This is a genomic window from Bradyrhizobium sp. SZCCHNRI3052 (genome assembly GCF_032484895.1).
Classification (GTDB): domain Bacteria; phylum Pseudomonadota; class Alphaproteobacteria; order Rhizobiales; family Xanthobacteraceae; genus Bradyrhizobium.
In genome coordinates this window covers 115,344-172,634 of sequence record NZ_JAUETW010000003.1, presented here as the reverse complement: position 1 = coordinate 172,634, position 57,291 = coordinate 115,344, and the positions used below count along the sequence as shown (strand labels likewise).

The window sequence follows — 57,291 nt, the reverse complement described above, 5'->3', positions numbered from 1 at the left end:
GCGGCGGCGTTGGCGATCTGGTCGTCGGTGTAGGGCACACCCACCGCCCGCAGCGTCTTCAGGTGATCGGCGACGTTGTCGGCGTTCAGCTCGGTCTCCTTCAGGAAGGGATAGCCGGGCATGATCGATTGCGGGACGATGGCGCGCGGGTTGGTCAGGTGGGTGATATGCCAGTCGTCGGAGTACTTGTTGCCGACGCGGGCGAGGTCAGGACCCGTACGCTTGGAGCCCCACTGGAACGGATGGTCGTACATGCTCTCCGCGGCGAGCGAGAAGTGGCCGTAGCGTTCCACTTCGTCGCGCAGCGGACGAACCATCTGCGAATGGCAGAGATAGCAGCCCTCGCGGACGTAGATGTTGCGGCCGGCCAGCTCGAGCGGCGTATAGGGACGCACGCCGTCGACCGCCTCGATCGTGCTCTTCAGGTAGAAGAGCGGAGTGATCTCGACGAGGCCGCCGATCGCGATCACCAGCAGGATGCCGATGACCAGGATGATCGAGTTCTTCTCGAAGACTTGGTGTCGTTGCCAGAAAGACATGGTTGATACCTCACTCCGCCGGCTGAAGGGCGACGGGCGACTGAACTTCTTCCTCACCGACACGGACCGTCATCCAGAGATTGTAGGCCATGATGAGTGAGCCGATCAGGAACAGTGCGCCACCAGCGGCACGGATGATGTAGAAGGGGTGCATCGCCTCGACGGTCTCGATGAACGAGTATTCGAGGAAGCCGAGCGCCGTGTAGGACCGCCACATCAGACCCTGCAGGATGCCCGAGACCCACATCGCGGAGATGTAGAGCACGATGCCCAGCGTGGCCGTCCAGAAGTGCCAGTTCACGAGCTTGAGGCTATAGAGACCCTTGCGGTTCCAGATCCACGGCACCAGGCAGTACAGCGCGCCGAAGGAGACGAAGCCGACCCAGCCGAGCGCACCGGAGTGCACGTGACCGATGGTCCAGTCGGTGTAGTGGCTGAGCGAGTTGACCACCTTGATCGACATCATCGGACCTTCGAAGGTCGACATGCCGTAGAAGGCGACCGAGACGACCAGCATGCGCAGCACGGGGTCCGTCCGCAGCTTGTCCCACGCTCCCGACAGGGTCATCAGGCCGTTGATCATGCCGCCCCAGGAGGGCATCCACAGCATGATCGAGAAGGTCATGCCCAGGGTCTGCGTCCAGTCCGGCAGCGCCGTATAGTGCAGATGGTGCGGGCCGGCCCAGATGTAGAGGAAGATCAGCGCCCAGAAGTGGATGATCGACAGCCGATACGAGTAGATCGGACGCTCAGCCCGCTTCGGGATGAAGTAGTACATGATGGCCAGGAAGCCGGCGGTCAGGAAGAAGCCGACCGCGTTGTGGCCGTACCACCACTGGAACATCGCATCCTGCACGCCACCCCAGGCGATGTAGGACTTGGAGCCGAACAGCGACACCGGAAGCGCCGGATTGTTGCCGAGGTGCAGAACCGCGATCGTGACGATGAAGGCAAGATAGAACCAGTTCGCCACGAAGATGTGCGGCTCCTTGCGCTTGATGATCGTCGTCAGGAAGACCAGCAGGTAGACCACCCAGACGATCGTCAGCCAAAGATCCGAGTACCATTCGGGCTCGGCGTACTCCTTGCCCTCGGTGACACCGAGCAGATAGCCCGTGCCCGCGATCAGGATGAAGAAGTTGTAGCCGATCACCACGAACCAGGGCGCGAGATCACCGGCGAGACGCACGCGGCAGGTCCGCTGCACGACGTAGAACGACGTCGCCAGCAGCACGTTGCCGCCGAAGGCGAAGATCACCGCCGAGGTATGCAGCGGCCGCAGGCGGCCGAAGCTGGTCCATGGCAGGTCGAAGTTCAGCGCGGGCCAGGCCAGTTGCGAGGCGATGATGAGGCCGACCGTGAAGCCGGCGATGCCCCAGAACATCGACATGAACGAGGCGAACTTGATCGGACCGAGATTGTAGTTCGGCCGACCATTGATCTCCTGCGGAGGCAGCTCGCGGCGCTCGAAGTAGCGGTTGAGGATGAAGAAGACGGACGCCGCGCTGGCGGCAGCCGCGAGCGAGGCGTGGAACGCGAAGGCCGTATCCAGTGCCTTCGCCGCAGCGAAGACGCACAGGAAGGCGGTGACGGCAAAAGTGAGCGACAAGCCACTTTCGCCGATGGTCATGGATTTTGTGGATGAGGACGCGCTCATGCGGAATCTCGCTGAAAGAACACGAGCCCAGCAACCACAATCGTTCACACGTGGAATTGATCGAAATCAACTTTGCGACCAGTTCGCCGGTAAACAGGCGGAGTGTTGCACGACGACGCGGCCCGACGCGGTTTCGCTCGCAGACACGGCGACGGCCGGCATGCAGCGATGCATGCCGGCCGTCATTAGACGTTCGTAGCAGGCTTCGGACTCAGCGCGCCGCGCTCAATCCTTGGCGGCAGCCGCCAGCGCTCGCACGATGTCCTCGCGGGCGACGATCCCGACCACGCGGTTGTCGGCATCGGTCACGGGAAGGCTGCGGATGCGATGCTCGACCATCAGCTGCAGCACGCGCGTCAGCTTCGTATCCGGCCGGACGTAGATGAACTCGGACGTCATCACGTCGGCGACCGTCCGGTTCATCAGGTCGCTGTAGCGCGGCAGCATCTGATTCGGCGTGAAGGCAAAGCATTTCAGCACGTCGAACTTGGTGACGATGCCGATCACCTCGTCGTTCTCGACGACGGGGTAGGTGTTGAAATCGTCGCGGTCGAACATCTCGCCGAGCTCGCGGATCGTCGTCTCCCGGGTCACGGTCGTGACGTTCCGCGTCATGTAGTTGCCGGCGGTTTCCTCGAGAAATCTGTACAAGGCGGCAATCCTGTTCTCGAATGGAGCGGGTCGAATTTCAGTGCGACAGCAGAACGCAACGCTCGCTGCGCGTCATCAGATGCTCGGTGACCCCGCCGAGCACGAGCTCGCGGAATCGGGAATGGCCATAGGCGCCCGCCACGACGAGACCGGCCGAAACATCGGCGGCGACGGCGTCGAGCGTAGCCGCAACGTTGCGCCCCTGCCCCGGTTCCGCGACGCGCGCCGATGCGACGATCTTGTGACGGCCGAGCCATGCGACGACGTCCGCAAGACGCGCCGCGCAGGCGTCATATTCCGAGGCGGTCTCCGGGATCTCGGCGACCACGACGCCGCTCGCCTTGGCGAGCAGCGGCAGAGCATCGGTCAAAGCGCGGCGCGCCTCCGGTGTCTCCTTCCAGGCCACCAGCACGGTCCCGAGATCGAGCGAACTGGCGTTGTCCGGCACCACGAGCAGCGGGCGCCCGGCCTGCATGACGAGATCCTTGGGATTGGCGACCGCGAACGCATCGGACACCCCGGGCGGCACGCCGCCGGTGACGAGAATGTCGGCGGCACGGGCCTGCGCCAGCACGTAGCGCGCGGGGAAATCCACGGCGCTGCGCCAGCTCAACGACGCAGCCCGGTCACCCACTGCGGTGCGGAACTGCTGCTCGAGCTCGGCCAGTCGATTCCGCAGCGCGGCCTCACCCTGCTCGATCAGATCCTGCGCCTGCTCGCCGGTCGTGAAATACAGCGGCGGCGCGAATTCCGCGGCCGCCACGCCGATGACACCTGCGTCAAAGCGCGCCGCCAAGTCGGCCGCGACCTGAAGGCGGGCCTCATTCGGCTGACTGAGCGCAAGGCTCACCATGACAGTCGCGAACGTCATCCCGCCTCTCCAAACATTGCTTCCATGCAGCTCTTAGAGGTGAAATCACCTGCCGTGATGAGATAGATCAAGGTGCGGCGGTGGAGCACGGGCGGCAGGACACCGTTGGAACCCGGCCCAGGATCGGAGAAAGCCTTGAATTGTCGAACCAAAGTTTAAGTCGGGCCGGGTTGCAGGGGCGCAATCTGGTATAGGATACCGCGGTGGTCGGCCTCCCGGCCGCGGCGGCAACGGCGAATCGGACAACGGCGAATCGATCAAAGGCCTCGAATTGCGCGACTTCACCCACCCCTTCCCGGATGCATCCGCCAGGCTCGACGACGCTCCCGAGGACGCTCGGAGGCTGGGCTTCGGCGCGTGGGATCTCGATCTGGCCTCGGGCGAGTTCTACTGGTCGGTGACGACGCGGAAGCTGTTCGGCGTGGCGGCCGATCAGCCGGTGACCTACGGGTCCTTCCTGGCGCTGCTCGCGCCCGAGGATCGCGCGCCGGTCGAGGCGGCGATCGAGGATTCGCGCCATCGGAGCACCGGGTTCGACATGTCGTTCAGGGTGTCCGGCGGCGGCCACTGGATTCGCGTGCTTGCCGGCGTGGTCCCCGACGAGGCCGGCGCGCCGCACCATCTGCGCGGCATCGCCCTCGACATCGACCAGGAGAAGCGGCTGGAGGAGACGCTGCGGCTGCGCGAGCAGCATTTCCGCTCGATCCTGGACACCGTGCCGGACGCGATGATCGTGATCGACGGCAGCGGCACCATCCAGTTCTTCAGCTCCGCGGCGGAGCGGATGTTCGGCCTCACCGAGGCAGAAGCGGTCGGCCTTGACGTCAGCGAATTGATGCCCGAGCCGGACCGCTCGCGCCATGCCGGCTACCTCACCCGCTACCATGCCAGCCGCGAGCGCCGCATCATCGGCATCGGCCGCATCGTGACCGGCCGCCGCCGCGACGGCACGACATTCCCGATGCATCTGTCGATCGGCGAGATGCAGTCCGGCGGCAAGCCCTATTTCACCGGCTTCGCCCATGATCTCACCGAGCACCAGCAGACCCAGGCACGGCTGCGGGAACTGCAGTCGGAACTGGTCCACGTGTCGCGCCTCAGCGCCATGGGCGAGATGGCCTCGGCGCTGGCGCATGAGCTCAACCAGCCGCTCGCCGCGATCAGCAATTACATGAAAGGCTCGCGCCGGCTGCTGGCCGGCAGCAGTGATCCGAACACGCCCAAGATCGAGAGCGCGATGGACCGCGCCGCCGAGCAGGCGATTCGCGCCGGCCAGATCATCCGCCGTCTGCGCGATTTCGTCTCGCGCGGCGAATCGGAGAAGCGGGTCGAGAGCCTGTCGAAGCTGATCGAGGAAGCCGGCGCCCTCGGCCTTTCCGGCGCCCGCGAGCAGAACGTCCAGTTGCGCTTCCAACTCAATCCGGAGGCCGATCTCGTGCTCGCCGACCGGGTCCAGATCCAGCAGGTCCTGGTCAATCTGTTCCGCAATGGACTCGAGGCGATGTCTCATTCCGAACGCCGCGAGCTCAGTGCGACAAATTGCAGACTCAGCGACGACTTGATCGAGGTCTCGGTATCCGACACCGGAACGGGATTCCACGACGACGTCATGCCCAATCTCTTCAAGACCTTCTTCACCACCAAGGACACCGGAATGGGAGTCGGCCTCTCGATCAGCCGGTCCATCATCGAGGCCCATGGCGGGCGCATGTGGGCCGAGAACAACGAAGCGGGAGGCGCGACGTTCCGCTTCACCCTGCCCGCGGCCTCCACCAAGGTTGAGCACGATGGCTGAACGGGCCAAGGTCTATGTGATCGACGACGACGAGGCGATGCGGGATTCGCTCAACTTCCTGCTCGATTCATCAGGCTTTGACGTCACGCTGTTCGAGAACGCGGAGGTCTTTCTCGGCCGACTGCCGATGCTCCCTTTCGGCTGCGTCGTCTCGGACGTGCGGATGCCCGGCATCGACGGCATCGAGCTGCTCAAGCGCATGAAGGCCGCCGGCAGCAGCTTTCCGATCCTGGTGATGACCGGCCATGGCGACGTGCCGCTCGCGGTCGAGGCGATGAAGCTCGGCGCGGTCGATTTTCTGGAGAAGCCGTTCGAGGACGAGCGACTGGTCGCCATGATCGAAACGGCCATCCAGCAGGCCGAGCCGGCCGCGAAGAACGAATCGGTCACGCAGGACATCCTGGCGCGCGTCGCCAGCCTGAGCCCCCGTGAGCGCCAGGTGATGGATGGACTGATGGCCGGTCTCTCCAACAAGCTGATCGCGCGCGAATACGACATCAGTCCGCGCACCATCGAGGTCTACAGGGCCAACGTGATGACCAAGATGGGAGCGAACAGCCTCTCCGAGCTGGTGCGTCTGGCGATGCGCGCAGGCGCGCTGAAGGATTGAGCTAGATCAAGCTACCTTGACAGAATCGAGTGTTATCTTGCGCCTCGGTTCAACATCACATTCTCGCGGCACGTGCGATGTCGGCTCACACAAAACCTACGGTCTACGTAGCCGACGACGATGCTGACGTCCTCGGCTCGCTGCGCTTCCTGCTGGAGGCCGATGGCTTCGACGTGCGCACGTTTCGCAGCGGCACCGCGCTGCTCAAGGCCTCGGACCACGCGCCCGTCGACTGCTTCGTGGTCGACTACAAGATGCCGGAGATCAACGGCGTCGAGCTCGCCGAACGGTTGCGCAAGCAGGGGGCGACCGCGCCGGTGGTGCTGATCACGGGGCACTACGATGACCGGCTTGCGGCGCGCGCGGCGGCCGTCGGGATCCAGGATTTCCTGCTCAAGCCGCTGCTCGACGACAATCTGGTGAAGCGGATCCGCAAGGCGATCGCCAACGACCATTCGGGTACCGCCCAGCGCGTCTCCTGAGCGGGCCGGCTACGTATATCTACGTAAGGAACCCCCCTTAAGATAACGGCCGAAATGTCCTTAACGGGAGCCGCCGTGTACCACATCGCCATCCGCCGCAAGGAGATGGTCATGCTCAATCAGTCGATTACCAATTCGGTCGTCAGCACCAACGCCCCCCACGCCGTCCCCTCTCCTGTCGTCTCTCCTGCCGCCAATCCCTTTGCCGAGATCACCGGCCATGCCGGGCTCATCGCCAGCGAGTTCTCCTACAAGAAGGACGAGGAGATCTATGGCGAGGACGAGCCGGCCGAGTACGTCTACCAGGTGATCTCCGGCGCGGTTCGCAGCTACAAGCTGCTCTCCGACGGCCGCCGCCAGATCGGCGCCTTCCATCTTCCCGGTGACGTTTTCGGCCTCGAATTCGGCTCCATGCATCGCCTCGCCGCCGAGGCCATCATCGATACCACCGTGCGCCTGGTGAAGCGCCGCAGCCTCGAACAGGCAGCAGGCGTCGACGTCGCGGTCGCCCGCAAGCTCTGGACCATGACGGCCGGCGATCTCCGCCATGCCGAGGACCACATGCTGCTGCTGGGACGCAAGACTGCGATGGAGCGCGTCGCGACCTTCCTGCTCGAGATGGACCGCCGCCTCGCCGTCGCCGGCATGATGGCGCTGCCGATGTGCCGCCGCGATATCGGCGACTATCTCGGCCTGACCCTGGAGACCGTGTCGCGCGCGCTGTCGCAGTTGCACAGCCAGGGCGTTCTCGGCTTCTCCGGTGCCCGCCAGATCGTGCTGCGCAACCGTCAGCGCCTGCGCAGCATGGACGCCTGAGCGGCCCTGCCCGTTCACGCCCTGCGCTCGCGCTGCCCGGTCTCCGGCATCAGCAGCGCGATCAAGAGAAGACCCGTCAGCGCCACGCCTGACAGACCCATGAAGGCGGTGGCGCTGCCGTAACGGTCGCTGGCGAAGCCGGCGACGACGGTGGACAGCGATCCGCCGATCCCGGACGCCGTCCCGACGATTCCCTGCGCCAGATTGAAATGCCCGCTGCCGAAGGCGACGTCGGCCACCGTCAGCGGAATCATGACGGCGAACACGGCCGCCGTGACGCCGTCGAAGATCTGCACCGCCACTAGCACGTAGGGATCGTGCACGACCGCGAACAGCGCGCCGCGCATCGCGAGCGCGGCAAACCCCAGCATCAGCAGCGGCCTGCGGCCCCATTGCTGCGCGACCGCGCCGACCGAGGGCGAGGTCAGCGCCACGATCGCCTGCGGCACCACGATGCAGAACGCGATCAGCATCGGCGCCCATTCGCTCGATTTCGTCGTCACCACGCCGGCCATCAGCGGCAGCATCGCCGCATTGGCGAGCTGCAGCAGGAACACGCCGAGCGCGAACACGAGCAGCGCGCGCTGGCGCAGCAGGCCGAGCAGATTCGACAGCCGCGCGACCTCCTTGTCCTCGTGATGGGCCCGGCCGTGCGCCCGCGCGACGTCGATCTCGCGCTCGCGGATGCGCGACAACGCGATCAGCGTCGGAAAGGCGAGAATGAAGGTGACCAGGAACACGGCGCGGCTGGACAGCAGATAGCCGCAGGTGCCCATCACGGCCGCAGCCACGCCATTGCCGAGCGACGCGAACCGCGCATTGCGGCCGAGCCGCTCCGCCATGCCGCGCGGCCCGACCAGGCCGAGGCTGATCGCCGCGATCGCAGGGCCCAGCACGCAGCTCGCCGCCGCATGCAACGTCGCGGCACCCGCGACCACGGGAAAGATCGGCCAAGCGGCATAGGCCAGCGCGCAGCAGCCGATGGTCGCGATGGCAAGACCGGCGACGCGGCGCTCGGATCTGGCCGCATCGATGATCGCGCCGCCCGGCATCTGCCCGATCAGCCCGACGATGCCGCCGATCGACAGCACTAGGCCGATCTGGGCCTGCGTCCATTTCTGCGTCGTCAGATAGACCGCGATGAAGGGACCGAAGCCGGTCTGCACGTCGGCCAGGAAGAAGATGAACCAGTCCAGCCCGCGCAGGCTCTGCCGCGACGGCGCCGGTCTCGCAGTCGACTGGCCATGATCCTGCCCGGCATCCGGACGCGCGCCCGCCTCTGCCGCGCGGTCAGGCTCGGGCTCCCGGTCAGGCGATCTCGACGGCCGTGCAATCGGCATGGCTCTCACATCTCAACTCATGAGGCTGACGGGACAGAACATCCCCACCGTGTTCCGCTGCACGCGCAGGCCGGACCGGCAATCGCACACATCAACTCAATGATCGAAATCCCAGGGTGACAGCTTGCCGGACGCGCCGAGCACGACGACGGCCTTGTCCTCCTTGTATTCGGGCGCGGCCTTCACCTGCTCCTTGGTGAGGTCGAGCGTGACCTGGTCGCTCTTCTCGGCGATGTGCTTGAAGTCGAGCGCGGTCCAGTCGACCACGATCTTGCGGCTGCCGACACCGAGGAAGCCGCCGAAATCGATCACCGCGGCTCGCACCGTGCCGGTGGAATCGACGATGACGTCGACGATGTGGCCCATGTCCTCGCCGGTCGAGCTGCGCACGTCGCGACCGAGCACGCCATGCGCATCGCGCGCGCCGAGGATGGTGACCGAGGGCGGCGGTGCCGGCTCCTTCGCGGGCGCCGCGGCATCCTTGGCAGGCGGTGCCGGCGACGGCTGCTGCGCATGCCCGTCGCCGACATACGGACCGATGAGCAACGGCAGCGTGACGAGACAGCCGCAAGCAGCTCGGTGGAGAGTGGGTTTCAACGCCATCATTGCGCCAGCACCAGCGAGACCTGGATCTGACCGCGCCGCCGCAGCACCTCCATGGAGATGTCCTCGCCATGGCGGCGAATGCGCAGGTCGATCGTCGAGCTGCCGAGCCTGAGATCGCGCAGCACCACCCAGTCCAGGAAGGCGGGCAGCCGCGGATTGCGCAGACGGATCTCGCCGCGCGCGGCGTCGAACTCGAGCCCGAGCGCCGCCTCGAGCAAGGTGAACGGCGTCGCGCTGGCCCAGGCCTGCGGCGCGCAGGCCACCGGATAGAGCGTCGGGCCGCGATGCTTTTCGCGCCGGAAGCCGCAGAACAGCTCCGGCAGCCGGCGCAGATCCATGTAGGACGCGGCTTCGAACAGGCCGCCGAACACCTGCTCGACCGCATGCTTGAGGCCATAGCGCGACAGGCCCAGCGCAATCAGCGCGTTGTCGTGCGGCCAGATCGATCCGTCGTGATAGGACATCGGATTGTAGCGCGCTTCGCCGCAGGCGACGGTGCGGATGCCCCAGCCCGAGAAGAAATGCGGCCGCAGCAGTTCGGCGGCAAGCTTGCGGGCGCGATCCTCGCGTACCATGCCGCTGAACAGCAGCTGCCCGGCGTTGGACGTCCGGACGCGGCAGGGCTGCTTGTGGCCGTCGAGCGCGAGCGCATAGGTGTTCAGATCCTCGCACCAGAAGGCGTCCTCGAACCGTTCCGCGAGATCAGCGGCCTCGGCCTGGAGCCGGTCCGCCATCTCGGCCTTGCCGAGCCGGCGGGCGCAACGCGCCGCCAGCTGCTTGCCGGCAAACACATAGCCCTGCACCTCCGCAAGCGCGATGTAACCTTCCGCGAGACGTCCATCGGCATGGAACACCGCGTCGTAGGAGTCCTTCCAGCCCTGGTTGGCGAGACCCTGCTCGGAGGCGCGCTGATATTCCACGAAGCCATCGCGATCGGGATCGCCGGGGCCGTCGATCCAGCGCAACGCCAGCTCGATCGCCGGCCATAGCTCCCTCAGGGTGTCGATGTCGCCGGTGCGCTCGATATAGAGCCCGGCGAGCAGCACGAACAGCGGCGTGGAATCGACGCTGCCATAATAGCAGCCGAACGGCACCTCACGCAGCGCCGCCATCTCGCCGCCGCGCATCTCGTGCAGGATCTTGCCGGGCTCGGCATCGGACAGCGGATCGGTCGTGCGCGCCTGATGCACGGCGAGCCGGCGCAGGACGCCGCGGGCAATGCGCGGATCGACCCACAGCATCTGCATCGCGGTGATCAGCCCGTCGCGACCGAATGTGGTCGAATACCAGGGAATGCCGGCATAGGGATAACGCCCCTCCGGCGTATCCGTCATCAGGATGTTCAGATCGGCCGCTGCCTGGCACAGCACCTCGTTGAGGATGTCGTTGGAGGTCTCGATGCTGGCGGCGCCAACGGTGCATCGGCGCATCTCTCGGCGATGGGCGAGCAGGCTGCGGAAGAAGGGCCGGGGCCGCTCGCCGGCCTTGGCGTTGCACATCACGGCCACGAACAGCGAGGCCGATTCCTGCGGGGCAAGGTCGAAATGATAGGTTGCGACATTGACGGTGAGATGCGTCGGACGCGGATCGAAGCTCACGTCGGTGGTGCGCAGGACATTGTCCAGGCCGCGATAGTGCAGGACCACCTCGGACGGTTCCACCAGCCGGCTCGAGCCGATGCCGCGCCGCGGCCGCACGGTGCCTCGCACCTCGAAAAGGTCGGCAAAATCATTGTCGAATGTCAGCTTGAGATCGAAGCTGGCATGGCGATCGCCATGGTTCTGCAGCCCGATGCGCTGATAGGCCGTGCCATGCCAGAGAAAGATCGTGCGCACGATGTGCAGCATATCCTTCGGCAGCACCAGGCGGCCCTGGCTGTAGATGTCGGGATTGGTGAGATCGACGGTCAGCGCGGAGTTGTCGTCGCGCAGGCTCGAGCCGAGCAGCAGGGGCTGAACGTCGTCCAGCGTCAATTCGAGCCGCGCGAGATAGCGCGTATCGGCGTTGAAGAGACCGTCCGGTCCGCCGGCCGAGGCGCCGATGTCGCCATGGCCGTCGAGGACGATGAACGTATCGTCGTGCTTGAGCGAGCGCCGCGGCCGGGACGCCGGCCCCGTCATGGGAATATAGAACGGCTGCTCGGCAGGCTCGTCCGTCTGGGTGATCAACGACAGTGTGCTTGCGACTTCGGCGGACATGTTGGCCTCATGCGATGTTGAAGTGCCCAGACAACCGAGAGTGCACATTCTCGACGCGACCCGACGCTACGATCAGGCGGCGAACTTGGCGAGCCGGTTCATCTCCTGGGTGACGAGCTCACGATACGGGCCCTCGTCCTGCATCAGCCGGTCAGGCGCGCCGTCCTCGATGATCCTGCCCGATCTCAGCACCACCACGCGGTCAAAGTTCCGCAAGGTCGCAAGGCGATGCGCGATCGCGATGACGGTGCGGCCGCGCATCAGACGACTCAACGCCTCACGGATGGCCTCCTCGGACTCGCTGTCGAGCGCGGCGGTGGCCTCGTCGAGCAGAAGGATCGGCGCATCCTTGAGGAAGGCGCGCGCGATCGCGATGCGCTGGCGCTGCCCGCCCGACAGCTTGACGCCGCGATCCCCGACCATCGTCTGCAATCCTTCCGGCAGCGTCTCGACGAAGTCGCAGCGCGCCGCGATCGCCGCCCGCAACACCTCGTCGTCGGTCGCACTCGGACGTCCGTAGCGAATATTCTCCAGAATGGAGCGATGAAACAGCGAGATGTCCTGCGGAACCACCGAGATCGCCTCGCGCAGGCTCTGCTGGGTGACCTTGGCGATGTCCTGGCCGTCGATCCTGATGTGCCCGGCTTGCGGATCATAGAACCGTTGCAGCAGCGTGAACAGGCTCGACTTGCCGCCGCCGGACTGCCCAACCAGGCCCACGCGCTGGCCTGGCTGCAGGCGCAGCGTGAAATTCTCGAACAGCTTGTGACCGCCAGGATAGTGGAAGGTGATGTTGTCGAAGGCGATGGCCGCACCGCTCTTGACCAGCGGCTCGGCCTGCGGGTCATCGCGCAGCTCGTGCGGCTGCAGCAGGGTCGCGATCGCCTCGCTCATGCGCGCCACGTGCTGGGTGACATCGACCAGCGCCACCGCCAGATCCCGCGTCGCGTTGAGAATGCAGAGGCCGAGCGTGCAGACCAGCACGACGTCGCCGGTCGTCGCCCCGCCCCGCTGCCACAGCGAGATCGCCCACGCCATGAGCGCGATCGTCAGCACGATCGTCACCGTCGCGTGCAGAATGCGCAGCTTTTCGAGGTAGCGGAGACTGCGCCCGCGTGCCTCCAACTCCCTGTCGACCGTCGCGTCGAACCGGTCGTGCTCGTGGCGCAGGCCGCAGAACGCGCGCACCAGCGGCATGTTCGAGATCACGTCGACCATCTCGCCGTCGACCATGGCCGCCTTGTCGGCGAAATCGTCATGCAGCGGCTTGCCGGCGGCCGCCAGACGGAACATCGCCGCCACCATCATCGCCGCGATCAGCAGCAGGCCGATGGCCATCGGGCCGCTCACGGTTCCGATCAGGCAGATCGCCGCGACGGTGGCGAGGCATGGCGGCAAGACGTTCCAGACGAACATGTTCTCCACGGTGAACACGGCGTTCGACGTCGCCGTGATGCGGCTCGACAGCATGCCGGGCAAACGGTCGCCGAAATAGCTCGGCGAATGCCCGGTGAGATGACGGAAGATGTCGCGCCGGAGATCTCCGGTGACACGGACGAAGGTGAAGCTCGCGATCCAGCTGGCGACACGCCAAAGAATGTTGTCGGTCGCGATCAGCGCCATCAGCAGCACGAACGCGGCCCAGACGTTGCCGCCGCCCGCAGGCCCTGCCGAGAGGCTGTCGACGAGGGATTTCACGCCATATTGCGTGCCTACCGAACAGGCAACCGCACCGATGACGGCCATCAGAATCACGAGGTGGGCGGTGGGGCGCTTGCGCAGATAGCGCATCACGAAGGGAAAGGGGCGGTGCGCGTAGCCAGAAAGCTGATCCATGGTCTTCCCGTTGATGAGCGAGGTCGTGGCGACACCTGATGCGGCCAGATGAACGACGAACGGTTTCTCGGGTTCCGTGCGCCTTCGCGGCGCAAACCTGCCCTCCGACGATGCCGCGGCAGCAGCGTTGGAGAGCGGGGATGGCATCAATGAGACGGCACGGAACACGTTGTGTCGAAGAAAGAGTGATCGCGTGAATGGAACTTCGCACATGCGACAACGTTCCCGCTGTGGCAGTGCCGGTGCCATTGGGGATTCATCCATGATCGGTCACGAACAGGAGACGATGAGATGCGCATTGCGCAAATAGCTCCATTGACGGAGGCCGTGCCTCCGAAGCTCTACGGCGGCACTGAGCGGGTCGTCCATTGGTTGACCGAAGAACTCGTTGCCCTCGGACACGACGTCACCCTGTTCGCCAGCGGAGATTCTCAGACCTCGGCGAAGCTCTCTCCGACATGGCCAAAAGCTCTGCGCCTCGACGGCTCGGTGAGGGATCCGAACGCGCTGCACATGGTGATGCTCGAAAACGTGCGGCAGCAATGCGACGACGAACAGTTCGACATTCTGCACTTCCACCTCGACTACTACCCGTTCTCCCTGTTCCACCGGCAACCCACACCGTTCCTGACCACCTTGCACGGCAGGCTCGATCTTCCGGAGCACCAGCCGGTGTTCTCGGTCTTCAAGGATGTTCCCGTCGTTTCGATCTCGGACTCGCAGCGCCGGCCGGTTCCGAATGCGAACTGGGTGCGCACCGTGCTGCATGGACTGCCCGCAACGCTCCTGGTGCCCAGGCCGGTGACGCCGAGCTATCTCGCCGTGCTCGGACGCATCGCCCCGGAAAAGGGTGTCGACCGTGCCATCAAGATCGCGATGCGCTGCGGGATTCCGCTGAAGATCGCGGCCAAGATCGATCGCGCCGACCAAGACTATTATGAGCAGACGATCCGTCCCTTGATTCACGGCAATCCGCTCGTCGAGTTCATCGGCGAGATCAGCGATCACGAGAAGCCGGAGTTCCTGTCCGGCGCGCTCGGCCTGCTGTTGCCGATCGATTGGCCGGAGCCGTTCGGCCTGGTGATGATCGAATCGATGGCCTGCGGCACGCCCGTGATCGCCTACAACCGCGGCTCGGTTCCCGAAGTGATCGACGACGGTGTGACCGGCTTCATCGTCGAGGACGAGCTCAGCGCGGTAGCGGCCGTCAGTCGCCTGCCCGAGCTGAGCCGCGCCCGCGTGCGCGCGCAGTTCGAGCGACGCTTCACCGCGCGCCGGATGGCGCTCGACTATCTCGCGGCCTATCGCCGCCTGATCGACATCGCTGCGCCGCGCATCCGGCTGGTCAGCAGCGCCGAGTAGCATGAGGAGGCCGGGCAAGTTCGGCGAGCCCGGCCTCCGCCTCATCTCAGGTGACGGCAGCCCGCTTCGGCTCGACGATCTCGAACATGCGCGGGAACTCGTCCATCAGCGACATCAGCTCGGCCAGCCGCATCGGATTGCCCGCGAAGCTGATCTTCCCGGCCGCGACCGCTTCCGGAAAGCTCGTGGCCTTGGCAATGACCGCATCGAGCGTCGAACGCGCCAGCGTGAACCCCGCATCGGCGGTCGACGCCTGCACGCCGACCGCATAGGTCAGCGCACAATTCTGCAAGGTGAGCACGAAGCGCTCGCCGGTGTCGGTGAACGTCCAGTTCAGCACGATATGCTTGCCTTCCGCCTTGGGCCCGTTCAGCCTGACCCCGAGCACGTCCCATAGCTGCTCGGTGCGCAGCGCCGCCAGCGTCTCGCGCGGCAGGCCGGGCCGGGCCGGAACCTCCGGCATACCCTGGCGCAGCTCTTGCGCGCCGAACAGATAGGCATTGCGCCAGGTCGCGCTCTCGGCGGCATAGCCGAGCTGCTCCAGCGTGTCGGCCAGCAGCGCGCGCGCCTCGGCATTGTCTGGCTCGGCGAAGACGAGATGACCCACGACCTGCGCGACGAAGCGGTATTCGCCGTTGGCAAAGTCCGCGCGCGCCCGCGCCAGCAGCGCCTCTGTCCCGCCCATATAGGCGACGTATTTCCGGCCGGCCTCGACCGGCGGCAGCGGATCGAGATTGACGGGATTGGCATCATACCAGCCGAGATATTTCTGGTAGATCGCCTTCACGTTGTGGCGGATGTGGCCGTAATAGCCGCGCGCATGCCATGCCCCTTCGAGGCTCCGGGGCAGCCTGATCTGCTCGGCGATCTCACTTGCGGTCAGGCCATGATTCATCAGCCGCACGGTCTGGTCGTGGGCAAATTTGTAGAGATCGCGCTGTTCGCGGATCATGCCGTCGACACGGCTCGCGCCCCATATCGGCCAATGATGCTGGCCGCACATCACCTCCGCCTTGCCGCCCCACAGTTGCAGCGCCTCGCTGAGATATTTCGACCACGCCAGCGCGTCGCGCACGTCGGCGCCGCGAAACGGCAGCAGGTTGTGGAAGTTGTGCGTGCAGTTCTCGGCGAGGTTCAACAGGCGATAGCGCGGCACGAAGAAATGCATCTCCGCCGGCGCCTCGCTGTTCGGCGCCATCTGGAATTCGAAGGTGAGACCGTCGATGACCCGGGTGTCCCCGGTCGCCATGATCAGGTCGGTCGGCCGCAGCAGCGCAACGGCTCCCGCCGCCATGGTCTTGCCGAGCCCACAATCGACATGGCCCTTCGGCCCCTTCGCGAGCAGCGGCCCGAACTGATATTGCGCCCGGCGCAGCATCGCAGGGCCGGCGATGATGTTCTCGGAGACCGCATGCTCGATGAACAGGTTCGGCGCGATCAGCGGCACGCGGCCGCTGGCCATCGCGTCGTCGTCGACCACGCCGCGCGCGCCGCCCCAATGATCGGTGTGGGTATGCGTGAACATCACCGCCGTGACCGGCCTGACGCCGCGGTGCTGGTAGTACAGCTCCAATGCGGCCTGCGCGCCCTCGATCGAGGTCAGCGTGTCGACCACGATCACGCCGGTGTCCCCCTCGATCAGCGTCATGTTGGCGATGTCGAGCCCACGCACCTGGTAGACGCCGGGCACGACCTCGAACAGGCCGTGATGCATGTTGAGCTTCGCCTGCCGCCACAGGCTGGGATTGACGGTCGGCGGCGCCTGCTCCGCGTCAAGGAAGTGGTAAGGCGCGAGGCTCCAGACGGTGCGCCCCTGCGCCGTCGTCACCTTGGCCTGATCGATCGTGCCGAGAAAGCCGCGGGCGGCATCATCGAAATCGGCGGTGTCGCCGAACGGCAGCGCCTCCAGCACGGCCTGCTGCGCTGCGCTCACGGCCGCGCTGGCCTCCTTCGGATCCTTGGTGCCATCTCCGCTGACCGGCGCGCTCATGACTGTTTCCTCCGCAACGACGTTGGCACGATGCTAGTGCGCGGGATCGCGGAGCGCAAATCGCGGGCCGCAGAACAGCCCCTCAGAGCACGTGATCGACGGCCTCGTCGATGGCGGCATAGACCGTCTCGACATCCCCGGCGGTGACGCAGTAAGGCGGCATGACGTAGATGGTGTGGCCAAGCGGACGCAGCAGGACGTCGCTGTCGCGGAAGAAGGCCTGCAGCTTCGGGCCGACCTCGGCGAGGTAGCCCGGCTCGTCGGCATGGAGATCGAGCGCGGTGATGGTACCGCAGCGCCGCAGGTCGGAAAATCGCTCGTCGTAACGCAGGCGGTCGAGGCAGCGCTCCTGCGCGGCCGCGACGGCGGCGACCCGGGCCCGCGTCTGCGGCTGCCGCCACAGCTCGAGATTGGCGCTCGCTGCCGCGCAGGCGATGGGATTGGCGGTGTAGGAACTGGAGTGAAAGAACGTGCAGGCGCGGTCGGTCGAATAGTGCGCCTCGTAGATAGCGGGACTGCACAGCGTGACCGCAAGCGGCATCGCGCCTCCAGTCAGTCCTTTGGCGTAGCAGGCGATATCGGGGGCGATGTCCGCCTGCTCGCAGGCGAACAACGTGCCGGTGCGGCCCCAGCCGGTCATCACCTCGTCGGCGATGAACAGCACGCCGAACGCCTTGCAGATCCGGTGCATCTCGCGCAGCACCTCGGCCGGATACATCAGCATGCCGCCAGCGCCGAGCACCAGGGGCTCGACGATGAAGGCGGCCGGCCGGTCCTTCTCGCAAATTGTAGCGAGCGCATCCAGAGTCGCCTGTTCCCGGCCCTGCACTGGAAACGGGACGACGGCGACGTCGAACAGCAGCGGCTCATAGGCCGCATTGAACACGCCGCGCGCGCCGACCGACATCGCGCCGATGGTGTCGCCGTGATAGGAATGCTGCATCACCGCGATGCGCGAGCGCGGCTCGCCGATGTTCTTGAAGTAGCCGAGCGCCATCTTCAGCGCGACCTCCACGCTGGTGGCGCCGCTGTCAGAGAAGAACACGTGCGTGAGGCTCGGCGGCACCAGCGCGAGCAGCCCGGCGGCCACCTGCTCGGCCGGCTCGTGGCTATGTCCGGCGAAGATGACCTGATCCAGCCGCTCGGCCTGGTCCTGGATCGCGCGCACGATATGCGGATGGCAATGGCCGTGCGTGACCACCCACCACGACGCGATCGCGTCGATGATCCGCCTGCCGTCGGCGGTGAAGAGATAGGCGCCCTCGCCGCGCGCGACCGCCGTCATCTCGGGCTGGAGCGCATGCCGCGTGAAGGGATGCCAGATCGGCGAGGTTGCCTTGCGCATCATGGTTCGAAATCCGTGCGCTGGAATTGGGTGGCGAACACGTGCTGCAGCGATCGCGCCGTCAGCGGCGTGACCCAGGGCAACCGGCCAAGGCGCCTCACCTCGCCGAGCCGGCAGATCGTATCTTCGTTGTCGTCGTGGCCGTCGCCGATGAAGGCGATGCCGAACACGTCGATGCCGCGACTGCGCAGCGCCGCCAGCGACAGCAGCGAGTGATTGATCGTGCCGAGACTGGTGCGCGCGCAGAGCACGACCGGGAGCTGCCATCGCGCGAAGACATCGAGATAGAGCGTTCCGGAATCGAGCGGCACCATGACGCCGCCGGCTCCCTCGATCACGACAGGGCGGCCGACGACCTGCGGAGGACGGAGGCGGAGCGGATCGATGCTGATGCCTGCGAGGCGCGCCGCGCGATCCGGCGAGGCCGGCTCGGCCAGCCGATAGGCTTCGGGCAGCACGCGGTCGTCGGCGAGCTCGGCGAGCCGCTGGACGCAGCAGGAGTCCGTCTCCTCGGCAAGGCCGGCCTGGACCGGCTTCCAATAGCAGGCCCCGAGCAGCGCCGTGAGGCCGGCGGCGAACACCGTCTTGCCGATCCCGGTGTCGGTCCCGGTGACCACGATGCGCAGCGTCATGGCCGCGGCCTTCCGATCTCATCGGCGAGCGCGTCGAGCAGCGCCGCGATGGCCGGCTCGTCGATGTTCAAGGTCAGCGACAGCCTGAGCCGCGCCGTGCCCGGCGGCACCGTCGGCGGGCGGATGCCGCGGACGTCGAAGCCCCGCGCCTGCAGCGCGGCAGCCAGGTTCATCGCGCGCGCATTGTCGCCGACGACGCAGGGAATGATCTGCGACGGCGACCAGCTTTCACCGAAGCGCGCGGCGATCGCGCCATGGGCGAAGGCAACGAGCTGCTCCAGCCTCCGCTGCCGCTCCGGCTCTTCCCGCAGGATCGCAAGCGCCTCCATCACCGCCACCGCCATCAGCGGCGACGGCGCCGTGCTGAAGACGAAGGGTCGGCAGCGATTGATCAGCGTGTCGCGCAGCACGCGGCTTGCGGTGACCAGCGCACCGGCTGCGCCCAATGCCTTGCCGCAGGTGTGAACGGTCACGACGCTCTCGCGTCCCTCGTAGGCTGCGGCCAGACCGCGGCCCTGCGCGCCGTGGACCCCGGTCGCATGGGCCTCGTCGATCAGCAGAAAGGCATCGTGGCGCTCGGCGATCGCGATCAAATCCGCCAGCGGCGCGAGATCGCCATCCATGCTGTAGAGGCTTTCGACGACGATCCAGGGCCGGCCCACCCCGCCGCCCCTGCGCCAGATCAGGATCGCGTCCTCGGCCGACTGGGCGTTGTTGTGGATGAACTGGCACGTCTCGGCACGGCCGGCGCGCGCGCCTTCATGGGTGCTGGCATGAACCAGCGCATCGAGCACCAGCAGGTCGTCGCGCTGCGGCAGCGTGGTGAGCACGGCGAAGTTCGCCATGTAGCCGGAGCCGAAGAACAGCGCGCTCTCGGCACCGAAGAAGCGCGCCGCGTCCGCCTCGAGCCGTTCGTGCTCCTCGCAATTGCCACGCAGCAGGCGCGAGCCGCCGGCGCCGACCGGCGTGCCGGCCTCCATGGCCGCGGCGACCGCGCGCTTCATCCGCGGAGCCTGTGCGAGACCGAGATAGTCGTTGGAGGAGAAATCGAGACCGGCCCGTGGACTGAGGCGCCGCAACCGGTCATCGGCCGCGAGTCTCTGCAGACCGTCGGAATAGATCGCCAATCTGTCGGGCGGCATGGGCATGGCTCCGCTCTCTTTCGGTCAGCCGCGGACGTGGACCGGCACGACAAGGCAGTTCCGTGGGCGCCGTCGCGCCGAGATCGCGCTGAGGGTTGAATCAGGCCGGGGACGAAGCCTCCGCGCCCTCGCCGGCGGCGATCGGCGCGCCCGGGCGCGCCGACAGCGACGATGTCATGCCGAGCCGCGCGAGCAGATCGGCGTCGCGGTCGCGTTGCGGATTGGCCGTGGTCAGCAGCACGTCGCCGATGAAGATGGAATTGGCGCCAGCGAGCAGGCACAGGGTCTGCAGCTCGTCGCTCATATATTGCCGGCCCGCGGACAGCCGCACCACGCTGGCCGGCATCATGATCCTGGACACCGCGATCAATCGCACGAGCGCAATCGGATCGGGCCGCGCGGCCGTAGCGTTGACCGGCACGCCCTTGACCTCGTTCCACATGTTGATCGGCACGCTGTCGGGATGCTCAGCGAGATTGGCCAGCAGCACCAGCATGCCGAGCCGATCATCGACCTCCTCGCCCATGCCGATGATGCCGCCGCAGCACACCTTGATGCCGGCCTGCCGCACATGCGCGAGCGTGTCGATGCGGTCCTGCAGCGTGCGCGTGGTGATGATGCGGTCGTAGAATTCGGGCGAGGTGTCGACATTGTGGTTGTAGAAGTCGAGCCCGGCCTCCCTCAGCCGCTGTGCCTGCGGCGGGGTCAGCATGCCCAGCGTGACGCAGGTCTCCATGCCCAGATCCTTCACTGCGCTGACCATGTCGCAGACCTGATCGAGGTCGCGGTCCTTCGGACTGCGCCAGGCGGCGGCCATGCAGAAGCGCTCGGCCCCGGCGGCCTTCGCGCGCCGCGCGGTGGCGACCACCTCGTCGCGGTCCATCAGCTTGGTCGCCTTGAGCCCGGTGTCGTAATGCGCGCTCTGCGAGCAGTAGCCGCAATCCTCCGGGCAGCCGCCGGTCTTGATGCTGAGCAGGCTCGCCGTCTCGACGCGGGTGGGATCGAACTGCCGGCGATGCGCCGACTGCGCCAGGAACATCAGGTCCGGAAATGACAGGCGATAGAGCGCCTCGGCCTCGTCTCTGGTCCAGTCATGACGGATGGCATTGCCAACCGCCATTCGATCAGGGCCCGCGCCGCTTTGATCCGCCATGCTCGCTCCACGCCAAATTATAGATTATCATAGACATTATCTATGATTTCTCTGTATTCGAGCACCGTATCGGACGAGAGCTTCCGCTGCATCGGTTTTTTCGATAGATAATCTATGACTATGCCGGACGAGAATCTCACCACCGCTCAGCGGATCGCCGAAGCGATCACCGATCGCATCGTCAGCGGTGCGCTGCCGCCCGACGCGCCGTTGCGGCAGGACCACGTCGCGCGCGAGTTCAACTCCAGCCACGTGCCGGTGCGCGAGGCATTTCGGCAGCTCGAGGCGCTCTATCTGGTGGTCGCGGCGCCGCGACGCGGCGTGCGGGTGGCGCCGCTGGATGCGAAGTCGACCAGGGAGATCGTCGAGATGCGCACAGCGCTCGAGGTGATCGCGCTGCGCAATGCCGCGCCGCGATATACGCCGGCGCATCTCGCCGCGATCGAGCTGGCGCTGATCGAGGCCGATAATGCCGAGACCATCCAGGAGTTCGAGACCGCAAACCGCGCCTTTCATCGCGCGCTGGTCGCGCCCTGCGCGATGCCGCGGCTGCTGGCGAGCCTCGACGGACTACGCCTCGCGAATTCGCGCCTCGTGCTGGCGATGGCCCGCAATGCCGGCTGGCGTCCGCGCACCAACCAGGATCACCGGCTGATCCTGCAGGCCCTGCGCGCCCGCCAGATCGGCCACGCCTGCGAGCTCCTGACGCGGCACAACCAGACGATCGAGCGGCTGGCAAGGCCGGGCGTGTAGCCGGCTTCAACCCGTTCCTTGCGACCGGGCGCATACCGCCATGCGCCCGCGACGGCTGGGGCGCTCGCCTGCTCCCGTGTACATGCTGATCCGGACGCGCCCCGCGAACCGAAGGTCTCCAAAGGTCTCCATGTCCAACCGCCACCACGCTTCGAGGCTCGCCGGCGACGGCACCGCCGACGGCCTACCGCCGGGCCAGCGTCCCTGGGCGATCGCGGCGATCTTCACCGCGCTGTCGATGGCCTCGCTCGACGTCGCCATCGCCAACATCGCGCTGCCGTCGATCTCGGCCGATCTCCACGTCTCCCCGGCCGAGGTGGTCTGGGTGGTCAACATCTACCAGATCGCGCTGGTGGCGACCTTGCTGCCGCTCGGCGCGCTCGGCGAGATCGTCGGCCATCAGCGCATCTATCTCGGCGGCCTCCTGCTGTTCACGCTGGCCTCGGTCGGCTGCGCGCTGGCGTGGTCGCTGCCGACCCTGGTCGTTGCCCGCGCGTTGCAGGGCCTCGGCGCCAGCGGCATCATGAGCGTCAACACCGCGCTGGTGCGCTACGTCTATCCTGGAAAAATGCTCGGCCGCGGCCTCGGCCACAATGCGCTCGTGGTCGGCATCTCCTTCACCTTCGGCCCGACCATTGCGTCCGCCATTCTCTCGCTCGGCTCCTGGCCTTGGCTGTTTGCGATCAACCTCCCCTTCGGCCTGATCGCCATCGCGATCGGCATGAAGATGCTGCCGCGCACGCCGCGCGCCGAGCATGGCTTCGACTTTCTCGGCGCCGGGCTCGCTGCGCTCTGCCTCGGCCTGTTCATCACCGGCATCGGCAGCGCCGCGCATGGCGCGACGCCGGCCATGGTGGTGGCAGAGCTTGTCGGCGCGCTCGTGCTCGGCGTCATCCTGACCCGCCGCCAGGCCGATCACCCGGCGCCGATGCTGCCGATCGATCTGTTCCGCCGCGGGGTTTTCGCGCTGTCGGCGGCGACCGCGGTTTGCTCCTTCTCGGTGCAGGGCCTCGGCTTCGTGTCGCTGCCGTTCTATTTCGAGGACATTCTCCAGCGTTCGCAGGTCGAGACCGGGTTCTTCATGACACCCTGGCCGCTCGCGGTCACGATCATGGCCCCGATCGCCGGGCGGCTGTCGGACCGTTTTCCCGCCGGCCTGCTCGGCGGCATCGGCCTGGTGATGCTCGGATCCGGCATGGCGCTGCTCGCCATGCTGCCCGAGAACCCGAGCATCGCCAACATCGTCTGGCGCATGCTGATCTGCGGCATCGGGTTCGGCTTCTTCCAGGCGCCGAACATGAAGGCCATCATGTCAAGCGCCCCGCCCCATCGCAGCGGCGGCGCCAGCGGCATCGTCGCCACGGCCCGGTTGACCGGTCAGACCACCGGCGCGGCGCTGGCCGCCTTGTGCTTCAGCCTTGCGGGGCACGACGGAGCCACCCTTGCCTTGGCCCTCGGCGCAGGTTTCGCCGCGCTGGGCAGCGTGATGAGCTTTCTGCGGCTTGCCGTAGCTCCGCCGCGCGGCCCATGAGCCGAAGCAACTACAACCCCGGCTCATCACAAATCTTCCCGCGCGGCAAACGCATATTCTTGATTTGAAGGATACAAACGTTCGCGCCACATTGCCGCCCTCTGTTCAACTGGCGAGTTGAACGAAAGGGATCTGCGATGGCAAACCTCACGATCAACGGACAATCCTATACTCTGGACGTCGAGCCCGACACGCCGCTGCTGTGGGCGATCCGCGAGAATGCCGGACTGACCGGCACCAAATATGGCTGCGGCATTGCACAATGCGGCGCCTGCACCGTGCATCTCGACGGCGCGGCCGTGCGCTCCTGTGGCGTCACCGTCTCCGAGGCCCAGGGCAAGCAGATCACCACCATCGAGGGGCTCGCGAGCGACAACGGGCTGCACAAGGTGCAGCAGGCCTGGGTGGAGAACGACGTTCCGCAATGCGGCTACTGCCAGAGCGGCATGATCATGGCCGTCGCGGCACTGCTCAAGGACAATCCGAAGCCGAGCGATCAGGACATCAACGACGCCATCACCAACATCTGCCGCTGTGGAACCTTCGCGCAGGTGCGCGAGGCGATCCACGCCGCGGCCAACGCCTGAGGAGGACGGCATGAACCAGCATGTGACGCCGCGCCTCGACCGCCGGTCCTTCGTCATCGGCACCGCCGCACTCGGCGGCGGCCTCGCCCTCGGCCTCGATATCCCCTTCGGCGGCCCGCAGGTGGTGCGCGCAGCCGATGGCTCACCCGAGGTCAATGCATGGGTCGTCGTCCGGCCCGACGACACCGTGGTGATCCGCATCGCCCGCTCGGAAATGGGCCAGGGCTCGCTGACCGGGCTCGCCCAGCTCGTCGCGGAGGAGCTTGCCTGCGACTGGAGCAAGGTCACGACCGAATATCCGACGCCCGGCCAGAACGTCGCCCGCAAGCGCGTGTGGGGCGATTTCTCCACCGGCGGCAGCCGCGGCATCCGCTCGTCGCAGGACTACGTCCGCAAGGGCGGTGCCGCCGCGCGCATGATGCTGATCCAGGCGGCCGCCGACGAATGGAAGGTTCCGGCGGCCGAATGCACCGCCGCCAACAGCGTCATCACCCACAAGGCGTCGGGCCGCACGACGACCTACGGCAAGGTGGCGGAAGCCGCCGCGAAGCTGACGCCGCCTGCCGACGTCAAGCTGAAGGATCCGAAGGACTGGACCCTGATCGGCAAGGGCGTGAGACGGCTCGACACCGCCGACAAGGTCACCGGCGCGATGATCTACGGCGCCGACATGAAGCTGCCGAACATGCTCAACGCCGCGATCAAGGACTGTCCGGTCACCGGCGGCAAGCTGAAGAGCTATGACGAGGCCAAGATCGCCGGCATGAAGGGCGTCAAGAAGGTGGTCGCGATCGATGGCACCGCCGTGGCCGTGGTCGCCGACACCTGGTGGCACGCGAAGACGGCGCTCGATGCGCTGCCGATCGTGTGGGACGAAGGCGAGAACGCCAAGGTCTCCTCGGCCTCGATCGCCAAATGGCTCGCGGAAGGATTGGAGTCCGGCCCCGCCTTTGTCGGCAACGAGAACGGCGACGCCAAGGCGGCGCTGGCGAGCGCCGTCAGGAAGGTCGAGGCCGTCTACAACTATCCCTATCAGAACCACGCCACGATGGAGCCGATGAACGCCACGGCGCTCTACACGCCCGAGCGATGCGAGGTGTGGTGCGGCACGCAGAACGGCGAGGCGGCGTTCGCCGCGGTTCTGGAAGCCTCAGGGCTGCCCGCCGACAAATGCGAGGTGCACAAGCTGATCCTCGGCGGCGGCTTCGGCCGGCGCGGCCAGACCGACTATGTCCGCCAGGCGGTGAAGATCGCCAAGGAGATGCCGGGCACGCCGATCAAGCTGTTGTGGTCGCGCGAGGAGGACATGACCCATGGCCGCTATCACCCGATCACGCAGTGCAAGCTGACCGGCGGCTTCGACGCCGACAACAATCTGACGGCACTGCACATGCGCATCTCCGGCCAGTCGATCCTGTTCAGCCTGCGGCCCGACGCGCTGGTCAACGGCAAGGACCCCGCGACCTTCCAGGGGCTCGCACCATCGGGCGAAGCCACGATCGGCTACTCCGTGCCGAATTTGCTGATCGAACACGCGATGCGCAACCCGCACATCAATCCGGGCTTCTGGCGCGGCGTCAACGTGAACCAGAACGCGATCTATCTCGAATGCTTCATGGACGAGCTCGCCGATGCGGCCGGCCAGGATCCGCTGGACTTCCGCCGCAAGCTGATGGCCGATCATCCCAAGCATCTCGCGGTGCTCAACGCTGTCGCGGAGAAGATCGGCTGGGGCACGCCGGCGCCGGACGGCGTGTCCCGTGGCCTCGCTCAACTGCACGGCTATGGCAGCTACGTCGCGGGTGCTGCCGAGATCTCGGTGATCGACGGCAGAAAGATCAAGATCCACCGCATCGTCGCCTCGACCGATCCCGGCTACGTCGTCAACCCGGCGCAGGTGGAGCGGCAGATCGCCGGCTCGTTCGTCTACGGCCTCTCGGCGCTGTTCTACGGCGGCTGCACCGTGAAGGACGGACGGATCGTCGAGACCAACTTCGACAGCTACAACTCGATGCGCATCGCCGAGATGCCGAAGGTGGAAGCGATCATGATCCCGAGCGGCGGCTTCTGGGGCGGCGTCGGCGAGCCGACCATCGGCGTCGCCGCACCCGCCGTGCTGAATGCGTATTTTGCCGCCACCGGGAAGCGCATCCGCTCGTTGCCACTGCGCGACCAGAACATCACCTTCGCATGACCCGCGTGGCGGCGGCCGTTGGGACCAATGGCCGCCGCCGTGCTATTGCAATGATGATGACGATGTCCCGGCAGCGCACGCGCAGAGAGGTCGGCGGCCTGATCGCGGCGTCAGTTGCCATGATCGCCGCCCCTGCCGTGCTGCGCGCACAAGCGATGGCGCGCGTCGTCGTGATCGGCGGCGGCTTCGGCGGCGCCAGTTGCGCCCGCGCGCTGCGCCAAGCCGATGGCAAGCTCGACGTCACCCTGGTCGAGGCCAACACGACCTTCACGGCGTGTCCGCTCAGCAACGAGGTCATCGCTAGCCTGCGCGATATCAGTGCCCAGCAGTTCGGCTATGACAAGATCGCAGCCGAAGGCGTGAGCATTGTGCTGCGGGCGGCCACGGCGGTCGATGCGCCCGCCCACAAGGTCACGTTCGCCGACGGCAGCGCGCTGGCCTATGACCGCCTCGTGCTGGCGCCCGGCATCGACCTCGATTTCACGGCCCTGCAAGGCTACGACGAGGCCGCCTCCGCGGTCATGCCGCACGCCTACAAGGCCGGCGAGCAGACGCTGCTGCTGCGGACGCAGATCGAGGCGATGCCGGATGGCGGCACCGTCGCGATCGCCGTCCCGGCCAATCCGTCGCGCTGTCCGCCCGCGCCTTACGAACGCGCCAGCCTGATCGCGCATTATCTCAAGGCGCACAAGCCGAAGTCGAAGGTGCTGATCCTCGATGCCAAGGACAGCTTCTCGCAGCAGAAGCTGTTCGAGCAGGCGTGGCAGCAGCTCTACCCCGGCATGATCGAGCGCATTCCGCTGTCGCAGGGCGGCCGCGTCACCGGCGTCGAGATCGCCACGCGTACCGTCGTCACCGAGTTCGGCAATTACAATCCCGATGTGACCAACATCATCCCGCCGCAGAAGGCCGGCCGCATTGCCGCCCTCGCCGGCGCGGCCGACCGCACCGGCTGGTGCCCGATCGATGCCGCGACCTTCGCCTCGAAGCTCGTCCCCGACGTCCATGTCATCGGCGACGCCTGTCTCGGCGGCGGCATCCCGAAATCGGCCGGCGCCGCCCAGGCGCAGGGCAAGGCGTGCGCGGCCGTGATCGTGCGCGATCTGACGGGACGGCGGTCGGAGCCGCCGACGCTGACCGGCATCTGTTACAGCATCGTCGCGCCGGACGACGCGTTCTCGCTCGCCGGCATCTACCAGCCCAAGGGAGACATCTTCGCCGAGATCGAGGGCGGACGGGCCAGCCCGGTCGACGCATCGCGCGAGACGCGCGCGCGTGAGGCCGCCGCGGCGACGGCCTGGTTCAAGGCGCTGACCCACGATGCCTTCGGCTAGCCTTGTCATCGCCGCGCTCGTGGCCGCCCTGCCCGCCGCTGTCGCGGCGCAGACACTCGCGCCCGCTACGATCACCGGCGACGGCATCGCCTCGTCCCTCACCGGACGGCCCGGCGACGCCACCCGCGGCCGCGCACTCGTCGTCGCGCGCAGCTCGACCTGCATCCTCTGTCACTCCGGCCCGTTTCCGGAAGCGCACTTCCAGGGCGATCTCGCACCCAGCCTTGCCGGGGCCGGCAGCCGTTCGACGATCCCGCAGCTCCGCTTGCGGCTGGTCGATGCCTCCAGGCTCAATCCGGAAACGATCATGCCGTCCTATTATCGCATTGACGGGCTGACGCGCGTCGGTTCCGCCTGGCGCGGCAAGCCGATCCTGTCGGCAGAGCAGATCGAAGACATCGTCGCCTATCTCGCGACCTTGCGCGAGTGAGCCCATATGACCGGCATGTTCGAACCGTCCCACATGTCCCGCCGCCACCTGCTGCAACTGGCGGGAACGCTGACCGCCGCGGGCGCACTGCCGCTGATCACGGTCCGGCCTGCGCAGGCGACCCCGGCGATGCTGGCGTCCGCGATCCGCAACCTCGTCGGCGAGGCAAAGGTGAACGCCGGCAAGATCCGACTCGACATCCCGCCGCTGGTCGAGAACGGCAACACCGTGCCGATGACCGTCAGCGTCGATCACCCGATGACGCCTGACGATTTCGTCAAGAGCATCCACGTCTTCAACGAGAAGAACCCGCAGCCCAACGTCGCCAGCTTTCACCTGACAGCCAGCGCCGGCCGCGCCCAGGTCACGACGCGCATCCGGCTCGCCGACACCCAGAAGGTCGTGGCGATCGCAAAGCTCTCCGACGGCTCGTTCTGGTCGGCGAGCGTCGACGTCATCGTGACCTTGGCCGCCTGCACCGAGGAGATGCCGTGATGCCTGCCGCCCTCGTCAACGTTCCCGCCAAGGCCAAGCGCGGCGCCGTCATCGAGATCAAGACACTGATGAGCCACGTCATGGAGCCGGGCTATCGCCATACGGCCGCAGGCGAAGCCATCCCGCGCGACATCATCACCAGCTTCACCTGCCGCTTCAACGGCACCGAGATCTTTCGCGCCGACCTCTATCCGGCCATCGCCGCCAATCCGTTCCTGTCGTTCTTCACCACGGCTACCGAGAGCGGCCGCTTCGAGTTCGAATGGATCGGCGACAACGGGTTCGTCGCCACCACCGCCGCCGCGATCACGATCGAATGATGCGGTCTGCGTTTCTCACTGTCGTCACGGCAATCGTCGTGACCTTGCCCGTGCTTGCCGGCGAGATCGCAGAGTCCGAGCGCCGCTCCGGCTATGACTTCATGTCGTCGGACACCAGGGCGATGCAGGACGACGACACCGCCAATCCGGCGATGCTGTCGGTGCTCGACGGTGAGGCGCTGTGGACGACGAAGGCAGGCACGGCCAACAAGGCGTGCGGCGATTGTCATGGCCCGGTCGATGTCAGCATGAAGGGCGTCGCCGCGCGCTATCCCGCCTTCAATGCCACCAGCGGTGCGCCGGTCGATCTCGGCCAGCGCGTCAATCTCTGCCGCAAACAGCATCAGGAGGCAGCGCCGTTCGCAGCAGAGAGCCGCGAGCTGCTGGCACTGACGGCGCTGATCGCGAAGCAATCGCGCGGGATGCCGATCACCGCTGGCGACGATCCGCGGCTCAAGCCCTTCATCGCGCGCGGTCGCGAGCTGTTTTTTCAGCGGCAGGGCCAGCTCAATCTCGCCTGCACCAATTGTCACGATGACAATTGGAGCAAGCATCTCGCCGGCTCCGCGATCACGCAGGGACAGCCGACGGGCTATCCGATCTACCGGCTGGAATGGCAAGGCATGGGCTCGCTGCAGCGCCGCCTGCGCGGCTGCATGACCGGGGTGCGCGCCCAGGCCTACGATTTCGACGCCCCCGACATGATCGCGCTGGAGCTGTATCTGATGTCCCGGGCGCAAGGGATGCCGGTGGAGGCGCCGGCGGTGCGGCCGTGAGCGGGCAAGGTCTCGCGAGCTATCAGGCAAGTCGTTCGAGCTTGCAGAACGCCGCTTACGAACGAGCCGTGCCATGGGTTACGCGTCGTGGCCGGCCATGACGGCATGGAGACCCCCGGCGACCCAATATGCTCAAGATCCTGCCTTCCGTCCCTTTCTCACCCCTGCCGCCGTCGGATCGATCGCGGCGAGAGGTCCGTCCGAGGCCTGCTTCATCAGGGGATCGGCGGCGATGAAGTCGATGAAGGTACGGACCTTGGCGGAGAGATATTTTCGGCTGGGATAGACCGCCATCAGCGGCGCTTTGATCGTCAGCATCTCCGGCAGCACCGTCTCGAGCCGGCCGCTGGCGAGGTCGTCGGCCATCAGCCAGCGCGGCAGCACCGCCATGCCCATGCCGGCGACAGCGGCGTGATGCAGGAGCGTCTCGTTGCCGCTGATCAGCACCTCGTTGAAGTTGACCGTCACCTCGCCCTCTCCGGTCGGCAGGATCATGGCCCGCAGCGGGTACAACGCGTATTTCAGCATTGCATGGCCATTGAGATCGGCCACCGCCTTCGGCCGCCCGGCGGCGGCGAGATAGCTCGGCGCGGCGACGAGCTGCATCAGCACCGGCGACAGCGGCCGCGCGATCAGCCCATCGCCGGGCGTGGCCGAGACGCGCAGCGCCAGATCAAACCCCTCGTCGACGAGATTGACCAGGCGTCCGCTGAGATCGAGATCGATCACCACGTCCGGATAGCGCGCGCGGTACGCTGCGAGCGTGCCGGCAAACAGCGGATTGGCGAACCATACCGGCGCGCTGACCTTTAGGGTGCCGCGCGGGATCACGGTCGCCTTGCTGACGACGGCCTCGACCTCGTCGAGAGACTCCAGCATCGGCCGCACCTGGTCGAAATAGACTTGGCCGGCCTCGGTCAGGCCGACACGCCGGCTGGTGCGGTTGAGCAGCCGGGTCGAGAGCCGCTGCTCCAGCTGCATGACATGCTTGGAGGCCATCGCCGGCGAAAGCCCCAGGCGATCGGCGGCGGCCGCGAAGCTCTTGAGCTCCGCGACCTGGCAGAACACCCGAATACTGACCAACGTATCCACTTATCATCAACCAATAGAAAATGATGACTTAACGAAAAGCATAATGATCAAACCAGAAGAAATTATCAATGTCGGGCACGTTTTCATTTGGAGCTCCGACCATGTCCAGCACCGCATCGACCACCGATCTCAGCCCACTCCAGCCCCCGCTGGCGCTGCGCATCGGCCTGTGGGTCGCCCAGACCCTGCTCTTCGCCCTGTTCTGCTTCGCCGGCGTCACCAAGGTCTTCACCCCGATCAAGGAACTCGCCCAGATGATGCCGTGGACCGGCGAATATTCGGTGGCCTTCGTCCGCACCATCGGCCTGATCGATCTGGCTGGCGGGCTCGGCATCCTGTTGCCGTCGCTGACCCGCATCATGCCGCGCCTGACCGTGCTGGCCGCAATCGGCTGTGCCACGCTGCAGGTGTTCGCGTTCGCCTTCCACATCTCCCGCGGCGAAGCGGCGGTCACGCCCCTGAACATCCTGCTGCTGGCGCTGTCGCTGTTCGTGCTGTGGGGCCGCAACGGCAAGGCGCCGATCGCGCCGCGCGGCTGATCCGAGCATCGCCGGCGCTGGCCATCCAGCGCCGGCGCATCGCGTGCTTTGAAGGAAGCCATGATGAGCGAACCGATCCCTGACGTGTCGCGCCGCGGCTTTCTCGCTGGCGCGACAGCCCTCGGCGCCCCAGCCCCCGCCGTCCCGGCCGTCGCCCAGCATCGCGCCGGCATTGTCGTGCTGATCGACCGCAACGACCCCCATGTGATGGGTCACGCCATCAGCTATTCCGGCAATCTGACGCGGCATTTCGGCAGTCTCGGACAGACCCCCGCGATCGAGGTCGTCGCCAACGGCACCGGCATCGACGTATTTCGCGCCGACAAATCACCGCTCAAGGAGCCGCTCGCGGCGCTGCGGCAGATGTATCCGCATATCGGCTTCAGCATGTGCGCCTCGTCGAAGTCGATCGCGGAGAGCAAGGAGAACCTCACGATCCAGCTGATCGACGGCGCCAGGCTGGTGCCGTTCGGCATCGGCCGCGTCGTCGAGCTGCAGCGCAAAGGCTGGGCCTACGTCCATGGCTGAGGTTTTGAGCGCGCCCGCACGGCGCGATCTGCTGCTGGCGGCGGCCAGCCTGCTGCTGCTGACAAGCAGGCCTGCTTGCGCCGGCGCACAGGACCCGAGCCCGCCGGTGTTCCGCAGCGGCCGCACCCAGTTCATCGTCGAGCGGCCGCGCCGGGCGCTGCCGCCGTTGAAGCTGCAGGACATGGGCGGCAAGGACGTGACGCTCGCGCCCAAGCCCGGCCATGTCACGCTGGTCAATCTCTGGGCGAGCTGGTGCGCGGCGTGCAAGGTCGACCTGCCGACTTTGGCCGGGCTGGAGCGGATGCGGATTCCGGCGCTCGACGTCTGGACCATCTGCACCGACCGGCGCGACATCAAAAGCATCCGCCGCTATGCCGAGGCGATCGCGATGCCCCGCGCCTCCTACGCCGATCCGCATGCGCAAGCGACCAATCCGGCCAATGCCGATGCCTCGATCTTCGCGACGCCGGCGATGCCGATCACCTATCTGATCGGCACGACGGGATTGATCGAAGGCTATGTCACCGGGGCGGCCGAATGGCTGTCCGAGCCGGGCCAGGCGCTGCTGCGCTATTATCTCGATCAGCCGGGCGCGTGAAAATCATCACCGGCGGCCATGCCGCCGGTTGTCGTTCTCGTTGAAAAGATACCTATTCTGCCGGCGCCGCATGCACGTCGGCATGCGCCAGGTAGCTCTCGGACATGCCGAGCCGCCCCAGTGCAAACAATCCGCCTGCGACCACGAAATAGGCCAGCGCCACCGCCGGCGTGACGCCGAAGCCGCCACCGATGCCGACGGCCTCGCCATGCATGAAGCCGAAATAGGTCATGACGGCACCGGCAAGCGCGAAGGCCGCCGCCTTGGTGAAGTCGCGCTCGATCACGAACACGCCGATCGCGCCGAGCACGAGGCCGGCGAGGATCGAGCCCCCGCCCATCACTTCGAGCCCGTGATACAGCACGCCTTGCTGCGGCAGCGCCGCGATCGCAGCGGTCTTGACCGCATCGACCTTGTCGGCTGCGAGGCCGCCGACGCTCTGCGCCGCGGCCACCGTCGAGGCCAGCATGGTGTCGATCTGCAGCTTGGCCCAGGCGGCGAGATGCGGCGTGAAGGCGAGCACGATCGCCGGCGCGTGCTTGACCGGCGTGGTCTGGAACGCCTGCGCGCCGATCAGCATGCCGATGTACAGCAGGATCGGCGAGATCGCGACCACCGGCACCAGCGCCAGCAGCACCGAGATGATGCCGAGCCAGGACAGCACGATCACCATTAGCCCGGTCGCCGCGGAGTAGCCGATGCGGCCGCCCATCGCCTTCCAGCCGGGATGGCCGATATAGACGGCGTTGATGAAGGGGTTGCCCATCATGCAGCCGATCAGGCTGACGACGCCGTCGGCTGTCAGCACCCGCGTGGTCGGATATTCGTCGCCCGCGGCTTCCGCGCTCTCGACATTGTCCATCGCCTCGACGAGGTCGTAGATGCCGAACGGGATCGCGGTTACCAGGATCACGCCGAGATATTCGAAGCCGGAGAACACCGTGCCGAACGCCGGCAGCGGCACCGAGAAGCCGAAGCTCGCAAAGGCGTCCCCGACGCCCTTGACGCTGAGCCCGCCGAGACCGAGGCCCAACAGGTTCGAGCCCCAGGCGATGATCATGCCGACCGCGATCGCCACGAGGCCGGCCGGCAGCCCCTTCGGATATTTCACCCCGCCGAACCAGCTCACCAGAATGATCGCGAAGCACACCAGGCCGATCTGCGGCGTCATGTACATCTCGAGCGCCGGCCGCATCGAGATGAAGGTGACCGAGACGCCGGCCAGCGTGCCGAGCAGCGCCGCGCGCGGCGTGATCTTGCGGATATAGGGCGCGACGAAGCCGCCGATCATCAGGATGAAGCTCTGGAAGAACACCCAGACGAGGCCGGCCGACCAGCCCTTCAGCGGATCGCCGGTCTTGAGCGTGATCGGCAGCATGATCACGAAGGTCACGATGAACATGTGCGGGACACTGACGCCCGAGGGCAGCGCGCAGACGTCGCTGCGTCCGGTCTTCTGCGCCAGGCGATAGGCAAGGAAGGCGTAGTACAGGGTCGACAGGCACATCATGAGGCCGAGCGCCGGCAGGATGCGGCCGAACACCAGGCTGTCCGGCATCTTCAGCACGAAGCGCAACAGTCCGGTGAGGACGAGCATGTTGACGAGGATGTTGGTGCCGAAACCGAAGAACGCGTTCCAGTCTCCGGGTGTCCAGAGCACCGGCTTGAAATCCGCTCTTACCGAGCTTGCCGTCCCGCTTCCGCTCATCGCCTTGCTCCCCTGTTGCTTGCAGCGACTACATGACCGAACTCATTCGTCTCGACTCGTCTCTCGGTTCATCTCTCAGTTCATGGCCTTCAGAACCGCGGCGGAGTCAGCGACCCAGCCGAAGATGCCGCCCTGGGCCTTGATCATCTTCAGGCCCATCTCGTGGAATTCCGGGAAGTAGGACGCGCAGCCGTCGGAGATGACGACGCAGCGATAGCCCCGGTCATTGGCCTCGCGCACGGTGGTGTTGACGCAGACCTCGGTGGTGACGCCGCACACCAGCAGGTTTTCGACGCCGTGATGCTTCAGCACGTCACCGAGTTCGGTGGCGTAGAAGGCGCCCTTCCCCGGCTTGTCGATCACGACCTCGCCGTCGACAGGATAGAGCGCGGGAATGATGTCGTGGCCGGCCTCGCCGCGGATGAGGATGCGCCCCATCGGACCGGGATCGCCGATGCGAAGCGACGGCGCGCCGCGCTCGACCTTGGCCGGCGGCGCGTCGGAGAGATCAGGCGCGTGCCCCTCGCGCGTATGGATCACCAGCATGCCGCTCTTGCGCGCCGCCGCCAGCACGTTGGCGATCGGCGCGACGGCGCGTGCAAGCTGCGAGACGTCGTTGCCCAGCGTCTCGCCGAACCCGCCCGGCTCCATGAAGTCGCGCTGCATGTCGATGATGACCAGCGCGGTCTTGAAGAGATCGAGCGTGATCGGCTCCGGCTCGGCCGTGATCGTAGCGGTTGCCGATGCAGATGAGTTCGCCATACCAGCCGCTTGCCTCTCCACGAGAATGCCTCGCAACAGACGAAGCAAGCGCTATGCCATTGTGTACAATCCAGCGGAGCGCGACGGCCCTGGCGAAGGACGAACTAATTCAAGGGGTTGAGAAGCGCGCGGGCAATGCCCGGTCGCTGAGCAGGTTTGTTTGCAGCGATCGCAGCTCATTTCATGAGCGGCCATTGCATGCAACGATCACCCTGCTGCATCCCCGTGCGCCAAGGGAAGCCAGTGAATTGAGGAGAGTCTCAACTGCGCGAGCTTGCCCACCGATCGCGCCAAACCGCACGGTGTCGTCCCGGGCTTGACCCCATGGGCGTTCGCCGGGACGACGGCGGTGGTTGTGGCGTGAGCTCAGCGTCCCACGACGATCACGACGCCTGCCGCGCCGCCGGCTTGCGCTCGACCGGGTGGATGTCGATGCCGCGCAGCCGTCCCAGCCGCAGCACGTCCATCGCGACGGTACGGCCGATGCGGTCGCGGTCGAGCACGCGGATCAGGTCGTCGACGCCGTTGATGTCGACACCGTCGAGCTTGATCACGACGTCGCCAGGAAACAGGCCGGCGCGGGCCGCGGGCCCGTCCGGCTCGATCTGCATCAACAGCGCGCCCATCTTGTTCTCGACGCCGGCCAGCAACGCATGTCGCCGCGGCACCGGCGCGGTCTGCCCGGACACGCCGATATAGGCGCGGCGGACGTAGCCGTGGCGGATGATCTCCGACAGCACGAACTGCGCGGTGTTGCTGGCGACGGCAAAGCAGATGCCCTGCGCGCCCTGGATGATGGCGGTGTTGATGCCGATCACCTCGGCGGCCGACGACACCAGCGCCCCGCCGGAATTGCCCGGGTTGAGCGCCGCATCGGTCTGGATGACGTCCTCGATCATGCGGCCCGAGACCGAGCGGATCGAGCGGCCGAGCGCCGAGACCACGCCAGCCGTCACCGTGGATTCGAAGCCGAGCGGATTGCCGATCGCGACCACGAGCTGGCCGCGGCGCAGGCTCTTGGAGTTGCCGAGCGCGGCGTAGCGCAGGTCGCGCGCGTGATTGGCGCGCAGCAAGGCGAGATCGGTGTCGGGATCGACGCCGAGCACCTGAGCGTCGGCGACGACGCCCTCGACGTCGCGCAGCCGGATGCTCTTGGAGGAGCCGACGACATGGCTGTTGGTCAGCACGAGACCGTCGGGCGAGATCACGATGCCCGAGCCGAGCCCGCCGCGCTCGGCGCGGGAGCCGGCGGTCGACCCAGCCCTGGGGCCGGTTTCGACGCGCACGACCGCAGGGCCGACCCGCTCGGTGACGTCGATGACGGCATTGGAATAGGCGTCCAGCAGCGCGCGGTCGTCGGCCGGCGCAGCATCAGACGCGCGCGCCGGCGACAGCGCATCGCCGGCGAGATCGGAGGTAAAGTCCAACATGGCAAGATTTCCTTCGCCCGGTCAGATGGGTAGCAGCCGCCCCCCGCGCAAGGTGGCGATCCGGCGGCGCCGTTCCGCGCCGTCCTTGGCGAGACTCACGCGCGCTGTGATAGGACTACGGCTGGGTATTTGATGAATCTGATTGCGGGAGGAAGCATGCGGCTGCGAGACCGGCTGTTGTCGTTGTGTGGGGCCATGGTGCTGGGAGCCGACATGACCGGCGCATCGCTGGCGGCGAGCGCCACGGTACGCAGCGGCGACACGATCCAGCTCGGCGACACGGTGTTCCGGCTCGACGGCATCGATGCGCCGGAGGTCGACCAGCTCTGCATCGACGATCACGCCGATTCCTGGAGCTGCGGCGTCGAGGCCCGCGAGCAGCTCGGCAAGCTGATCGGCGGCCGCTCGGTGCGCTGCGACGATCTCGGCCCCGACAAGCCGCTCAAGACGCGCAGGATCGGCCTCTGCATCATCGACGGCGACAGGGTCAGCCTGAACCAACAGGTCGCGCGCGCGGGCTACGCCATGAGCGCGGATCCGGCGATCAAGTATCGCGCCAAGGACGATGTCGCCGCGGCCAAGGAGGCGGTGCGCGGGCTGTGGAAGGGATGTTTCGTCGCCCCAGCCGAGTTCCGCGCCGACAAGAAGGACGGCGCCCTGCTCGGCGCGGCCTGCCGCGCCGACCGCGACCGCGAGATCCGTGCGGTGCTCTTCCCGGACGCGCCGAGCGCGCCGCCGGGCTGCAGCATCAAGGGGAAGTTCGCGGTGCGCGCCCGCGTCACCGGCAACATCGGCATCTACCATCTGCAGGGCTGCCCGAGCTATCCGGCGACCACCGAGCCCGACCGCTGGTTCTGCTCGGAGGACGATGCACGCGCCGCCGGCTTCCGGCGTGCATTCAACTGCCGCGCGCCGAAGAAGTGAGATCGGACGGTCGACGAGCCGGCACGACAAAGCAATCGAGAGCTGTCGCGCGGCCCATCGCGAGCGAAGCGATCCAGGGGCTCGGCAAAGACCCGGTGATATCCGCAGCGATGCTCAGTGCTGCATCTGCAGCAGCTGATCCATCGGCATCATGTTGTGGTTGAGGTTCGCCATGATCCACAGCGAGCCGCCGACGACGAGAAACACGATCAGCAGCCCGAAGGCCAGCGCCAGCACGTTGTTGGTGTTGTCGGGCCCGGTGGTGATGTGCAGGAAGAACACCAGGTGCACCCCCATCTGGGCGATCGCCAGGACGATGATCGCGACCGGGATCGACGGCTGCCAGACGAGGTCGGTGCCGGCGATGAAGAACGATGTCGCCGTCAGCAGGATCGCGAGACCGAGGCCGGCGACATAGAACAGGACGCGGGAACGCAGGCTGCCATGCTGCTGCTCGCCGGGTGCGAGATCGAATTCCGCGGGGGCTTGATCGGTCATGTCGCACTCCCGAGCAGATAGACCACGGAGAACACCGCGACCCAGATGATGTCGAGCGCGTGCCAGAACAGCGCGAAGCACAGGATGCGACGCTCGATGTCGGCGCGGAAGCCCTTGGCGACCACCTGCGCCATCATGGTCAGCAGCCACAGGATGCCAGCCGCGACGTGCAGGCCATGGCAGCCGACCAGAGTGAAGAACGCCGACAGGAAGGCGCTGCGGCTCGGCCCGTCGCCGCGGCCGACGAGGTCGACGAACTCTCGGACCTCGAGCAGCAGGAAGCCGGCGCCGAGCAGGCCGGTGACGGCCATCGCGACCTGGAACCAGAGCTGGTTGTGGCGCTCGGCGGCAATGCTCGCCATGCCGCAGGTGAAGCTCGACAGCAGCAGCAAAGCGGTCTCGACCGCGACGTTGCGGACGTCGAACAGTTCGGTGCCGCCCGGACCGCCGGCGGTCGCACCCGACAGCACCGCGAAGCTCGCGAAGAAGCACGAGAACATCACGATGTCGGAGAGCAGGAATATCCAGAAGCCGAATCCGGTCACGATCCGTTTCGGCGCCGGCCCGGGATGCTCGGCGGCACGCAGTTGATGCGGATCGGCATAGGCAGGCGCCTGAGCGACGGTGGTCACCGACATCGGCCCACTCCCTTTGCGACGACTTCAGTGGGCATGCGCCGTTCCGCCTTCCGGCCGCGACTGGTTCTCGCTGAGCTGCGGTCCCGGCGCCGGAGGGATCTTCTGGCTGGCGATGTTGCCGAACAACTCGGGATCCGCGAGCCGGTAGGTCTTCGGACGGGTCTCGACGGACTGCGCCGCGAGCTCCTTGTAGCCCGCCTCGTCGAGCAGCTGGCCGCTCCTGGCAGCATTCGTCACCCAGTTGGCGAAGTCGGGCTGCGAGACGACGTTGGTGTCGAACATCATGTCGGGAAAACCGTCGCCGCTGAAATGCGAGGCCAAGCCCTTGTAGGTCCCGACATGATCTCCGCGCAGGTTCAGCCGCGTGACCATGCCGTTCATGGTGTAGATCATGCCGCCGAGCTGCGGGATGAAGAAGGCCGTCATGACGCTGCCGGATGTCAGCTCGAAGCGCAGTGGCGCGCCGATCGGGACGGTCAGGCTGTTGACGGTGGCGATGCGCTGGTCGGGATAGATGAACAGCCACTTCCAGTCGAGCGACACCGCCTGGATGCGGATCGGAAGCCCAGTGCCGTCGACGGGCTTGCCCGGGTCGAGCTGGTGCGAGCCGATCCAGGCGACGCCGCCGAGCAGGATGACGGTGAGCGCGGGGATCGACCACACCACGAGCTCGACCGCGCCCGAATAGGCGAACTCCGGCCGGTAGCGCGCCCTGGTGTTGGAGCTCCGGAACCAGAACGCGAAAGCGAGCACCGCGATCGATGTCGGCACGATGATCGCCAGCATGATGATGACGGAATCGATCAGGATCGTCTGCTCGGCGGCGGCGATCGGCCCTTGCGGATCGAAGATGTTCATACGCTCATCCGGCATTCATCCGCGCTCCCAACCCACACCGGGTCGAGAGGTTCCTGCGCCGCAAAGATCCGCTCAGCGGCTCACGCGCCAAATCGTGCTGTTGCCGTCTTCGGAGATGAGCAGGCTGCCGTCGCGCGCCACGGTGACGCCGACCGGCCGGCCCCAGACCTCGCGATCGTTGACGACGAATCCGGTGACGAAATCCTCGTATTCGCCGGTGGGCACGCCGTCCTTGAGCCTGACCCGGATCACCTTGTAGCCGGTGCGCTTGGACCGGTTCCACGAGCCGTGCTCGGCAGCGAAGGCATCGCCGCGATACTCCGGCGGAAACAGATTGCCGTCGTAGAATGTCAGACCGAGCGAGGCCGAATGCGGCTGCAGCAGCACGTCGGGCACGGTGATCCTGCCCTTCAGGTCGGGGCGCTCGCCGGCATGGCGCGGGTCGGGGTTGTCGCCGATGTAGTACCAGGGCCAGCCATAGAAGCCGCCCTCCTTCACCCGCGTGACATAATCCGGCACCAGATCGTCGCCGAGCCCGTCGCGTTCGTTGGTCGAGCACCACGGCGTTCCGGTCGCGGGCTGGATGGCGAGGCCGACGCAGTTGCGGATGCCGGTGGCGAACAGGCTGCGGTTCTTGCCGTCGGGATCGAACGCCAGCACGCTGGCACGGTCGGCCTCCCCGCCCCAGGCCGCGCCGAGCGGGTGCGCCTTGATCCAGGCACTGACTCCGCCGGTTGGCTCTCCCAGCGCTTCGCCGACATTGCCGGTGGAGCCGACCGACACCAGCATGCGCTTGTCGTCCCTGGTGAAGACGATATCGCGCGTCGAATGGCCGTAGCCGGCCGGCAGATCGGGCACGACGACCTGCAGCGGCCCCTGCGCCTTCATGTCGCCGGCACGATAGGGAAAGCGCATGACGCGCTCGGTGCTCGCGACATAGATCCATTGCGGATCGCTGCTCGGGTAGAAGGCGATGCCGAAGGGATGGCCGAGACGGTCGGCGAAGATCTCGCTCGACGCGACCTTGCTGCCGTCCTCGCTCGGACGCAGCACGCGGACGCGCCCTGCCCGGGTCTCGGCAACGAAGATGTCGCCATTCGGCGCGGTGCGGAGGATGCGCGGCCCGCTCAGCCCCTCGGCAAACAGCGCGATCTTGAAACCGTCGATGACCTTCGGCACGGCGGAGGCCGGTCGGTGCATCACGCGGGAGACGTTGGCTGCGGACGCCGTCGCCCCCGGTTTGGGCAGGTCTTCGGGACGGATCAGCCTGATTGTGCCAGGTGCATCACCCTGCCAACTGCCGAACGCGTCCTTGCCTTTCAGCACAACAGGTTCGGCTGCGGCGGCGGTCGCCGCCAGCGCGCTCAAGGTCGCCACGACAGCCGTGCTGATCAGTCTCGTCATGCGGTCCTCGCGCGTCTCGAACGGCCGGCAGTCTACCCCGGTCGAGGACCGGCGATCACGTGTCGCGGCGACGGGACGCGATCACGACAGCGCCCCGAGCACGCCGCGCGTCGCCTGGTCGATCTCCTCGACATAGCGGCGGCGCGCGAAGGACTCGGTCAGGAAGCCGATCACCTTGCGGCTGTTCTCCGATTCCAGCACCGCCAGCTCTTCGGCGCCGGAATCGTCGAAGATCTTCATCGCCGTCTTGACGTTCATTTCGGGCAACAGCGCGACGTCGAAATATTTGGCGAGCTCGACCACCTGGATCTCGTCGGCGATGGAGTCCAATTCGCCCGAGAACAGATCGGGCAAGGAGACCAGCCCGCAATAATCGTCGCTGTTGTTCACCACCACCACGGCCTGGCGCGTGCCCAGCGCGAACTCGCGCCGGCAGGCCGCGATGCTGGTCGTGGTCGGCACCTTGGCGACGTCGGAGCGCATCAGCCGCTCGACCGTGAGGTTGCGCAGCCAGCCGACGTCATTGGCGCTGCGGATGGTCTCGCCGCGCAGATGCAGGCGCCAGGTCGAGAACGAGTGGCCGAACAGGACGCGGACGCACACCGACGTCACGATGCAAGCGCCCAGCACGACGGCCGTGACGTCGACGCTGCGGGTCATCTCCAGCACCAGGAACGACATCGTCAGCGGCCCGCCGACGATGGCGACACCGAGCGTCGCCATGCCCGTGAGCATCGCCACCAGCGGGTCGATCGCGAGCCCGAGGCCGGCCAGCGCGAGCAGTCCCGCAAACAGCTTGCCGAGCAGGCTGCCGACGAACAGCGAGGCGAAGAACAGACCGCCGCGGAAGCCCGAGGCCAGCGAGATCAGGCAGGCGGCGAGCTTGAGCACGATGATGGTGGCGATCATGCCGACCGCCATCTCGCGATGCAGGTCGAGCAGCATTGCGCCGTGGCCTGCCGCCAGCACCTGCGGCGTCACGATCGCCATGGCGCCGACACAGACCCCGCCGATCACCGGGCGCAGCCACACCGGAATGCGGACGAACAGCCGCTCGACCGCCGGCGAGGCACGCATCACCACGATGCCGATGCCGGCGACGAGGAGCGCCAGCACGAACAGCGCGATGTATTGCTCGAAGCCGACCGCGCCGACCTTGGCGACCTCCAGCGAATACGGCGCGCCGGCGAGATATTGCGAGGTCAGCGCACCCGCCAGCGAGGCCGCCAGGATCGGCGCCGCGCTGCCGACGGAGTAGACGCCGACGATCAGCTCATAGGCATAGAACGCCCCCGTGATCGGCGCGCCGAAAGCGGCCGCAATGGCGGCGGCCGCACCGCAGCCGAGGATGAGGCGCATATCGTTGCGGCGGAGCGTGAGATACTGCCCAAGCAGCGAGGCGACGCCGGCACCGATCTGGGTGTAGCCGGCCTCGAGCCCGACCGACGCGCCGGAGCCGTTGGAGACCAGGGTCTGGCCGCTCACCACGATGCTGTCGCGCATCGACAGCCGTCCGCCGCGCAGCGCATTGGCCTCGACAGGGTCGACCGCGGCCGCAATCTTCCAGCGCCGCCGCAGCCATTCCATGATGCCGAGCGCAAGGCCGCCGCAGGCGGGCGCGATCAGGGCGACGGCCGGGTTGACCGAGGTATGAGCGCTGAGCCGGACATCGATCGGAATGCCGTAGATGACCACATGCGCGACCTGCGCGATCAGGCTCATCACCGTCACGATCGCACCCGTCGCAACGCCGATCACCAGCGCCAGCGGTATCAGGTAGAACTCGTTGCTGCGCAGCAGGGCCCGCAGCCGCGTGACCACCCGGTTCGAAGCCTTGCGATCGATGATATGCGACAGCGTCGACAGCACGGAGAGCCATTTCTTCTACGATGAGGCCTCGCCGTGGCAATAACCTGTCGCAACTAGCGGAACAAGCGCGAATTCCTGTCCGATCGAAACGTGGTTGACTGGTCCGGAAAGTGGAACCGCCGCGGCTCGCGCGATCCTGCGCCTCAACTGCGCGGCACCGCCGAGGTCACAAGCGGCCCAGGTGCAAAACGACGGCGCCCATCACGGGAGACTCCGCAACGGGCGCGCGCAACTCAAATCGAGGAGATGTCCCGTTCAGACCCGCTCGATGATGATCGCGGGTGCCATGCCACCGGCCGCGCACATCGTGACCAGGCCGCGCTTGAGATCGCGCCGCTCGAGCTCGTCGAGCAGCGTCCCGATCAGGATGGAACCGGTGGCGCCGATCGGATGTCCCAGCGCGATCGAGCCGCCGTTCACATTGACCTTGGCGCGGTCGAGCTCGAGGTCGCGGATATACTTCTCGGCGACGACGGCGAACGCCTCGTTGATCTCGAACAGGTCGATGTCATCAAGCTTGAGCCCGGCCTTGGCCAGCACCTTGCGCGTCGCCGGCACCGGGGCGTTCAGCATCAGGGTCGGGTCGTCGCCCATATTGGCCATCGCCACGACGCGTGCCCGCGGCTTCAGGCCATGGGCCTTGGCATAGGACGGCGACGCCAGCAGGATCGCCGCCGCACCGTCGACCACGCCCGAGGAGTTGCCGGCGTGATGCACGAATTCGATCTCGAGGCCGGGATAGCGCTGCAGGATCAGGTTGCGATACGTCGTGCCCTTCTCGTCCAGCGCGTAGTCGGCGATCGCCGGAAACGCCGGCTTCAGCCCGGCCAGCGCCTCGGCCGTGGTCTGCGGCCGGGGGTATTCCTCGTGGTCGAGCGCGAGGCTGCCGTCCTCGCGATGCACCGGCACCAGGCTCTTCTTGAAATGGCCGGCAGCGATCGCAGCCGCCGCGCGCTTCTGGCTCTCCAGCCCGAGCGCGTCGACGTCGGCGCGGGTGATGCCTTCCATGGTGGCGATGGCGTCGGCGCAGACGCCCTGGTGCGACTGCGGATGCAGCGCGCGCAGATGCAGGTTGCCGGCATCCATCATCAGCGGCCCCTCGCCGCGCCGACCGTCCATCGACATCATCTCGCAGCCGCCGGCGATGACGAGGTCCTCCTGCCCGGCCATGATCGAGGCCGCGGCGATGTTGACGCTGGTGATGCCGGAACCGCAGAAGCGATCGAGTGTGACGCCGGAGGCACGGATGTCGTAGCCGGCATCGAGCGCCGACATGCGGCCGAGGTCTCCGCTCTGCGGCCCGCGCTGCGACGAGCAGCCCCAGATGATGTCATCGACATCGCCGGTATTGATGCCGGTGCGGTCGGCCAGCGCACGCAGCACGGTGGCGCCGAGATGCTGCGGGTGCAGCCCGGCGAGCGCGCCCTTGCCGGCCTTGCCAATACCGCGCGGCGTTCTGCAGGCATCGATGATGAGCGCGTCGACCATGGTGTTTCCTTTGCCCGATGTTGTTGTGCGCTGACCGCGCGCGGCGTCTCGGCGGCCGCACGCCTCTCTTTGCTGTCGCATAGCATTGCGCATGCGGTCGTCACAACGGCGCTTGAAGCTGCCGGCGCATGACCAGAACGCACGCCATGGCTTTGACACAACTCACCTTTCCGTCGCACGAACAATTCCGCGGATCGGCGCGCTCGGGCTGCCTTCTCGCAGACTGGTTGAAGAGCAGCCCATCTCGCCCAGGCGCGCTGCAACGCAGCTCGAACGGAGGGTCTCAGCAACGTTGGCAGTTGGACTGCAGAGCATTGTCCAACCAAGCGAACTGACCGTTCACCCAATGCTTCTTGTCATGCTGCAGAGGCTGCAAGATCCTCGATCAGGAACAACTGGGATCACAGCGATCCGCCGGCTCCGGAGCCGGAGCCCCCATGATCACGACGCCACGTTGAGAGGTCGCCCGACCTCTCCATCGTGGTGTGACGATAGCAAACACGAACGATGCCGGAGCCTGGCGGGCAGCGCCTGCCTGTGACCGCGGCCATCCCGAGGAGGACGCTCTGATGTTGAGACGAGACCTGCTGGCCACCATGGCCGGACTGGGAGCGGCGAGCGTGCTCGGAGGCCCTGCCCTCTCCGCCGACGAGGCCAAGATCCCCAGCATCGCCGGCCCGGATCCGGCACCGAAGACCCCGAGCTTCAGGGCGCCACCGGGCAGCGTCGATACCCACACCCACATCTTCGGGCCGGCCGCGACCTATCCATTCTCGCCCACCCGCCCCTACACGCCGCCGGACGCATCGCTGGAGATGTTCCGGGCGCTGCACGCCAAGATCGGCGTCGAGCGCGCCGTCATCGTCAACGCCACCGTCCACGGCACCGACAATCGGGTCGTGACCGATGCGATCGCGCAGAGCAACGGCAACTACAAGGGCGTCGCCAACATCAACGCGGCGATGTCCGATGCCGACCTCGCGGCGCTCGGCAAGGCCGGCATTTGCGCCTGCCGGTTCGCCTTCCTCCGCCGCCTCGGCGGCGTCGGCGACATGAACGTCTTCCGCACCCTGGTGGACCGCGTCGCGGCGATCGGCTGGCACGTCGACGTTTATCTCGAGGCCGGGACGATCCAGGAATTCGTGCCGATCCTGAAGGCGCTGCCGGTCACCTATGTGATCGACCACATGGGCACGATCAGCGCTGCCAAGGGGATCGACGATGCCGGGTTCAAGGCGCTGCTCGACCTGCAGGCGAGCGACGACAAGTGCTGGATCAAGATCACCGGTCCCGAGCGCGCTTCGGCCTCCGGCCCCCCGTTCCACGACGCGGTCCCGTTCGCCCGCAAGCTGATCGACAACGCGCCGGATCGCGTCATCTGGGGCACCGACTGGCCGCATCCGAACGTCAAGATCATGCCCAATGACGGCGATCTGGTCGATCTGATCCCACTCTACGCCCCGGATCCGGCCATGCAGCGAAAGCTGCTTGTCAGCAATCCCGAACGGCTGTTCAAGTTCGAGCCCAAGAGCTGAGTCACCGCCAGCTGCGAATTCGCCCGTTCAGCGACAGGACCGATCATGACCGCCACGACCCTCACCGCCGACAGCAAGGCAGGCGCCCGCCGCGGCTGGTGGAAGGAGCTTTGGGTCCAGGTCATGATCGCGATGGCAGCGGGCATCCTGCTCGGCGCCGTCAAGCCGGATCTGGGCGCCCAGATGCAGCCGCTCGGCGATGCCTTCATCAAGGCGATCCGGATGCTGATCGCGCCGATCATCTTCTGCACCGTGGTCAACGGCATCGCCCACATGGCCGACATGGCCAAGGTCGGCCGCGTCGCGATCAAGGCGCTGATCTATTTCGAGGCGATCACGACGCTGGCGCTGATCATCGGCTTGACCGCGGTGAACCTGTTTCAGCCCGGCGTCGGCATGAACGTCGACCCGGCGACGATCAACTCCGCGACGATCGAGCCCTATGTCAAGCAGACCGCTGCGGTCGGCTTCGTGCCGTTCCTGCTCAACATCATTCCGCAGACCTTCGTTGGCGCCTTTGCCGAGGGCAATATCCTGCAGGTGCTGTTCATCTCGGTCATGTGCGGCTTTGCACTGATCTGGCTCGGCGACCGCGCCAAGCCGGTGACGGACGTGATCGATGTCGCCGGCCGGATGATCTTCGGTGTCGTTCGGATCGTGATGTGGGCAGCGCCGCTGGGCGCATTCGGCGCCATCGCCTTCACCGTCGGCAAGTTCGGCCTGGGCTCGCTGGCGAAGCTCGGCCTGCTGCTCGGCAGCTTCTATCTCACCTGCCTGATCTTCATCGCCGCCGTGCTCGGTCCGATTGCCGCCTTCACCGGCTTCAGCCTGTGGAAGCTGATCCGCTACATCAGGGACGAGGTGCTGGTCTGCATCGCCACCACGTCATCGGAGACCGTGCTGCCGCGCATGCTGGCGAAACTCGAAGCCGCTGGCTGCGAACGCAGCATCGTCGGTCTCGTCATCCCCACCGGCTATTCGTTCAATCTCGACGGCACCTGCCTCTACCTCGCGACCGCCGCGGTGTTTCTGGCGCAGGCGACCAACACGCATCTCGACATCAGCCACCAGATCGGGCTGCTGCTGATCCTGCTGGTGACGTCGAAGGGCGCGGCCGGCATCGCGGGCGCCGCCTTCGTCGTGCTGGCCGCCACGCTCGCCGCGACCGGTACGATTCCGGTCGCCAGCGTCGCGCTGGTGCTCGGCATCCATCGCCTGATGTCGCAGGGGCTGACGCCGACCAACCTGATAGGCAATGCAGTCGCCACCATCGTCATCGCGAAGTGGGAGAACGGCTTGGACGCGACATGCCTGCGCGAGGTGCTCGATGGCCGCAAGACGGCATCTGATACAAATTGACATCATCCCAGCAGTCCTGAAACGACCTCTGCCGCATTGATGCCGATCAAACGGCGCATGACCTAAAATTAATAGTTATCTCCTTCGTCTCGCTGCTGCGCTCAGCTAATGAAGCGCGGCGGACGACAGGTTGATATCCCGGCGTCGTCCAGCGAGAACGATCAGAAACGTTCACGGAGCAGACGCCTGCGGACAACGGTCCCGCATGATACCGCGTGCGAGACGATCAATCGGAGACGATCATGAACAAGCAGCTTCTGCTCAAACTTCACCGTTGGATCAGCCTCGTCTTTGCGCTGCCATTGCTTGCCATCATCGTGACCGGGCTGATCCTCTCCTTCGAGCCGATGGCGCAGGTCGCCGCCGTCAAGCCGCAAAGCGTCGATCCGGCGCGCGTGGTCGCGCTGATCAAGCAATACGATCCCGACGGCAAGGCACGCGGTCTGTCGATCGACGCCTCCACGCAGCATCTGACCTTGCAGGGGGCGCCGGGCGCCGAGGTCGACATGACAACCGGTGCCGCCGTCGAAAAGCTGGCGATGCCCAGCGTCTTCTCGTGGGCGCGCAGGACCCACGAGCATCTGATCGGAATCCCCGGCCTCACCCTGATCTCGACCATCGCCATGATCAGCATCATGATCATCGGCATTCTGATGGGACTGCCGCGGCTGCGCAACACGCTGTCCGGCTGGCACAAGGGCACGGCCTGGTTCACGCTGCCGCTGATTTTGCTCAGCCCGCTCACTGGACTCTGCCTCGAGCTCGGCCTGACCTTCGCAGGCGGGACTCCTCCTGCCGCAGCCAAGCGCGTCTCGCTGCCTGACGCCGTCAGCATCGTCGCCAAGGACCACGACCTGTCGTCGGTGAACTCGATCGGCAATCGCGGCGGACGGATGATGGCGCGCATCATCGAGGGCGATGAGCTCAGGGCCTATGCCGTCACGTCCGACGGGCTCTCCGCGTTGCCGCGCAACTGGCCGCGCCTGCTGCATGAAGGCAACTGGTCTCTGATCGGCAGCGCGGCCAACGTTCTGATCTCGGTCGCGCTGTTCGCGCTGCTGGTCACTGGCCTGCTGATCTGGACGCAACGCCGGCTGCGGCGCCCGAGCCGCGTGCGCGACGTGCCGGCGAAGCCGGTGGTCGCATCCTCGATGCCATCCTGACCAGCGCTACGTTGCAGACGCCGGCTCGCACCGCGGGCCGGCTTCCAGCGCGATCTGCACGCGCTGCTTCGCTCGGGCCTGCCCTGGACAATGTGGGCGCGACGGCGCTTTTTCGATCATTGTGAGAAACGACGTAGCTGCCCGCCACCGCGGGAAGGGCAGCGGCGCGTTCTCGGCGTTCGTCTCGGAGCTGTCATGCCCGCGTCCCGATGCAGACGAGCGCCGGCGCCACGCAGCGGTGCGCGAGACGTGAAGCTGTGAGCAAGCTCGCTTTGTCATCAACGTGACTTGACTAGGCCGGAACCGCCACGCATCGTCGGCGACAGAAAACGAAACGGTTTAGTTTTATGTCCGATGATGTCAAAATGTTTCATGCCTGTTTGGGGCTGGTCCCGAGATGCAGCGCGCTGCCCTTGCGGCTCGGCCTCCTCGGCTGCAGCATGCTGCTCGCGTCCTGCGCCGTCGGTCCGGACTTCATGTCTCCCGACGCGCCGGCCGCAACCGGTTATGTGGCCGAACGTCGGCTCGCCGCGACCGCCAGCGCCTCGACACCGGGCGGCAATGTGCAGAGCTTCGCGCCCGGAGGCGATCTGCCCGGCACTTGGTGGGCGCTGTTTCATTCCCGGCAGATCAACGCCTTCGTCGAGGAGGCGATTCGCAACCACCCGGACATCGAAGCCGCACAATTGGCGCTGCGTGCTGCGCGCGAGAACGCGCTATCGCAGCAGGGCGCGCTGTTTCCGCAGCTGAGCGCGAGCGGCTCGGCCGAGCGTACGCAGGCCTCCAGCACGCAGCAAGGACAATGGCCTGGTCAGACCTCGCTGTACACGCTCTATGGCACGTCGGTGAGCGTCAGCTACGCGCTCGACCTATGGGGCGGCACGCGTCGCCAGGTGGAGGCGCTGCAGGCGCAGGCCGACTACCAGGCCTTCAAGATGGAAGCGACGTATCTGTCGCTGACCGCCAATGTCGTCACCGCCGCGATCAGCGACGCCTCGTTGCGCGATCAGATTGCCGCGACGGAGGAGATCATCAAGGCGGAGACCGACCAGCTTGGCCGGATCCAACACCAGTTTGACGTCGGCGCCATCTCCAAATCCGACGTGCTGGCGCAGGAAGCGACGCTGGCGCAGGCCAAGGCGACCTTGGCGCCGCTGCAGAAGCAACTCGCACAGCAGCGCAATCAACTGATGGCCTATCTCGGCCGGCTGCCGAGCCAGGATCGCGGCGAGCATGTGACCCTCGCGGAGCTGCGGCTGCCGCGCAAGCTGCCGATGTCACTGCCCTCCTCGCTCGTCCGGCAGCGTCCCGACATCCGGCAGGCCGAGGCCACGCTGCACCAGGCCACAGCGACGGTCGGCGTCGGCGTCGCCAATCTGCTGCCGCAGGTGACGCTGTCGGGCAGCTACGGCGCAAGCGGACCGGGCCGGCTGTTCTCGCCGACGACCATCGTGTGGGATGCGGCCTCGAGCGTCAGCCAGAAGCTGCTCGACGGCGGCACGCTGTATCACACCAAGGAGGCGGACGTCGCCACCTTCGAGCAGGATCTGTCGCTCTACAAGAGCACCGTCATCACGGCGTTCCAGAATGTCGCGGATTCGCTGCGCGCCATCCAGTACGACGCCGAGGCGCTGAAGGCCCAGGCCGCCGCCGAGAAGGCCACCGCCGACAGTCTCGCCATGGCGGTCGAGCAGTTCAGGAGCGGCGCGGTGCCCTACGCCAACGTCATCAACGCGCAGCAATCCTATCTCAACGCACGCGTCTCCCGCATCAAGTCGCAGGCCACGCGCTTCACCGACACCGCGGCGCTGTTCCAGGCGCTCGGCGGCGGCTGGTGGAATCGCCAGGACGAGACCCCGGCGGCGCTGCCGCGTGCCAATCCCGGTTATTTCGCCGGTCCCAATCGTACGACCCAGGAAGCAATGTAATGAAGAAACGCATGACGATCATGCTGGCCGCCATGGCGGTGCTGTTCGGCGGCCTGTACGGCTTTCAGACCTTCAAGGGCATCATGATCGCCAAGGCGATCGGCGCCATGGCCAACCCGCCGCAGACGATCTCGACGGTCGTTGCGGCGACCGCAGCATGGCGCTCCAACATCACCGCGGTCGGCTCGCTGCGCGCCGTCAACGGCGCCGATCTGGCGCTGCAGGCTGCAGGCATCGTGCAGGGCATCCAGTTCAATTCGGGCGACACCGTCGAAGCCGGCCAGCAATTGCTGCAGCTGGTCGCGACCGATGACGTCGCCAAGCTGCAGTCGCTGCAGGCGACTGCCGAGAACTATGCCATCGTCGTCAAGCGCGACGAGGAGCAGATCAAGTTCAACGCGGTCAGCCAGGCCACGCTCGACAGCGATCGCGCCAACCTCAAGAACGCGCAGGCCCTCGTCACGCAGCAGAAGGCGATCGTCGAGCAGAAGACGCTGAAGGCGCCGTTCGCCGGTCGGCTCGGCATCCGCGCCGTCGATCTCGGGCAGTATCTCGGCGCCGGCACCACCATCGTCACCCTGCAGAGCCTCGATCCGATCTTCGTCGATTTCTACCTGCCGCAGCAGTCGCTCGCCGACATCCGGATCGGCCAGGACGTCGGAATCGCCGTCGACGCCTATCCCGGCGAACGCTTCACCGGTCAGATCTCGGCGATCAACGCCAAGGTCGATTCGACGAGCCGCAACGTCCAGATTCGTGCCACGCTGCACAACGATGCGACGCGGTTGCTGCCGGGCATGTTCGCCAAGGTCGAGATCGCGACCGGCAAGCCCGAACAGCTCGTCACGCTGCCGCTGACAGCGATCGTCAGCAATCCCTATGGCGATCTTGTCTACGTGGTCGACGATCTGAAGGACGGCGAGGGCAAGGCGCGGCAGACGTTCGTGAAGAGCAAGCCGGCCAAGGGCGACCGGATCGCGATCACCGACGGCATCAAGCCGGGCGAGACGGTGGTGATCGCGGGACAGATTAAGCTGCGCAACGGCAGCCCGGTGAAAATCGACAATTCGCACGTGCCGGTCGCGGAAGCCGCGCCGGATGTCGTCGACCAATAATCCGGCCAGCCCGCACCCATCAGAGTCATCACTATGCGTTTCACAGACATCTTCATCCGCCGACCGGTGCTGGCGCTCGTGGTCAGCGCCCTCATTCTCGTGCTCGGCCTGCGTTCGATGACGACGCTCGCCATCCTGCAATATCCGCGCACGCAGAACGCCATCGTCACGGTGAGCACGGCCTATGCCGGCGCCGATAGCGACATCATCGCCGGCTTCATCACCACGCCGCTGGAAAATGCGATCGCCCAGGCCAACGGCATCGACTACATGACGTCGACCAGCGTCACCGGCAGCAGCACCATCACCGTGAACCTGCGGCTCAACTACGATTCCGGCAAGGCGATGACCGAGATCAACGCCAAGGTGAACTCGGTGCTGAACCAGCTTCCGACCGGCACGCAGCAGCCGACCCTGACCTTGAAGGTCGGGCAGACCATCGACTCGATGTATATCGGCTTCGCCAGCGACGTGCTGGCGCCGAACCAGATCACCGACTACCTCACCCGCGTGGTACAGCCGAAGCTGCAGGCGGTCTCCGGGGTGCAGACCGCCGAACTGCTCGGCGCCAAGAAATTCGCGCTGCGCGCCTGGCTCGACCCCGACAAGCTTGCGGCCTATGGCCTGACGGCAACCGACGTGTCGACGGCACTGTCGGGCAACGACTACATCTCCGGGCTCGGTACCACCAAGGGCCGCCTCGTGCAGGTCGATCTCGCCGCCGCGACCAACCTGCATTCGCTGGAGCAATACCGCAATCTCGTCGTCAAGCAGGTCAATGGCGCCATCATCCGCCTGCGCGATGTCGCCAATGTCACGCTCGGCAATGACGACTACGACAGCGCGACGCGCTTCAACGGCAAGACCGCGGTCTACATCGGCATCCAGGTGGCGCCAACGGCGAACCTGCTCGACGTCATCAACGGCGTGAAGGTCGTTTATCCGGAGCTGCAGCGACAGCTGCCGAACGGCATCACCAGCGAGATCCTGTACGACTCCACCGATTTCGTGAACTCGTCCATCGACGAGGTGATCCATACGCTGGTGGAGGCGATCGGGATCGTAATTGTCGTCGTCTTCATGTTCCTGGGATCGTGGCGCTCGGTGCTGATCCCGGTGATCGCCATTCCGCTGTCGCTGATCGGCACCTTCGGCCTGATGCTGCTGATGGGCTTCTCCATCAACCTGCTGACCTTGCTGGCGCTGGTGCTCGCGATCGGCCTGGTCGTCGACGACGCCATCATCGTCGTCGAGAGCGTGCACCGCCTGATCGACGAGGGTGTGCCGCCGGTCGAGGCTGCCATCCAGTCGGCGCGCGCGCTGGCGAGCCCGATCATCGCGATGACCGTGGTGCTGATCGCGGTCTACGTGCCCGTCGGATTCCAGGGCGGCCTCACCGGCGCCCTGTTCACCGAATTCGCCTTCACGCTCGCCGGCGCCGTCACCGTCTCGGCGGTGATCGCGCTGACGCTTTCGCCGATGAACTGCGCCTGGCTGCTGCGCCGGACCGAGCGCGACGCCACCACGGTCGAGGCGCGGCTGGTGCGTGCGATCGACCACGTGCTCGAACGGCTCGCACAGGGCTATCGCCGCGGGCTCGAAAGCGTGTTCGCGACCAAGCCGGTGGTCGTGGTGTTCGCGCTGCTGCTGCTGGCGATGATCCCCTGGCTCTATGTCAGCTCCACCAGCGAGCTCGCGCCGGACGAGGACCAGGGCATCGTGCTGTCGCTGACGAATTCGGCGCCCTCGGCCACGCTCGAGCAGCGCCAGTTCTACGGCCAGCAGCTGTACGGCCTGATTGCCCAGCGGCCGGAGACGCGCACCGTGTTCCAGATCGACACCTCGACGCAGGTGATCGGCGGCTGGGTGCTCAAGCCCTGGGATCAGCGCAATGCGACGACCAAGACCCTGCAGCCGGAATTCCAGCAGCTCCTGAACGGCATCGCCGGCGCCCGCTCGGTGGCGTTCCAGCCCTCGCCGCTGCCGGGCAGCAACGGCCTGCCGGTCCAGTTCGTGATCGGCACCACCGGCGCGTTCGGCGAGCTCAACGACGTGTCGCGCGATTTCATGGCCAAGGCGCTGGCGAGCGGCCGATTCATCTTCCTCGACAGCGATCTGAAGATCGACAAGCCGCAGACCACCGTGGTGTTCGATCGCGACAAGGCCGCCGATCTCGGCCTCAAGATGAGCGATCTCGGCGGCGCGCTCGCGACCATGCTGGGCGGCAATTATCTCGACTATTTCAGCCTGGAGGGCCGCTCCTACAAGGTGATCCCCCAGGTCCGGCAGAACGACCGCCTTACCGACAGTCAGTTGCTCGACTATTCGATCCGCACCAGCGGCAATGCCATGGTGCCGCTGTCGACCGTGGCCCGGCTCGAGCACAAGACAATCCCTGAGTCGCTCAATCACTTCCAGCAGATCAACGCGGCGACCATCTCCGGCGTGGCGATGCCGGGTATCGCGATGGGCGACGCGCTCGCCACCTTGAAGGAGATCGCGAAGTCGCTGCCATCGGGTTACTCGATCGACTATGGCGGCGCGTCGCGACAGCTCGAGCAGGAATCCGGCGGCTTCGTCACCACCTTCGTGTTCGCGCTGATCATCATCTTCCTGGCGCTCGCCGCCTTGTTCAACAGCTTCGTCGATCCGATCATCATCCTGGTGTCGGTGCCGATGTCGCTGGCGGGCGCGCTGATCTTCATCAGCCTCGGCATCGGCGGCGCCAGCATCAACATCTACACCCAGGTCGGCTTGGTCACCCTGATGGGCCTCGTCAGCAAGCACGGCATCCTGATGGTCGAGGTCGCGAACGAGCTGCGCGAACAGGGCAAGGACCGCACCGAGGCGATCATCGAAGCGGCGACCGTCCGGCTGCGGCCGATCCTGATGACCACGGCGGCGATGGTGCTCGGCGTGATCCCGCTGATCACCGCGAGCGGCGCCGGCGCGGTGTCCCGCTTCAACATGGGGCTCGTGATCGCGACCGGACTCGCGATCGGCACCCTGTTCACGCTGTTCGTGGTCCCCGTCGCCTATGCGCTGATTGCGCATCGCGGCACGGCGCACGAGGCTGCGGGTCGCGTGACCGAGGCAATCCCATAAATCGCGTGAAATCAACGCGTTATTTGCAGATTCGGAAACCTTCATCGGTCACGGTTGACAAACGAAACCTATAAACGATATATCGTTCGTACGAAACGGAGATCATATCGTATGAGACATCATCATTGGACGTTTGGCCCCTCCCGCAGAGACGACGACAACCAGGAGCGCGGCTGGGGACATCGCGGACGTCATGGACGGCGTGGCTTCGACGAAGCCTGCGAGGAGATGCGCATGGGCGGGCGCGGCGGCGGGTTCGGCCCGCGGGCGGCCGGCCTGTTCGAGCGTGGCCGCCGCGGCGGTCGCGAGGAGTTCGGGCGTGGCGGCGGCGGCCGCTTCTTCGGTCCCGGCGATCTGCGCAGCCTGCTGCTGTGGCTGATCGGTGAGAAGCCGCGCCATGGCTATGAGCTGATCAAGGCGGTCGAACAGTTGGTCGGCGGGGCGTACTCGCCGAGCCCGGGCTCGGTCTATCCGATCCTCAATCTGCTCGAGGACATGGGCCAGATCGAAGCGGCATCGGCCGAGGGCGGCAAGAAGCTGTTCGCGATCACCGACGCCGGCCGTCAGGCGCTGAAAGAGGATGAAGCCGCCATCGATGGCCTGCTGAGCCGGCTGCGCATCATGGCCCGCACCATGGGCGGCATGCGCCCGCCGGAGCCGGTGCTGCAGAGCGTGCAGACGCTAAAGATGGCGCTCAAGATGCACCGGCAGGGCTGGAGCGACGCGGAAGCGAAGCGTGTCAGCGACATCCTCACCCGCGCCATCGCCGATATCCAGGGCGACGAGGGCACCGCGAGCTGACATCAACATCAGCCAGGAGCGGAGCCGTGGCAACCGGAATTGATATCCGTGCTCGCGCCGCCCAGACGCTGCGCTCCCTCTCAACCGTTCTTCACGGCGAGAGGGTCGGGTAAGGGCAGCCGCACGGAAGTCGGTCCGAAGCGGGCCACTGACAGCCGCATCCCTCGATAGCATCCGCGGTACGGGTCCGGCGTTCGCCGGGACCCATACCGCGTGATCGTCGTTGGCAGACGACTCTCAGTCGTCGCCTTCCGATAAAGACTCTCGCAGGGGCCCTACACCGGCTCCAGCACAATCAGCCCGGTCGCCGTATTCGAGATCGGGATGTGATAGTTGGCGTGCTCCTTGCGGACCTTCTCCGGCAGGGTGCCGCGCGCGACCATCCAGTTCAGCAATTCGACGCCCTGGGTGCCCGACAGCTCGACCAGCTCGGTGGTCGAATACTTCGTCGCCCAGGCGGGATCGTCGACCATGCTGGCCATGAACTTCTCGTCGAAATCCTTGTTGATGAAGCCGGCACGCTCGCCGTCGAGCTGATGCGACAGGCCGCCGGTCCCCATCACGACGACGCGCTCGTCCTTCGGCCAGGATTGAACCGCCCGCGCCAGCGCCTGGCCGAGCTTGTAGCAGCGCGCGGCCGACGGCAGCGGCGCCTGCACCGTGTTGACGACCACGGGCACCACCCGCACCGGCCATTTCTGATCGGGCCAGCACAGCGCCATCGGCAGTGTGAAGGCGTGATCGACCACCATCTCCTGGCAGGTGGTGAGGTCGAAATCCTCCTTCACCAGATGCTCGATCAAATGCCAGGACAATTCGCTGTCACCCTTGAACGGCGCGGTCTGCGGAATGCCCCAGCCCTCGTCGGCATTGCTGTAGCTGTCGGCCGCGCCGACCGCGAAGGTCGGCATCTTGTCGAGGAAGAAGTTGAGGCCATGGTCGTTATAGACGAGCACGACCACATCCGGTTTGACCTTGGCGAGCCACTCGCGGACATGCGGGAAGCCGTCGAAGAACGGTTTCCAATACGGATCCTGCTGCAGGCCCTTGGCGATCGCGCCGCCAATGGCCGGAACGTGCGAGGTGGTGATGCAACCGACGATCTTTGCCATGACGATTACCCCCTCGCCGCCAGAAGCTTGGCCTTGAACTGCTCTTTCGTCAGCCCGGTCTGCTGCGCGCCGATGTCCTGCATGTCGAGCCCGAAGATGCCGGCGAACTTGGCGAGGTAGTAGGCGTTGCCGCCGGCCTCGATCAGCTCCAGCACGTTGCGGTTCCTGATCGCCGCGCGCTGCTGTGCATTGAGGCCGTATTTGGCGCAATAGCCGTCCTCGTCGGCGACGAACGCCTTGCGGTTGGCGGCATCGTTGAACGAGTAGCACATCTTGTTGAGGGCGTAGCCTTTGCGGGCCTGCTCGCCGTCGAAGATGGTGGTGCCGGGCACGGGCTGCCGGGCTGACGTGGTGGACATCTGAGCCTCCCCTGGGCGTGTTTCGGACGGCCGCGCTTGATCTGGATCAAACGCGGCGCCGTTCGTGCCCGCCAGTATCGCCGACAGACACCGTCAATAAAGGCCGCGCGACCGATCCGATCCATGAGCCAATTCGATCATTTGGACCTCGACGGCCACCTGCTGCAGCTCCTGCTCGCCGTCATCGAGGAAGGCTCGGTCACCCGCGCGGCGCAGCGGCTCGGAGTCACGCAGTCGGCCGTCAGCCATCTGCTCGACAAGCTGCGCGCGATCACCGGAGATCCGCTGTTCGTGAAGTCCGGCCGCGGCATCGTGCCGACCGCGCATGCGCAGCTCCTGGCGCTGCGCGCCCGCGCGCTGCTCGACGATCTCCGGAGCTTCTCGCACACCGCTGCGTTCGAGCCGGCGAAAATCTCCGCGCAGGTGACGATCGCGGCCAATGATCTGCAGCGCGACCTGCTGCTGCCGTCCCTGCTCCGTTACGCCCACGCGCAGGCGCCGGGCCTCAGCCTGCGCGTGATCCCTTCCGGCGCACCGACGCCGGAGATGCTGCGCGAAGAGCACTGTCAGCTCATCATCACGCCGCGCCCACCCGAGGGCAGCGACATCCTGCAGAAGCGACTGTTCGAGGACAGCTATCGCGTGTTCTACGATGCGAGCCAGCGCGAGCCGCCGCAGAGCCTGGAGGACTATCTCGCCAGCGACCACGTCACGGTACTGTACGAGCCGCGGCGCCGCCTCGACATCGACGAGGTCCTCGCCGAGCGCGGCCTCGTCAGGCGGTTCGCGGCGCAGGTGCCGGGCTTCGGCGGCATCGGCCCGTTCCTGCGCGGTAGCCGCATGATCGCGACCCTGCCGAGCCTGCTGCGCGCCTACATGCTGCGCGGCCTGGCGGTGGCGCCGGTGCCCGTCCCCTGTCCGGCGATGCCGATGTACATGGTCTGGCACCTGCGACACCACGAAGATCCGATGCACCGCTGGCTGCGCCAGCAGCTCGAGATCGTGGTCGCGCCGAGCTTGGCCGCGGCCGCCG

General features: G+C 66.4%; 51 protein-coding genes (2 of these 51 running past the window's edge). 26 read left to right on the top strand and 25 right to left on the bottom strand.

Annotated features, from left to right (window positions below):
- The 4 genes from ccoO to QW887_RS11245 all read right to left on the bottom strand — a co-directional run.
- Positions 1–539, bottom strand: partial view of a cytochrome-c oxidase, cbb3-type subunit II gene (ccoO, locus tag QW887_RS11260; protein WP_316194537.1) — the 5' portion only. Its footprint begins 196 nt before the window's first position; only the first 539 of its 735 coding nucleotides appear in the window; it begins with the start codon at positions 537–539; its stop codon lies beyond the left edge, outside the window.
- A gap of 10 nt (positions 540–549) precedes the next feature.
- On the bottom strand, positions 550–2,196 hold the full coding sequence (ccoN, locus tag QW887_RS11255) for a cytochrome-c oxidase, cbb3-type subunit I (RefSeq protein ID WP_315715701.1): 1,647 nt from the start codon (positions 2,194–2,196) through the stop codon (positions 550–552).
- A 225-nt stretch (positions 2,197–2,421) separates the two neighbouring features.
- Positions 2,422–2,847: an HPP family protein gene (locus QW887_RS11250; protein WP_315715700.1), complete on the bottom strand. Its 426-nt coding sequence runs from the start codon at positions 2,845–2,847 to the stop codon at positions 2,422–2,424.
- Positions 2,848–2,884: 37 nt separating this feature from the next.
- On the bottom strand, positions 2,885–3,718 hold the full coding sequence (locus QW887_RS11245) for a universal stress protein (protein ID WP_316170622.1): 834 nt from the start codon (positions 3,716–3,718) through the stop codon (positions 2,885–2,887).
- Positions 3,719–3,989: 271 nt separating this feature from the next.
- Here QW887_RS11245 and fixL point away from each other — a divergent pair, with 271 nt between their 5' ends.
- From fixL to QW887_RS11225, 4 genes are all read left to right on the top strand, one after another.
- On the top strand, positions 3,990–5,513 hold the full coding sequence (fixL, locus tag QW887_RS11240) for a sensor protein FixL (RefSeq protein WP_410052266.1): 1,524 nt from the start codon (positions 3,990–3,992) through the stop codon (positions 5,511–5,513).
- On the top strand, positions 5,506–6,123 hold the full coding sequence (gene fixJ / locus QW887_RS11235; RefSeq protein WP_315715698.1) for a response regulator FixJ: 618 nt from the start codon (positions 5,506–5,508) through the stop codon (positions 6,121–6,123). Before fixL ends, fixJ begins: the two co-directional genes overlap by 8 nt.
- Before the next feature lie 77 nt (positions 6,124–6,200).
- Positions 6,201–6,605, top strand: a complete 405-nt coding sequence (locus QW887_RS11230; RefSeq protein WP_315715697.1) for a response regulator — start codon at positions 6,201–6,203, stop codon at positions 6,603–6,605.
- Positions 6,606–6,716: 111 nt separating this feature from the next.
- Entirely contained in the window at positions 6,717–7,421 is a 705-nt protein-coding gene (locus QW887_RS11225) for a helix-turn-helix domain-containing protein (RefSeq protein WP_315715816.1), read from the top strand.
- 14 nt (positions 7,422–7,435) lie between these two features.
- On the opposite strand, the gene QW887_RS11220 is transcribed toward QW887_RS11225, so the two are convergent.
- From QW887_RS11220 to QW887_RS11205, 4 genes are all read right to left on the bottom strand, one after another.
- Entirely contained in the window at positions 7,436–8,761 is a 1,326-nt protein-coding gene (locus QW887_RS11220; RefSeq protein ID WP_315715696.1) for an MFS transporter, read from the bottom strand.
- 96 nt (positions 8,762–8,857) lie between these two features.
- Complete coding sequence (locus QW887_RS11215; RefSeq protein ID WP_316174691.1) at positions 8,858–9,367, bottom strand: PRC-barrel domain-containing protein; 510 nt, start codon at positions 9,365–9,367, stop codon at positions 8,858–8,860.
- Positions 9,364–11,565 (bottom strand): amylo-alpha-1,6-glucosidase, encoded by a 2,202-nt coding sequence (locus QW887_RS11210; RefSeq protein ID WP_316164325.1) that lies wholly within the window; start codon positions 11,563–11,565, stop codon positions 9,364–9,366. Before QW887_RS11210 ends, QW887_RS11215 begins: the two co-directional genes overlap by 4 nt.
- Before the next feature lie 72 nt (positions 11,566–11,637).
- Complete coding sequence (locus tag QW887_RS11205) at positions 11,638–13,401, bottom strand: ABC transporter ATP-binding protein (protein WP_316164324.1); 1,764 nt, start codon at positions 13,399–13,401, stop codon at positions 11,638–11,640.
- A 291-nt stretch (positions 13,402–13,692) separates the two neighbouring features.
- Here QW887_RS11205 and QW887_RS11200 point away from each other — a divergent pair, with 291 nt between their 5' ends.
- Entirely contained in the window at positions 13,693–14,763 is a 1,071-nt protein-coding gene (locus QW887_RS11200) for a glycosyltransferase family 4 protein (protein ID WP_315715691.1), read from the top strand.
- A gap of 46 nt (positions 14,764–14,809) precedes the next feature.
- Here the strand turns inward: QW887_RS11200 and QW887_RS11195 are convergent, their stop codons facing one another.
- The 5 genes from QW887_RS11195 to bioB form a co-directional block, all read right to left on the bottom strand.
- The gene (locus tag QW887_RS11195) at positions 14,810–16,753 is read right to left on the bottom strand and encodes an alkyl/aryl-sulfatase (RefSeq protein WP_315715690.1); all 1,944 of its coding nucleotides are present in this window, start codon (positions 16,751–16,753) and stop codon (positions 14,810–14,812) included.
- 82 nt (positions 16,754–16,835) lie between these two features.
- Positions 16,836–18,101 carry an adenosylmethionine--8-amino-7-oxononanoate transaminase gene (locus QW887_RS11190; protein ID WP_316194536.1) on the bottom strand — a complete coding sequence of 422 codons (1,266 nt, stop codon included), beginning with the start codon at positions 18,099–18,101 and terminating at the stop codon, positions 16,836–16,838.
- Positions 18,098–18,730: a dethiobiotin synthase gene (gene bioD, locus QW887_RS11185; protein ID WP_315715687.1), complete on the bottom strand. Its 633-nt coding sequence runs from the start codon at positions 18,728–18,730 to the stop codon at positions 18,098–18,100. Before bioD ends, QW887_RS11190 begins: the two co-directional genes overlap by 4 nt.
- The gene (locus tag QW887_RS11180) at positions 18,727–19,872 is read right to left on the bottom strand and encodes an 8-amino-7-oxononanoate synthase (RefSeq protein ID WP_315715815.1); all 1,146 of its coding nucleotides are present in this window, start codon (positions 19,870–19,872) and stop codon (positions 18,727–18,729) included. Before QW887_RS11180 ends, bioD begins: the two co-directional genes overlap by 4 nt.
- A 100-nt stretch (positions 19,873–19,972) precedes the next feature.
- A complete protein-coding gene (gene bioB, locus QW887_RS11175) occupies positions 19,973–21,025 on the bottom strand; it encodes a biotin synthase BioB (RefSeq protein WP_409977927.1) in 1,053 nt (350 codons plus the stop codon).
- Positions 21,026–21,145: 120 nt separating this feature from the next.
- Between bioB and QW887_RS11170 the strand changes: the two genes are divergently transcribed.
- The 9 genes from QW887_RS11170 to soxA all read left to right on the top strand — a co-directional run bounded on the left by QW887_RS11170 (position 21,146) and on the right by soxA (position 29,445).
- Entirely contained in the window at positions 21,146–21,778 is a 633-nt protein-coding gene (locus tag QW887_RS11170) for a GntR family transcriptional regulator (protein ID WP_315715813.1), read from the top strand.
- A gap of 130 nt (positions 21,779–21,908) precedes the next feature.
- Positions 21,909–23,309, top strand: a complete 1,401-nt coding sequence (locus QW887_RS11165; RefSeq protein ID WP_315715686.1) for an MFS transporter — start codon at positions 21,909–21,911, stop codon at positions 23,307–23,309.
- A gap of 137 nt (positions 23,310–23,446) precedes the next feature.
- Positions 23,447–23,896 carry a (2Fe-2S)-binding protein gene (locus tag QW887_RS11160; protein WP_315715685.1) on the top strand — a complete coding sequence of 150 codons (450 nt, stop codon included), beginning with the start codon at positions 23,447–23,449 and terminating at the stop codon, positions 23,894–23,896.
- A gap of 10 nt (positions 23,897–23,906) precedes the next feature.
- Positions 23,907–26,090, top strand: a complete 2,184-nt coding sequence (locus tag QW887_RS11155; RefSeq protein ID WP_315715684.1) for a xanthine dehydrogenase family protein molybdopterin-binding subunit — start codon at positions 23,907–23,909, stop codon at positions 26,088–26,090.
- A 56-nt stretch (positions 26,091–26,146) separates the two neighbouring features.
- Entirely contained in the window at positions 26,147–27,424 is a 1,278-nt protein-coding gene (locus tag QW887_RS11150) for an NAD(P)/FAD-dependent oxidoreductase (RefSeq protein ID WP_315715812.1), read from the top strand.
- A complete protein-coding gene (gene soxX / locus QW887_RS11145; protein WP_315715683.1) occupies positions 27,411–27,854 on the top strand; it encodes a sulfur oxidation c-type cytochrome SoxX in 444 nt (147 codons plus the stop codon). Before QW887_RS11150 ends, soxX begins: the two co-directional genes overlap by 14 nt.
- A gap of 6 nt (positions 27,855–27,860) precedes the next feature.
- Positions 27,861–28,349: a SoxY-related AACIE arm protein gene (locus QW887_RS11140; protein ID WP_315715682.1), complete on the top strand. Its 489-nt coding sequence runs from the start codon at positions 27,861–27,863 to the stop codon at positions 28,347–28,349.
- Positions 28,349–28,669 carry a thiosulfate oxidation carrier complex protein SoxZ gene (gene soxZ / locus QW887_RS11135; RefSeq protein WP_315715681.1) on the top strand — a complete coding sequence of 107 codons (321 nt, stop codon included), beginning with the start codon at positions 28,349–28,351 and terminating at the stop codon, positions 28,667–28,669. The genes QW887_RS11140 and soxZ overlap by 1 nt, the downstream gene beginning before the upstream one ends.
- The gene (gene soxA / locus QW887_RS11130; RefSeq protein WP_409977928.1) at positions 28,669–29,445 is read left to right on the top strand and encodes a sulfur oxidation c-type cytochrome SoxA; all 777 of its coding nucleotides are present in this window, start codon (positions 28,669–28,671) and stop codon (positions 29,443–29,445) included. The genes soxZ and soxA overlap by 1 nt, the downstream gene beginning before the upstream one ends.
- Before the next feature lie 132 nt (positions 29,446–29,577).
- Here the strand turns inward: soxA and QW887_RS11125 are convergent, their stop codons facing one another.
- Positions 29,578–30,537, bottom strand: coding sequence for a LysR family transcriptional regulator (locus QW887_RS11125; protein ID WP_316174693.1), 960 nt, complete (start codon positions 30,535–30,537; stop codon positions 29,578–29,580).
- A gap of 101 nt (positions 30,538–30,638) precedes the next feature.
- Between QW887_RS11125 and QW887_RS11120 the strand changes: the two genes are divergently transcribed.
- From QW887_RS11120 to QW887_RS11110, 3 genes are all read left to right on the top strand, one after another.
- Positions 30,639–31,076, top strand: coding sequence for a DoxX family protein (locus QW887_RS11120; protein ID WP_315715678.1), 438 nt, complete (start codon positions 30,639–30,641; stop codon positions 31,074–31,076).
- Between the two features lie 63 nt (positions 31,077–31,139).
- Positions 31,140–31,604, top strand: coding sequence for a hypothetical protein (locus QW887_RS11115; protein ID WP_315715677.1), 465 nt, complete (start codon positions 31,140–31,142; stop codon positions 31,602–31,604).
- 106 nt (positions 31,605–31,710) lie between these two features.
- Positions 31,711–32,202 (top strand): TlpA disulfide reductase family protein, encoded by a 492-nt coding sequence (locus QW887_RS11110; protein ID WP_315715811.1) that lies wholly within the window; start codon positions 31,711–31,713, stop codon positions 32,200–32,202.
- A gap of 52 nt (positions 32,203–32,254) precedes the next feature.
- Here QW887_RS11110 and QW887_RS11105 read toward each other — a convergent pair whose 3' ends face one another.
- The 3 genes from QW887_RS11105 to QW887_RS11095 all read right to left on the bottom strand — a co-directional run bounded on the left by QW887_RS11105 (position 32,255) and on the right by QW887_RS11095 (position 36,102).
- On the bottom strand, positions 32,255–33,910 hold the full coding sequence (locus tag QW887_RS11105) for a regulator (protein WP_316194535.1): 1,656 nt from the start codon (positions 33,908–33,910) through the stop codon (positions 32,255–32,257).
- Positions 33,911–33,985: 75 nt separating this feature from the next.
- Positions 33,986–34,672, bottom strand: a complete 687-nt coding sequence (locus tag QW887_RS11100; protein WP_315715675.1) for an isochorismatase family cysteine hydrolase — start codon at positions 34,670–34,672, stop codon at positions 33,986–33,988.
- A gap of 383 nt (positions 34,673–35,055) precedes the next feature.
- The gene (locus tag QW887_RS11095; protein WP_315715674.1) at positions 35,056–36,102 is read right to left on the bottom strand and encodes a S1C family serine protease; all 1,047 of its coding nucleotides are present in this window, start codon (positions 36,100–36,102) and stop codon (positions 35,056–35,058) included.
- A 156-nt stretch (positions 36,103–36,258) separates the two neighbouring features.
- Here QW887_RS11095 and QW887_RS11090 point away from each other — a divergent pair, with 156 nt between their 5' ends.
- Positions 36,259–37,026 (top strand): thermonuclease family protein, encoded by a 768-nt coding sequence (locus QW887_RS11090; protein WP_410051842.1) that lies wholly within the window; start codon positions 36,259–36,261, stop codon positions 37,024–37,026.
- A 114-nt stretch (positions 37,027–37,140) separates the two neighbouring features.
- Here the strand turns inward: QW887_RS11090 and cyoD are convergent, their stop codons facing one another.
- From cyoD to QW887_RS11060, 6 genes are all read right to left on the bottom strand, one after another.
- Complete coding sequence (cyoD, locus tag QW887_RS11085; protein WP_315715673.1) at positions 37,141–37,524, bottom strand: cytochrome o ubiquinol oxidase subunit IV; 384 nt, start codon at positions 37,522–37,524, stop codon at positions 37,141–37,143.
- Positions 37,521–38,162: a cytochrome o ubiquinol oxidase subunit III gene (cyoC, locus tag QW887_RS11080; protein WP_316164320.1), complete on the bottom strand. Its 642-nt coding sequence runs from the start codon at positions 38,160–38,162 to the stop codon at positions 37,521–37,523. Before cyoC ends, cyoD begins: the two co-directional genes overlap by 4 nt.
- A 24-nt stretch (positions 38,163–38,186) precedes the next feature.
- Positions 38,187–39,020, bottom strand: a complete 834-nt coding sequence (locus QW887_RS11075; protein ID WP_316164825.1) for a COX aromatic rich motif-containing protein — start codon at positions 39,018–39,020, stop codon at positions 38,187–38,189.
- 72 nt (positions 39,021–39,092) lie between these two features.
- Positions 39,093–40,424, bottom strand: a complete 1,332-nt coding sequence (locus QW887_RS11070; protein ID WP_316164319.1) for a sorbosone dehydrogenase family protein — start codon at positions 40,422–40,424, stop codon at positions 39,093–39,095.
- Between the two features lie 81 nt (positions 40,425–40,505).
- Positions 40,506–42,293 (bottom strand): chloride channel protein, encoded by a 1,788-nt coding sequence (locus QW887_RS11065; protein ID WP_315826439.1) that lies wholly within the window; start codon positions 42,291–42,293, stop codon positions 40,506–40,508.
- A gap of 255 nt (positions 42,294–42,548) precedes the next feature.
- Entirely contained in the window at positions 42,549–43,781 is a 1,233-nt protein-coding gene (locus QW887_RS11060; protein ID WP_316164318.1) for an acetyl-CoA C-acetyltransferase, read from the bottom strand.
- A 569-nt stretch (positions 43,782–44,350) separates the two neighbouring features.
- Here QW887_RS11060 and QW887_RS11055 point away from each other — a divergent pair.
- The 7 genes from QW887_RS11055 to QW887_RS11025 all read left to right on the top strand — a co-directional run bounded on the left by QW887_RS11055 (position 44,351) and on the right by QW887_RS11025 (position 54,787).
- Positions 44,351–45,316, top strand: coding sequence for an amidohydrolase family protein (locus QW887_RS11055; protein WP_315751965.1), 966 nt, complete (start codon positions 44,351–44,353; stop codon positions 45,314–45,316).
- Positions 45,317–45,361: 45 nt separating this feature from the next.
- Positions 45,362–46,675 (top strand): C4-dicarboxylate transporter DctA, encoded by a 1,314-nt coding sequence (gene dctA, locus QW887_RS11050; RefSeq protein WP_316164317.1) that lies wholly within the window; start codon positions 45,362–45,364, stop codon positions 46,673–46,675.
- Between the two features lie 242 nt (positions 46,676–46,917).
- On the top strand, positions 46,918–47,838 hold the full coding sequence (locus tag QW887_RS11045; protein ID WP_316164316.1) for a PepSY-associated TM helix domain-containing protein: 921 nt from the start codon (positions 46,918–46,920) through the stop codon (positions 47,836–47,838).
- Positions 47,839–48,203: 365 nt separating this feature from the next.
- Positions 48,204–49,766 carry an efflux transporter outer membrane subunit gene (locus QW887_RS11040; protein WP_315751968.1) on the top strand — a complete coding sequence of 521 codons (1,563 nt, stop codon included), beginning with the start codon at positions 48,204–48,206 and terminating at the stop codon, positions 49,764–49,766.
- Positions 49,766–50,881, top strand: coding sequence for an efflux RND transporter periplasmic adaptor subunit (locus QW887_RS11035; RefSeq protein WP_316174695.1), 1,116 nt, complete (start codon positions 49,766–49,768; stop codon positions 50,879–50,881). Before QW887_RS11040 ends, QW887_RS11035 begins: the two co-directional genes overlap by 1 nt.
- Before the next feature lie 33 nt (positions 50,882–50,914).
- A complete protein-coding gene (locus tag QW887_RS11030; RefSeq protein WP_316174697.1) occupies positions 50,915–53,986 on the top strand; it encodes an efflux RND transporter permease subunit in 3,072 nt (1,023 codons plus the stop codon).
- A 111-nt stretch (positions 53,987–54,097) separates the two neighbouring features.
- Positions 54,098–54,787, top strand: a complete 690-nt coding sequence (locus QW887_RS11025; protein ID WP_315715662.1) for a PadR family transcriptional regulator — start codon at positions 54,098–54,100, stop codon at positions 54,785–54,787.
- 275 nt (positions 54,788–55,062) lie between these two features.
- Here QW887_RS11025 and QW887_RS11020 read toward each other — a convergent pair whose 3' ends face one another.
- On the bottom strand, positions 55,063–55,899 hold the full coding sequence (locus QW887_RS11020) for a class III extradiol dioxygenase family protein (protein ID WP_316188150.1): 837 nt from the start codon (positions 55,897–55,899) through the stop codon (positions 55,063–55,065).
- 5 nt (positions 55,900–55,904) lie between these two features.
- Positions 55,905–56,258 carry a protocatechuate 4,5-dioxygenase subunit alpha gene (locus QW887_RS11015; RefSeq protein ID WP_315751972.1) on the bottom strand — a complete coding sequence of 118 codons (354 nt, stop codon included), beginning with the start codon at positions 56,256–56,258 and terminating at the stop codon, positions 55,905–55,907.
- 123 nt (positions 56,259–56,381) lie between these two features.
- Between QW887_RS11015 and QW887_RS11010 the strand changes: the two genes are divergently transcribed.
- On the top strand, positions 56,382–57,291 hold the 5' portion of the coding sequence (locus QW887_RS11010) for a LysR family transcriptional regulator (RefSeq protein WP_316188149.1). 23 nt of this gene lie beyond the right edge of the window; the window shows 910 of its 933 coding nt (coding positions 1–910); it begins with the start codon at positions 56,382–56,384; the stop codon falls past the right edge of the window.

Coding starts and splice junctions, on each gene's coding strand:
- ccoN (WP_315715701.1), bottom strand. CDS start 2,196: ATGAGCGCGTCCTCATCCACAAAATCCATGACCATCGGCGAAAGTGGC.
- QW887_RS11245 (WP_316170622.1), bottom strand. CDS start 3,718: ATGACGTTCGCGACTGTCATGGTGAGCCTTGCGCTCAGTCAGCCGAAT.
- fixJ (WP_315715698.1), top strand. CDS start 5,506: ATGGCTGAACGGGCCAAGGTCTATGTGATCGACGACGACGAGGCGATG.
- QW887_RS11230 (WP_315715697.1), top strand. CDS start 6,201: ATGTCGGCTCACACAAAACCTACGGTCTACGTAGCCGACGACGATGCT.
- QW887_RS11225 (WP_315715816.1), top strand. CDS start 6,717: ATGCTCAATCAGTCGATTACCAATTCGGTCGTCAGCACCAACGCCCCC.
- QW887_RS11220 (WP_315715696.1), bottom strand. CDS start 8,761: ATGCCGATTGCACGGCCGTCGAGATCGCCTGACCGGGAGCCCGAGCCT.
- QW887_RS11215 (WP_316174691.1), bottom strand. CDS start 9,367: ATGATGGCGTTGAAACCCACTCTCCACCGAGCTGCTTGCGGCTGTCTC.
- QW887_RS11210 (WP_316164325.1), bottom strand. CDS start 11,565: ATGTCCGCCGAAGTCGCAAGCACACTGTCGTTGATCACCCAGACGGAC.
- QW887_RS11205 (WP_316164324.1), bottom strand. CDS start 13,401: ATGGATCAGCTTTCTGGCTACGCGCACCGCCCCTTTCCCTTCGTGATG.
- QW887_RS11200 (WP_315715691.1), top strand. CDS start 13,693: ATGCGCATTGCGCAAATAGCTCCATTGACGGAGGCCGTGCCTCCGAAG.
- QW887_RS11195 (WP_315715690.1), bottom strand. CDS start 16,753: ATGAGCGCGCCGGTCAGCGGAGATGGCACCAAGGATCCGAAGGAGGCC.
- QW887_RS11190 (WP_316194536.1), bottom strand. CDS start 18,101: ATGATGCGCAAGGCAACCTCGCCGATCTGGCATCCCTTCACGCGGCAT.
- bioD (WP_315715687.1), bottom strand. CDS start 18,730: ATGACGCTGCGCATCGTGGTCACCGGGACCGACACCGGGATCGGCAAG.
- QW887_RS11180 (WP_315715815.1), bottom strand. CDS start 19,872: ATGCCGCCCGACAGATTGGCGATCTATTCCGACGGTCTGCAGAGACTC.
- bioB (WP_409977927.1), bottom strand. CDS start 21,025: ATGGCGGATCAAAGCGGCGCGGGCCCTGATCGAATGGCGGTTGGCAAT.
- QW887_RS11170 (WP_315715813.1), top strand. CDS start 21,146: ATGCCGGACGAGAATCTCACCACCGCTCAGCGGATCGCCGAAGCGATC.
- QW887_RS11165 (WP_315715686.1), top strand. CDS start 21,909: ATGTCCAACCGCCACCACGCTTCGAGGCTCGCCGGCGACGGCACCGCC.
- QW887_RS11160 (WP_315715685.1), top strand. CDS start 23,447: ATGGCAAACCTCACGATCAACGGACAATCCTATACTCTGGACGTCGAG.
- QW887_RS11155 (WP_315715684.1), top strand. CDS start 23,907: ATGAACCAGCATGTGACGCCGCGCCTCGACCGCCGGTCCTTCGTCATC.
- QW887_RS11150 (WP_315715812.1), top strand. CDS start 26,147: ATGACGATGTCCCGGCAGCGCACGCGCAGAGAGGTCGGCGGCCTGATC.
- soxX (WP_315715683.1), top strand. CDS start 27,411: ATGCCTTCGGCTAGCCTTGTCATCGCCGCGCTCGTGGCCGCCCTGCCC.
- QW887_RS11140 (WP_315715682.1), top strand. CDS start 27,861: ATGACCGGCATGTTCGAACCGTCCCACATGTCCCGCCGCCACCTGCTG.
- soxZ (WP_315715681.1), top strand. CDS start 28,349: ATGCCTGCCGCCCTCGTCAACGTTCCCGCCAAGGCCAAGCGCGGCGCC.
- soxA (WP_409977928.1), top strand. CDS start 28,669: ATGCGGTCTGCGTTTCTCACTGTCGTCACGGCAATCGTCGTGACCTTG.
- QW887_RS11120 (WP_315715678.1), top strand. CDS start 30,639: ATGTCCAGCACCGCATCGACCACCGATCTCAGCCCACTCCAGCCCCCG.
- QW887_RS11115 (WP_315715677.1), top strand. CDS start 31,140: ATGAGCGAACCGATCCCTGACGTGTCGCGCCGCGGCTTTCTCGCTGGC.
- QW887_RS11105 (WP_316194535.1), bottom strand. CDS start 33,910: ATGAGCGGAAGCGGGACGGCAAGCTCGGTAAGAGCGGATTTCAAGCCG.
- QW887_RS11100 (WP_315715675.1), bottom strand. CDS start 34,672: ATGGCGAACTCATCTGCATCGGCAACCGCTACGATCACGGCCGAGCCG.
- QW887_RS11095 (WP_315715674.1), bottom strand. CDS start 36,102: ATGTTGGACTTTACCTCCGATCTCGCCGGCGATGCGCTGTCGCCGGCG.
- QW887_RS11090 (WP_410051842.1), top strand. CDS start 36,259: ATGCGGCTGCGAGACCGGCTGTTGTCGTTGTGTGGGGCCATGGTGCTG.
- cyoD (WP_315715673.1), bottom strand. CDS start 37,524: ATGACCGATCAAGCCCCCGCGGAATTCGATCTCGCACCCGGCGAGCAG.
- cyoC (WP_316164320.1), bottom strand. CDS start 38,162: ATGTCGGTGACCACCGTCGCTCAGGCGCCTGCCTATGCCGATCCGCAT.
- QW887_RS11075 (WP_316164825.1), bottom strand. CDS start 39,020: ATGAACATCTTCGATCCGCAAGGGCCGATCGCCGCCGCCGAGCAGACG.
- QW887_RS11070 (WP_316164319.1), bottom strand. CDS start 40,424: ATGACGAGACTGATCAGCACGGCTGTCGTGGCGACCTTGAGCGCGCTG.
- QW887_RS11060 (WP_316164318.1), bottom strand. CDS start 43,781: ATGGTCGACGCGCTCATCATCGATGCCTGCAGAACGCCGCGCGGTATT.
- QW887_RS11055 (WP_315751965.1), top strand. CDS start 44,351: ATGTTGAGACGAGACCTGCTGGCCACCATGGCCGGACTGGGAGCGGCG.
- dctA (WP_316164317.1), top strand. CDS start 45,362: ATGACCGCCACGACCCTCACCGCCGACAGCAAGGCAGGCGCCCGCCGC.
- QW887_RS11045 (WP_316164316.1), top strand. CDS start 46,918: ATGAACAAGCAGCTTCTGCTCAAACTTCACCGTTGGATCAGCCTCGTC.
- QW887_RS11040 (WP_315751968.1), top strand. CDS start 48,204: ATGTTTCATGCCTGTTTGGGGCTGGTCCCGAGATGCAGCGCGCTGCCC.
- QW887_RS11035 (WP_316174695.1), top strand. CDS start 49,766: ATGAAGAAACGCATGACGATCATGCTGGCCGCCATGGCGGTGCTGTTC.
- QW887_RS11030 (WP_316174697.1), top strand. CDS start 50,915: ATGCGTTTCACAGACATCTTCATCCGCCGACCGGTGCTGGCGCTCGTG.
- QW887_RS11025 (WP_315715662.1), top strand. CDS start 54,098: ATGAGACATCATCATTGGACGTTTGGCCCCTCCCGCAGAGACGACGAC.
- QW887_RS11020 (WP_316188150.1), bottom strand. CDS start 55,899: ATGGCAAAGATCGTCGGTTGCATCACCACCTCGCACGTTCCGGCCATT.
- QW887_RS11015 (WP_315751972.1), bottom strand. CDS start 56,258: ATGTCCACCACGTCAGCCCGGCAGCCCGTGCCCGGCACCACCATCTTC.